At 58.8% G+C, this 57,162-nt stretch carries 50 protein-coding genes and 1 rRNA gene (1 of these 51 only partly in view); 21 read left to right on the forward strand and 30 right to left on the reverse strand.

Annotated features, from left to right (window positions below):
• The first annotated feature begins 75 nt into the window (after positions 1 to 75).
• A 5S ribosomal RNA gene (gene rrf / locus BLT77_RS15015) occupies positions 76 to 190 on the forward strand.
• A 471-nt stretch (positions 191 to 661) separates the two neighbouring features.
• Positions 662 to 1,762 carry an AraC family transcriptional regulator gene (locus BLT77_RS15020; protein ID WP_090366876.1) on the forward strand — a complete coding sequence of 367 codons (1,101 nt, stop codon included), beginning with the start codon at positions 662 to 664 and terminating at the stop codon, positions 1,760 to 1,762.
• Positions 1,763 to 1,764: 2 nt separating this feature from the next.
• Here BLT77_RS15020 and BLT77_RS15025 read toward each other — a convergent pair whose 3' ends face one another.
• The 9 genes from BLT77_RS15025 to glpK form a co-directional block, all read right to left on the reverse strand.
• The gene (locus BLT77_RS15025) at positions 1,765 to 2,913 is read right to left on the reverse strand and encodes an SO2930 family diheme c-type cytochrome (protein WP_090366878.1); all 1,149 of its coding nucleotides are present in this window, start codon (positions 2,911 to 2,913) and stop codon (positions 1,765 to 1,767) included.
• A gap of 58 nt (positions 2,914 to 2,971) precedes the next feature.
• A complete protein-coding gene (locus BLT77_RS15030; protein ID WP_090366880.1) occupies positions 2,972 to 5,602 on the reverse strand; it encodes an SO2930 family diheme c-type cytochrome in 2,631 nt (876 codons plus the stop codon).
• Between the two features lie 231 nt (positions 5,603 to 5,833).
• Positions 5,834 to 7,240, reverse strand: a complete 1,407-nt coding sequence (gene menE / locus BLT77_RS15035) for an o-succinylbenzoate--CoA ligase (protein WP_090366882.1) — start codon at positions 7,238 to 7,240, stop codon at positions 5,834 to 5,836.
• On the reverse strand, positions 7,231 to 8,178 hold the full coding sequence (menC, locus tag BLT77_RS15040) for an o-succinylbenzoate synthase (protein ID WP_090366884.1): 948 nt from the start codon (positions 8,176 to 8,178) through the stop codon (positions 7,231 to 7,233). Before menC ends, menE begins: the two co-directional genes overlap by 10 nt.
• A 7-nt stretch (positions 8,179 to 8,185) precedes the next feature.
• Positions 8,186 to 8,974 (reverse strand): 2-succinyl-6-hydroxy-2,4-cyclohexadiene-1-carboxylate synthase, encoded by a 789-nt coding sequence (gene menH / locus BLT77_RS15045; protein WP_090366886.1) that lies wholly within the window; start codon positions 8,972 to 8,974, stop codon positions 8,186 to 8,188.
• On the reverse strand, positions 8,958 to 10,676 hold the full coding sequence (gene menD / locus BLT77_RS15050; protein ID WP_090366888.1) for a 2-succinyl-5-enolpyruvyl-6-hydroxy-3-cyclohexene-1-carboxylic-acid synthase: 1,719 nt from the start codon (positions 10,674 to 10,676) through the stop codon (positions 8,958 to 8,960). Before menD ends, menH begins: the two co-directional genes overlap by 17 nt.
• Positions 10,673 to 12,025, reverse strand: coding sequence for an isochorismate synthase (locus tag BLT77_RS15055; RefSeq protein WP_090366890.1), 1,353 nt, complete (start codon positions 12,023 to 12,025; stop codon positions 10,673 to 10,675). The genes menD and BLT77_RS15055 overlap by 4 nt, the downstream gene beginning before the upstream one ends.
• 104 nt (positions 12,026 to 12,129) lie before the next feature.
• On the reverse strand, positions 12,130 to 12,534 hold the full coding sequence (locus tag BLT77_RS15060; protein ID WP_090366892.1) for a hypothetical protein: 405 nt from the start codon (positions 12,532 to 12,534) through the stop codon (positions 12,130 to 12,132).
• A 264-nt stretch (positions 12,535 to 12,798) separates the two neighbouring features.
• Entirely contained in the window at positions 12,799 to 14,298 is a 1,500-nt protein-coding gene (glpK, locus tag BLT77_RS15065) for a glycerol kinase GlpK (protein ID WP_090366894.1), read from the reverse strand.
• Between the two features lie 316 nt (positions 14,299 to 14,614).
• Here glpK and BLT77_RS15070 point away from each other — a divergent pair, with 316 nt between their 5' ends.
• Positions 14,615 to 14,863, forward strand: coding sequence for an HP1242/YdcH family protein (locus BLT77_RS15070; RefSeq protein ID WP_090366896.1), 249 nt, complete (start codon positions 14,615 to 14,617; stop codon positions 14,861 to 14,863).
• Between the two features lie 62 nt (positions 14,864 to 14,925).
• On the opposite strand, the gene BLT77_RS15075 is transcribed toward BLT77_RS15070, so the two are convergent.
• The gene (locus BLT77_RS15075) at positions 14,926 to 15,135 is read right to left on the reverse strand and encodes a dodecin (RefSeq protein ID WP_090366898.1); all 210 of its coding nucleotides are present in this window, start codon (positions 15,133 to 15,135) and stop codon (positions 14,926 to 14,928) included.
• Positions 15,136 to 15,251: 116 nt separating this feature from the next.
• Between BLT77_RS15075 and BLT77_RS15080 the strand changes: the two genes are divergently transcribed.
• A complete protein-coding gene (locus BLT77_RS15080; RefSeq protein WP_090366900.1) occupies positions 15,252 to 15,587 on the forward strand; it encodes a glutaredoxin family protein in 336 nt (111 codons plus the stop codon).
• Here the strand turns inward: BLT77_RS15080 and BLT77_RS15085 are convergent.
• The gene (locus tag BLT77_RS15085) at positions 15,580 to 17,199 is read right to left on the reverse strand and encodes a sigma-54-dependent Fis family transcriptional regulator (protein WP_090366902.1); all 1,620 of its coding nucleotides are present in this window, start codon (positions 17,197 to 17,199) and stop codon (positions 15,580 to 15,582) included. The genes BLT77_RS15080 and BLT77_RS15085 overlap by 8 nt on opposite strands.
• 321 nt (positions 17,200 to 17,520) lie before the next feature.
• Between BLT77_RS15085 and BLT77_RS15090 the strand changes: the two genes are divergently transcribed.
• Together BLT77_RS15090 and BLT77_RS15095 are read left to right on the forward strand one after the other, a co-directional pair.
• Entirely contained in the window at positions 17,521 to 19,047 is a 1,527-nt protein-coding gene (locus BLT77_RS15090; RefSeq protein WP_090366904.1) for an FAD-dependent oxidoreductase, read from the forward strand.
• Between the two features lie 66 nt (positions 19,048 to 19,113).
• The gene (locus BLT77_RS15095; RefSeq protein ID WP_090366906.1) at positions 19,114 to 19,452 is read left to right on the forward strand and encodes a cytochrome c3 family protein; all 339 of its coding nucleotides are present in this window, start codon (positions 19,114 to 19,116) and stop codon (positions 19,450 to 19,452) included.
• Between the two features lie 101 nt (positions 19,453 to 19,553).
• On the opposite strand, the gene gorA is transcribed toward BLT77_RS15095, so the two are convergent.
• From gorA to BLT77_RS15130, 7 genes are all read right to left on the reverse strand, one after another.
• Entirely contained in the window at positions 19,554 to 20,909 is a 1,356-nt protein-coding gene (gene gorA, locus BLT77_RS15100) for a glutathione-disulfide reductase (RefSeq protein WP_090366908.1), read from the reverse strand.
• 149 nt (positions 20,910 to 21,058) lie between these two features.
• Complete coding sequence (locus BLT77_RS15105; protein WP_090366910.1) at positions 21,059 to 21,841, reverse strand: glutathione S-transferase family protein; 783 nt, start codon at positions 21,839 to 21,841, stop codon at positions 21,059 to 21,061.
• 88 nt (positions 21,842 to 21,929) lie between these two features.
• A complete protein-coding gene (sigZ, locus tag BLT77_RS15110; protein ID WP_090366912.1) occupies positions 21,930 to 22,466 on the reverse strand; it encodes an RNA polymerase sigma factor SigZ in 537 nt (178 codons plus the stop codon).
• Between the two features lie 151 nt (positions 22,467 to 22,617).
• Positions 22,618 to 23,154 carry a hypothetical protein gene (locus BLT77_RS15115; protein WP_090366915.1) on the reverse strand — a complete coding sequence of 179 codons (537 nt, stop codon included), beginning with the start codon at positions 23,152 to 23,154 and terminating at the stop codon, positions 22,618 to 22,620.
• Between the two features lie 24 nt (positions 23,155 to 23,178).
• Entirely contained in the window at positions 23,179 to 23,868 is a 690-nt protein-coding gene (locus BLT77_RS15120) for a HupE/UreJ family protein (protein WP_090366917.1), read from the reverse strand.
• 82 nt (positions 23,869 to 23,950) lie between these two features.
• Positions 23,951 to 24,331, reverse strand: coding sequence for a hypothetical protein (locus tag BLT77_RS15125; RefSeq protein ID WP_143026651.1), 381 nt, complete (start codon positions 24,329 to 24,331; stop codon positions 23,951 to 23,953).
• Between the two features lie 280 nt (positions 24,332 to 24,611).
• Positions 24,612 to 25,304 (reverse strand): hypothetical protein, encoded by a 693-nt coding sequence (locus BLT77_RS15130; RefSeq protein WP_090366921.1) that lies wholly within the window; start codon positions 25,302 to 25,304, stop codon positions 24,612 to 24,614.
• Positions 25,305 to 25,545: 241 nt separating this feature from the next.
• Here BLT77_RS15130 and prlC point away from each other — a divergent pair, with 241 nt between their 5' ends.
• On the forward strand, positions 25,546 to 27,588 hold the full coding sequence (gene prlC / locus BLT77_RS15135; protein WP_090366923.1) for an oligopeptidase A: 2,043 nt from the start codon (positions 25,546 to 25,548) through the stop codon (positions 27,586 to 27,588).
• Positions 27,589 to 27,635: 47 nt separating this feature from the next.
• Here prlC and BLT77_RS15140 read toward each other — a convergent pair whose 3' ends face one another.
• The gene (locus BLT77_RS15140) at positions 27,636 to 28,253 is read right to left on the reverse strand and encodes a hypothetical protein (protein WP_090366925.1); all 618 of its coding nucleotides are present in this window, start codon (positions 28,251 to 28,253) and stop codon (positions 27,636 to 27,638) included.
• Between the two features lie 390 nt (positions 28,254 to 28,643).
• Here BLT77_RS15140 and BLT77_RS15145 point away from each other — a divergent pair, with 390 nt between their 5' ends.
• Positions 28,644 to 29,360: a TetR/AcrR family transcriptional regulator gene (locus BLT77_RS15145; protein WP_090366927.1), complete on the forward strand. Its 717-nt coding sequence runs from the start codon at positions 28,644 to 28,646 to the stop codon at positions 29,358 to 29,360.
• Between the two features lie 135 nt (positions 29,361 to 29,495).
• Positions 29,496 to 30,257: a class I SAM-dependent methyltransferase gene (locus BLT77_RS15150; protein ID WP_090366929.1), complete on the forward strand. Its 762-nt coding sequence runs from the start codon at positions 29,496 to 29,498 to the stop codon at positions 30,255 to 30,257.
• Here the strand turns inward: BLT77_RS15150 and BLT77_RS20330 are convergent.
• Positions 30,254 to 30,403 carry a hypothetical protein gene (locus tag BLT77_RS20330; protein ID WP_176819332.1) on the reverse strand — a complete coding sequence of 50 codons (150 nt, stop codon included), beginning with the start codon at positions 30,401 to 30,403 and terminating at the stop codon, positions 30,254 to 30,256. The genes BLT77_RS15150 and BLT77_RS20330 overlap by 4 nt on opposite strands.
• 81 nt (positions 30,404 to 30,484) lie before the next feature.
• Here BLT77_RS20330 and BLT77_RS15155 point away from each other — a divergent pair, with 81 nt between their 5' ends.
• The 8 genes from BLT77_RS15155 to BLT77_RS15190 all read left to right on the forward strand — a co-directional run bounded on the left by BLT77_RS15155 (position 30,485) and on the right by BLT77_RS15190 (position 40,446).
• Positions 30,485 to 30,916: a GNAT family N-acetyltransferase gene (locus tag BLT77_RS15155; protein WP_176819333.1), complete on the forward strand. Its 432-nt coding sequence runs from the start codon at positions 30,485 to 30,487 to the stop codon at positions 30,914 to 30,916.
• A gap of 260 nt (positions 30,917 to 31,176) precedes the next feature.
• Complete coding sequence (locus BLT77_RS15160; protein WP_090366933.1) at positions 31,177 to 32,832, forward strand: GGDEF domain-containing protein; 1,656 nt, start codon at positions 31,177 to 31,179, stop codon at positions 32,830 to 32,832.
• Between the two features lie 64 nt (positions 32,833 to 32,896).
• A complete protein-coding gene (ftnA, locus tag BLT77_RS15165; protein ID WP_090366936.1) occupies positions 32,897 to 33,430 on the forward strand; it encodes a non-heme ferritin in 534 nt (177 codons plus the stop codon).
• A gap of 40 nt (positions 33,431 to 33,470) precedes the next feature.
• Entirely contained in the window at positions 33,471 to 34,838 is a 1,368-nt protein-coding gene (locus tag BLT77_RS15170; protein ID WP_090366938.1) for an MFS transporter, read from the forward strand.
• A gap of 2 nt (positions 34,839 to 34,840) precedes the next feature.
• Positions 34,841 to 36,295 (forward strand): tetratricopeptide repeat protein, encoded by a 1,455-nt coding sequence (locus BLT77_RS15175; RefSeq protein WP_090366940.1) that lies wholly within the window; start codon positions 34,841 to 34,843, stop codon positions 36,293 to 36,295.
• A gap of 224 nt (positions 36,296 to 36,519) precedes the next feature.
• Positions 36,520 to 37,851, forward strand: coding sequence for a M16 family metallopeptidase (locus BLT77_RS15180; protein ID WP_245709971.1), 1,332 nt, complete (start codon positions 36,520 to 36,522; stop codon positions 37,849 to 37,851).
• Positions 37,848 to 39,296 carry a M16 family metallopeptidase gene (locus BLT77_RS15185; protein WP_090366942.1) on the forward strand — a complete coding sequence of 483 codons (1,449 nt, stop codon included), beginning with the start codon at positions 37,848 to 37,850 and terminating at the stop codon, positions 39,294 to 39,296. The genes BLT77_RS15180 and BLT77_RS15185 overlap by 4 nt, the downstream gene beginning before the upstream one ends.
• 136 nt (positions 39,297 to 39,432) lie before the next feature.
• Positions 39,433 to 40,446, forward strand: a complete 1,014-nt coding sequence (locus tag BLT77_RS15190) for a DUF4382 domain-containing protein (RefSeq protein WP_176819334.1) — start codon at positions 39,433 to 39,435, stop codon at positions 40,444 to 40,446.
• Positions 40,447 to 40,484: 38 nt separating this feature from the next.
• Here BLT77_RS15190 and BLT77_RS15195 read toward each other — a convergent pair whose 3' ends face one another.
• Positions 40,485 to 41,507, reverse strand: coding sequence for a P1 family peptidase (locus BLT77_RS15195; protein WP_090366967.1), 1,023 nt, complete (start codon positions 41,505 to 41,507; stop codon positions 40,485 to 40,487).
• A 124-nt stretch (positions 41,508 to 41,631) separates the two neighbouring features.
• Complete coding sequence (gene fusA, locus BLT77_RS15200; protein ID WP_090366968.1) at positions 41,632 to 43,659, reverse strand: elongation factor G; 2,028 nt, start codon at positions 43,657 to 43,659, stop codon at positions 41,632 to 41,634.
• A 386-nt stretch (positions 43,660 to 44,045) separates the two neighbouring features.
• On the opposite strand from fusA, the gene yjjG reads away from it, so the two are divergent.
• Positions 44,046 to 44,720, forward strand: coding sequence for a pyrimidine 5'-nucleotidase (gene yjjG / locus BLT77_RS15205; RefSeq protein WP_090366971.1), 675 nt, complete (start codon positions 44,046 to 44,048; stop codon positions 44,718 to 44,720).
• Between the two features lie 3 nt (positions 44,721 to 44,723).
• Here the strand turns inward: yjjG and BLT77_RS15210 are convergent, their stop codons facing one another.
• The 3 genes from BLT77_RS15210 to BLT77_RS15220 form a co-directional block, all read right to left on the reverse strand.
• On the reverse strand, positions 44,724 to 45,188 hold the full coding sequence (locus BLT77_RS15210) for a tRNA (cytidine(34)-2'-O)-methyltransferase (protein WP_090366973.1): 465 nt from the start codon (positions 45,186 to 45,188) through the stop codon (positions 44,724 to 44,726).
• Between the two features lie 79 nt (positions 45,189 to 45,267).
• Positions 45,268 to 46,695: an ATP-binding protein gene (locus BLT77_RS15215; RefSeq protein ID WP_090366975.1), complete on the reverse strand. Its 1,428-nt coding sequence runs from the start codon at positions 46,693 to 46,695 to the stop codon at positions 45,268 to 45,270.
• Positions 46,683 to 47,363 carry a response regulator gene (locus tag BLT77_RS15220; RefSeq protein ID WP_090366977.1) on the reverse strand — a complete coding sequence of 227 codons (681 nt, stop codon included), beginning with the start codon at positions 47,361 to 47,363 and terminating at the stop codon, positions 46,683 to 46,685. Before BLT77_RS15220 ends, BLT77_RS15215 begins: the two co-directional genes overlap by 13 nt.
• A gap of 162 nt (positions 47,364 to 47,525) precedes the next feature.
• On the opposite strand from BLT77_RS15220, the gene BLT77_RS15225 reads away from it, so the two are divergent.
• Entirely contained in the window at positions 47,526 to 48,020 is a 495-nt protein-coding gene (locus BLT77_RS15225; RefSeq protein WP_090366979.1) for a Spy/CpxP family protein refolding chaperone, read from the forward strand.
• 110 nt (positions 48,021 to 48,130) lie between these two features.
• Entirely contained in the window at positions 48,131 to 49,030 is a 900-nt protein-coding gene (gene fieF / locus BLT77_RS15230) for a cation efflux pump FieF (RefSeq protein ID WP_090366981.1), read from the forward strand.
• Here fieF and glnG read toward each other — a convergent pair.
• The 4 genes from glnG to glnA all read right to left on the reverse strand — a co-directional run bounded on the left by glnG (position 49,027) and on the right by glnA (position 53,668).
• Positions 49,027 to 50,421: a nitrogen regulation protein NR(I) gene (gene glnG, locus BLT77_RS15235; protein WP_090366983.1), complete on the reverse strand. Its 1,395-nt coding sequence runs from the start codon at positions 50,419 to 50,421 to the stop codon at positions 49,027 to 49,029. The genes fieF and glnG overlap by 4 nt on opposite strands.
• The gene (glnL, locus tag BLT77_RS15240; protein WP_218126940.1) at positions 50,418 to 51,464 is read right to left on the reverse strand and encodes a nitrogen regulation protein NR(II); all 1,047 of its coding nucleotides are present in this window, start codon (positions 51,462 to 51,464) and stop codon (positions 50,418 to 50,420) included. The genes glnG and glnL overlap by 4 nt, the downstream gene beginning before the upstream one ends.
• 184 nt (positions 51,465 to 51,648) lie before the next feature.
• The gene (locus tag BLT77_RS15245; RefSeq protein ID WP_090366987.1) at positions 51,649 to 52,164 is read right to left on the reverse strand and encodes a DUF4124 domain-containing protein; all 516 of its coding nucleotides are present in this window, start codon (positions 52,162 to 52,164) and stop codon (positions 51,649 to 51,651) included.
• Between the two features lie 94 nt (positions 52,165 to 52,258).
• A complete protein-coding gene (gene glnA, locus BLT77_RS15250; RefSeq protein WP_028112570.1) occupies positions 52,259 to 53,668 on the reverse strand; it encodes a glutamate--ammonia ligase in 1,410 nt (469 codons plus the stop codon).
• A gap of 279 nt (positions 53,669 to 53,947) precedes the next feature.
• Here glnA and typA point away from each other — a divergent pair, with 279 nt between their 5' ends.
• Positions 53,948 to 55,786, forward strand: coding sequence for a translational GTPase TypA (gene typA / locus BLT77_RS15255; RefSeq protein WP_090366989.1), 1,839 nt, complete (start codon positions 53,948 to 53,950; stop codon positions 55,784 to 55,786).
• Between the two features lie 190 nt (positions 55,787 to 55,976).
• Here typA and BLT77_RS15260 read toward each other — a convergent pair whose 3' ends face one another.
• Positions 55,977 to 57,162: the 3' portion of a 4Fe-4S binding protein gene (locus BLT77_RS15260; protein ID WP_090366991.1), read on the reverse strand. The gene runs 50 nt beyond the window's last position; only the last 1,186 of its 1,236 coding nucleotides appear in the window; its start codon lies beyond the right edge, outside the window; its stop codon occupies positions 55,977 to 55,979.

A 57,162-nucleotide genomic window follows, 5' to 3' on the forward strand; every position in this document is an offset into this window, starting at 1 on the left:
TGATATCCCAGATAGTTAAGCGCTTGCAAGAATGCAAACGAGAAATACAGCTTGTGCGAATTGATACAGTTTTTGTCTGACGACAATAGCGCTGTGGCCCCACCTGATCCCATGCCGAACTCAGAAGTGAAACACAGTCGCGCCGATGGTAGTGTGGGGGTTCCCATGTGAGAGTAGGTCATCGTCAGGCGCCAAATCCAAGAAAGCCCGTAGCTAACGCTACGGGCTTTTTTCGTGTCTGCGATTTGAAAAAGTGAATGCAGCCCAGATGCTGCCAGCCCTGCCAACTCGCACCGTCGCCCTTGCGAATGGTACCCGCGTGCGCGGGCACGACGGATGGAAAGCCCGTCGCCCTTGCGAACGCGAGGGCCCAGTGTCTTTTGGGGGAACTCTTTGAAGCCGCTGGATTCTCGCCTGCGCAAGAATGATCAAGGGCAAAGCCACTGGCTACCCGCGTGCGCGGGCACGACGGATGGAAAACCCGTCGCCCTTGCGAACGCGAGGGTCCAGTGTCTTTTGGGGGAACTCTTTGAAGGCGCCGGATTCTCGCCTGTGAGAGGCCTGGTGGTTGATTCAGATTCAATGCCGCTGGAATCACTGCTGAATACAATATAAATACTGCTTTACTCGCCAATAAATCTCAGTTAAAAATGTACTCCTTATGGTGAGTTTTTGTGCAACAGATCACGTTACTGATGCTGGGGAGGGCAAAGCGATCGAGCGCTTTATCTGCTCTCACCCAACCCTTTATGGTGATCAGCTTTACCCCGCTTTCGACCTGCGGTTGCTGCATCAGTATATTGAGCGGCAGCTTGGTGCTGCTCGGGCGGAACGGTTGTTGGCTGCCATTGGCACTACTGCGTCGGAGCTGTCGGTGCGCCAATTTGTGCTCGCTTGGCAGGTGCTAAAAGCGATGGAGTTGGCCGGAGAGTGGTTACCGGGCTCGCTGGCTGGTTTTCATTTCGGTGCTACTTTTAGGCCGGAGCACCTGCAGGGGCTTCAGCGGCCTTTATCGCGTTGCCAGACACTGGGGGAGGTGTATGAACTGGTGCGCAGTAATCCCAACCTGGTGGGCAGTTTTACCGATAATATCGAGACACTGTCGGCTCGGGTGATGGAGGTGAGGTCGGTCAATGTCAGTAACATCGATGCCGATACCATGACCTTTCTGTTCCAGCAAGGACTCAGCTCTATGTTGAGCGTGGCCCGAATGCTCACCAATCGCCCCATTCCCCTGCTTGGGGTGTCCATGTGTTGCTCCGGCCCCGACCGTATTGAGCATCTGGCCCTGGAACAGGCCCTAGGGTGTCCCATCGAGTTTGACGCCGATTTTTTCGGCTGGCGTCTGGATCCCGCTATCCTGACCTACCCCATTACCTGGCACCCCTCTGTCAGGGGGCTGGCCAGTGATGAGGTGGTTGAAGATGAAACCGACTCTTTGATCAATGACATACTGGCGTTGCTGCTGCCGTGCCGTTACGGTTTTCCGACTCTGGAACAGGTGGCCGAGGCGTTGAGACTGTCGAGCCGGACGCTGAGGCGGCGACTGTCTGCCATTGGTACCTCTTACCAGAAGATACTTAACCAGGTGCGCTGCCAATTGGCCATCGACCGGTTTCAGGCGGGGGAGCGCTGCATCGATACCATTGCCGAACAACTGGGGTTCAACGAAACCTGCAATTTCCGCCATGCCTTTAAGCGCTGGACCGGCAAGGCGCCCGGTGAGTTTATGACCGGGTTGCCGGTGCATCGCCTGTCCTGACCCTATTGGCAACTGCCCAGCGATGCAGGCAGGCTGTCTACCCATTGTCGAATCAGGGCTACCGCTTCGGTATGAACCACACTCCGTCCCACCATGGGCATTCTGTCTTTCGGTTCGGTCAGCTCCATTCGGTAGGGCAGGATGGAGTCCAGGCCGTTACCTGGCAGTAGATCGTAATCCAGGCCTCTTGGGCCGCCGTCCCAGCCTGGAGGCTGTTTACAGATGCCGTAACTGCTCTGGGTGTGATCCTCATAAAAACCCAACCTGAGGCCGGAGATGCTGGCGTGGCCCTGTTTCTGATGACAATGGGCACAGTTGATGTCCAGGTAGCCCTTCACTCGCTGAGTCAGGTCGGCGCCTTCGTCCAGCAGTGCCGGTGCCCGGGCAATGCTGTCGGTTTGTGGCAGGTCGGCAAGCAATCCTTGCTGGTGCCAGCGCAGTAACTGTGAGCCTTCACCGTCGGCGACGTTGAGCAGATGCGCCTTCAGCCCGATGGGGCTGATGCGGCTGCCGCCGTCGTCATCAATCAGTTGGTGACATAACTTGCACTCCACCCGACTGGGGATCTGATAGCTGAAAGTCAGAGTCTGTTCGTTGTGAGTCATGGTGTGATTCACGGCAGCCCCACTGCTGATTAGCCTGGCCCGGCCTTGTTGCCACTGATACGGCAGGGTGGTCCAGCCGGCGTCGCGATGGATCAGCAGTCGGGTTTCCACCAGAACCTGGTTTTCTGGGCCGGTGAGGCTGCTGTCGAACGGCAGCGCGAAGGTCTTCACCAGCACACTGCCCACGGGCAGATCGAACGCGCTTCGAGGCTGGTATTGGATCGTCTGTCCCTGGGGAAGAAACAGGAACCGGTATTTGGAGGCGTAATCGGAGAACAGCTGGGTGGTCAGTTGATAGGCCTGTCCGGGGTGTGTCGGCGCCCCGGTGGGATCGGCGGAGTCGATGAACAGGCCGTAATCCTCAAGAGCCGGGCAGTCGCTGCTCATCAGCGCTGTCCAGTTGATGCTACCGGCACTGCCCTGATCGCAGGGGGAGGCGTTGACCGGTGGGTCGGGCTGTTGCGGTTGATCTGCCGTGGGGGTACCGTCACCGCCGCCACACCCCAGTAGCAGACCGGCTAACGCAATACAGAATAGGGATTTCATGACGTCGATCCTGACTATGAATGAGGCGGAGCCGGTGAGTACCGGCTCCGCAGGGGGACTAGTTGCTGCAGTCTCGTTCCGGAAGGCGGGCGATCCACTCGTGGATCAGGGCCACCCCTTCCTGGTGGATTAGGGCCCGGCCGATCTCAGGCATGCGGTCGCCAGGCTCATCGCTGTCCATGCGATAGTGGAGGATCGACTCTTCTGGCTTACCCGGTACCACGTCGTAACCCAGGTTGCCGCCGCCATAGGCGATGGGTTGCTTACAGGTACCGTGGGAGTAGCCATTGTCCTCGTCGTAGGCGCGCCAGTACTCCAGCTTGAGGCCGGTGTTGGAGGCGTTACCCTCTGGGCGGTGGCAGTGGGCACAGTTGATGTCCAGATAGCCCTTTGCCAATGCCATCACCTGATCGTCATTCAGGGCGGACAACTGATCACTCATGCTGTCGTCGAAGGCGGGCACCGTGGTGATGCTGCTCAGGTCATCAGGGACGCCAGACAGAATGCCGTGGCTGACCCACTTGCTCAGCTGGTTGGCGCTACCATCGGTGTAGGCGTAGTCCTGGTTGAGGAAGCGCGCTTTGGGGCCGATAGGGGCAAACTTGAATTGACCCTGGTCGTTCTCTAACTGGTGGCATTGCTTACACTCGGCAATGTTGGGCACCTTATAGTTGAAGTTGAGGGTTTCGCCGTTGTGAATCAGGGTTTGGGCAGAGTTGTTGCCGGGTTTGGCCAGTACGGCATCGGTTTTATCGGCGTTCCAGACGAAAGGCAGGGCGGTCCAGCCGGTGGCGCGGTGGATCAGTAGCCGGGTCTCAATCAGGGTTTCATTGGCCACGCCTCGCATGCTGGTGTCTGCCGGCAGGGCAAAGCTCTTCACCAGTACTGAACCGACCGGAAACTCGAACGACTCCTGAGCCTCAAAACTGGCTTTTTCTCCCTCGGGAACAAAAACGTAGCGGTACTTGGAGGCATAATCGGTGAACAGTGGACTGTTGAGGTCATAGGGTAAGCCGGTGCCGTTGGCGGTGCCCGCCGGGTTGCTGGCGTCGGCAAACAGGTTGTACTCAGACAGCTGACCACAGTTGGCACCCAGCAGGGCGTCCCAGTTCACCTTGTCGGAGTCGGCAACACATAAACTCAGATCGCCGTCACCCACCAGGCCGCCATCACCGTTACCGTTGTCATCGTCGTCGGCAATGATGTTGCCCCCGTCGCAACCAGCGACATTGTCATCGATGCCACAGCCGAAGATCTCACCATTAAAGGTGACCGTATGGACCGGCAGACTGGTCTGTTCGCAGTTCATCAGGTTGGCCTGCTCAGCCTCGAACAGCACCGCCGGGGCATTGGGGTTTTGGCCATCGTACAGTTGACCGTAGCTGGCTCCGCTGTTGTTGGCGGCACAGATGTTGTCACTGCCGTCGCTGGCAAAGGGAAGTTCGCCCAGATTGTAGCCCTGTGGCCCGGCGGCGCCGCTGTTGGCCATGGCTTCACCCAGGCCGTCGTACAGGATGCCCGGGAAGCTGCCGTGATAGCCCATGTAGGCGGCAATAATATCGGTGATCAGATAGCCATTGGGGTTGGCACCGGCGTTGCTGATGGTGTTGTCATGCACATAGGCATTGCGCGGTACGGCGCGCCAGCCGTCGGCAATGGGTTGGCCGGGCTGGCCGTAGTTTTGTACAAAGCTGTTGAGATCCGGTTCGGCGATGAAGAAGCTCGACAGGGTGATGGCCATGGTGTCATGGTCACTGATGTTGTTATTGAAGATCTCCACATCGTCGGTGGACAGCACGATGATTCCGGTGCCCGGTGGCACAATGTGTACTCCGGCGGGATTGGCACTGGCGTTGGCGAAGTTCTCGGTGTTGTTGCGGTAGACCTTGTTGTTGAACACCCGCACGCTGGAGCCGTAATGCTGATTGCCGATGGGCAGATCAAACACCAGGATGCCGCCGGTATTGTCGAAGGCTTCGTTGTTGTAGACGTCGGCGTATTTGGAGTTTTCGATCTCGATGCCGGCGACGTTCAGTTCGGCGATGTTGTTGCGCACCACGATGTACTCAGACTGGCCGACATAGATGCCGGCGTCGGCGCTGCCGCGAACGTAGGTGTCTTCAATCAGGATATTGCGGCACTCGACCGGGTAGAGACCGTAGGCGCCGTTGTCCGGGCCGACGTCGCCATGCCAGATGGTGGCCAGATCCCGAAGGATAATGCCGTTGGTGTTTTTCAGTTTGATGCCGTTATTTTTGGCTTCATTGACCGACAGGTCACTGATGGTGATGTCCAGGGCATTCTGCACGAATACACCGTCCCCGGAGTTGGCCTCGCCGAAGTCGAGGATGGTTTTGTCGCGGCCGTAGCCCATGATGGTCACGTTCTTGGCAAAATTGCCATCGCCGTCCACATCACCGTCAAACTGCAGGGTTGAGGTGATGCTGAACTCCCCCTCCGGCAGCACGATGGTGCTGTCGCTGCTGGCGTTAATAAAGGCATTTTGAATGCGCTGGGTCAGGTTATCACCGGCTTCCACAAATACCGCGCCTTCGGGAAATTCAGGGCCGGCAGGCGGATCCGGTTGCTCAACCGTGACCGGGTCATCGTCACTGCCGCAGCCTCCCAGTCCCATCATCAATGCTGTGGCCAGCATGGCCGGTTTCAGCCAAAGGTGTTTCTGCCCCATCGTAACGCTCCTTATTGTTACATTGTTGTTATGCGTAACTAGATTCGAACGTCCGTTTGCTAAAGGCAATGTGCGATCTGGCCACCGGTGTCCTAGGCAGCAGTATGGGGCGGGAGATTTTTAGACTGGATTTCCAAAACGGGCAAAACAAGCTGTGGTACTTGTCGGTTTTTATGTGGCTTTACTCTGTGTATTGCGGGATTAACAACATTCCGCCAGGCCAGGAGTTTTCTATGAATCTTGGTCTGGTCCTAGCAGGCCGCAGGCTCTGGCAACCGATAGCCGGCTGACTTTGAGGCCGTATTGGCTGAGGCCGGATGGCCAGTTGAGGTAACGCCGTGGTCGTTTGAAACGGGCCAGCCTGGGGGCCAGGAACTGATCCAGGTCCGAGGGCGCTGGCAGGGTCTCCCGGCAGTGTAATACCGCCACCGGCAGGTAGCCAAACTCCGGGTTGGCTTCGGGAAAAACCAATGCATCCTGGATCTGCGGGTGCTGCTTCAGTGCCGCTTCAATCTCTTCCGGCTGCACATTTTCGCCACCACTGATGAACATGTTGTCGGCTCGGCCCAGTATCTCCAGTTGCCCCTGAGTCCAGCGGCCGCGATCCTTGGTGTGAAACCAGCCGTCGTCGTCAAACGGGGTCTGCAGCTGTCCCTGCTGGTAGTACCCCATAAAGCGGGTGGCACCGCGAACTTCGACGATTCCCTGGCGAATTCGTAACTGCCGCTGTGGCAACAACTGACCCGAGAGTCCACAAGCATTGGCGGGCCCGGTGGTGACCTGAGACGCCATTTCGGTCAGCCCGTAGCTGGTGAACGCCTGAACCGGATGGGTGTCGAGTTGACTCAGCAGGGAGGCTGGCATTGGCCCCCCTCCAAGAAGCAGCACTTTAAGCCCGTCCATCAGGCTGCTGCTGTCATCGGCACCGAGTATCCTCGCCAATTGAGTGGCCACCAGTGACAGGTGGGTCACCGGCTGCTCCCTGAGGGTGTCCAGCAGGTCTCGTTGCCGGGGCAGTACCAGGGTGGCCCCGGCGCCCAGGCAACGAAACAGGATGGCCAGTCCACCAATATGAAACATCGGCAGCGACGCCAGCCATCGGTCGCCTGCCTGCAGGGGGATGCAGCGGGCTGATCCGCTTGCCGACGCCAGATGGTTGGCCAGCGAGTGCATGGCCGCCTTGGGAAACCCGGAGGAACCCGAGGTAAGGATCAGGCTGACTGCAGCCTGATCGTCGCTCAGTGGAGTTGAGTCGATGGTCGCAGCCGGGGCTGTATTTGGCAGTGTCAGTGCGGGTAGGCCGCCAGGGTATTTTCCCTGGGCGGTCCAGATGACGCTGGCATCGATCTGCAGCAGCAGTTGCTGCCGTTGCTGCTCAGGAAACCGGGGCGATATGGGAGCAAACACGGCGCCCAGCCGAATGCAGGACAACTGCAGCAGGATCAGGGTCAAACTGGTGTTGTCGATAGCGGCCAGGTGGGTGCCGTGCCCAACCCCTTGTGATTTGAGGCTGGTCGTCAGGTCGGTGACCCGCTGATGCAGCTCCCGGTAGCTGATGGCCGTTCCGGCATGGTCAATGGCGACCCGGTCAGGGAAGCGGGCGGCACCCTCTGCCGCCAGGCAGGGGACTAAGGCCATACCGGCGTCAACTGCTGCAGAGACAGGCAGGGGGTGTCGGGTCGCTGGGGCAGTAGCAGGTCCTGCTGCAGCGCGTCCAGAGTATCGATGCCCGGGGCTTGATCCGGGGTTAACTCGGCGGCCAATTGACCGATGGCGGTCAGGCCGACGTTGGTTTCAAAACTGGAAGACAGCGTGACCTGCACGCCATCCAGTTCCGCCTGCTCAACCAGGCGCTGCAGGGTGGCGATGTCGCCAATCAGCGTGGGTTTGAGCACCAGTGCTTTGACGCCGGCGATGAATTGGTACCGGTAATCCGGTTGTTGGGTGGTTTCATCCAGGGCCAGTGGCAGGCCGAACTCAGTGACCAGGCGCAGATTGTCTTCAAGGCTGGCGGTGGGCTCTTCAATGTAATCCACCCGATCCAGCGGGATGGCGGCGATGAAGTCCTCGGCCTGTTCACGGCTCCAACGCTGGTTGGCGTCGAGGCGGAAACGGCAATGAGGGTTAGTGGCCAGCAGCCGGTAGATCAACCGGACCTCCTGTTCGACCGGGCGGCGGGCGACCTTCAGTTTGATGGTGGTGGCATCGGCGGCCGCGGCCACCATCTGTTCATCGCTGCCGGTCAGCAACGGATAGGGGGCGCTGACTCGTCTGGGGCGGGGTTGGTGCAACTGCCACAGGGCACAGCTGATGCCGAACCGGACCGATGCCAGAGTGGCGGCATCGGGCAGGGCGCCGGTGTGACACAACTCCGGTAATACCGCCACTGCCTGCTGTTGAGCTTTGGCCAGGGTTTCCCGGGAAAACTGCGGTAATGGTGCAATCTCTCCCAGGCCGGTTTGGCCATCGGCTTGCAGCTGTAAGATCAGGCCTTCACGGCGGTTCAGGGTCTGCCCTTTGAAATCGATGGCAGAGTGGAACGGAATGGCGTAGCGATGCAAACTCGCGCTGATCATGGTGGTCCTAGTGACGGTAACGGGTCAGGATGGTGTTGATTGTATCAAGAAATGCGTCGCCGTTGGCGGCGTGGACATTGTGCCCGCCCGGCATGGGGTGCAACTCGGTGATCAGCCCCTGCTGTTGCAACTGCTGCCCGAGGGCGAGGAATTTAGCATCCTGCAGGCCGCAGAGGTAGTGCACCGGCAGCGACAGGGAGGCCAGCAGCGGGCGCAGATCCTGTTGATGGCCCAGGCTGGTACTCAGGTAGCAGGCGCCTAGGTTAGGGCCATGGTTGTGGATGCGGGCTTGAATCATGGCCGCCCTGGCGGTATCGCTCAAGCTGGCGAACACCGGCTGTTGGTACCAGCGCGAGAGAAAGTCACCAATGGGCGCCTGGGTCAGGCTGAGGTGCCAGCGGGCATCGTCCTGGAGTCGCTGCCGTCGCTCGACGGCGTGTTCCAGCCCCGGGTGGGCGGATTCAATCAACAGGCTGTGCAGCCGCTGTGGGCAGTGTTGGGCCAGGTGTAGGGCAACCCGGCCCCCGAGAGAGTACCCCAGCAGGTGGTAATGGTTGACGCCGAGCCGGTTCAGGCTGGCCTCGATGGCCTGGCAGAGCAGATGAAACCCAGGCGCCGTGGTCAGGGCACATTCACGGCTGTGGCCATGGCCGGGCAGATCCAGGGTAATGCAGTAATAGCGATCGGCCAGGCCGGCAACCAGGGGGCGCCAGTCTTCACCGCTACCAAGAAAGCCGTGCAGCAACACCAGTGCCGGATGACTGGGGTTGCCGTGGCATTCAGTGTGCAGCTGCATCTTGAACCTGAGTGGCCAGCTCAATCAGAAGCTGAGCCGATTGCTCGGGGGGCAGCGTCAGCTCAATCAGGCTGGCGCCGGGGTGTTGCAGCGCCAGTCGCAGCGCTTTATCAAAGTGCTCGAGATTGTCCGGGTTGCTGTAGGGCAGACCGAACTGAGAGGCAGCCCCGGCAAACTGCAGACCGTGGCCAAGACGGTAGTAATCCTGACGCAGGGCATCACTGGGCACCGGCAGCAGGTTGAAGATGCTGCCACCGTCGTTATTGATGGCGATGATCACCATCGGGGTAGTGCAATCCCGAGCGATGGCCAGGGAGTTCAGATCGTGCAGTAGGGACAGGTCGCCGATGGCCAGAACCGTTGGTTTGCCGGTACCGCGGCCAACGCCCACGGCGGTGGCCAACAGGCCATCAATGCCAGAGGCGCCCCGGTTAGTGAACAGCGGGGCGCTCTGGGCGCGCGGGGCGGCCAGGGTATCAAACAGCCGTATCGGCAGGCTGTTGCCGATGAAGAGCTGACCCTGTTCCGGCATTACCAGACTCAGGTGGCGCATGGCCGACAGTTCCGTCAGCGGTCCCCCCTGATGCTGGCGGGCGATCAGTTGGTCAATCTGTGCATTGGTTTGCTGCAGTTCCGGGCACCAGAGGGGGTGTGGAGCCTGGGGCCAGGGTTGCTTGAGCAGTAACTCGAGGCTGCCCACAAACACCTGTTTCGGCTTATGGTTTGGATCCAACCGCTGGGGGTGCGACAGCCAATGCCAGTGCCGTTGCCACGGCTGGGAATCGATGAAACTGAGCAGTCGCTTGGACAGGGTTCTGGCACCTACCACCAGCAGGTGATCGGCCTCCGCCAGTTGCTGGCGGCAGTCCGGGCGGTGCAGCAGTTGATCGATGTGGTGAATAACGCCGGGAGCCTGCCTTAGCTGTGACTGGCAATCCGCCAGCAGTGGCCACCCCAGAGCCTCTGACAGACTCAGCAGCAGGTGCGGATCCATCTCCGGCGCCAGGGTGCCGGCGACGATCACCCCTTTGCCGTTGGCAAAGTCCCGGCATTGCTGCGGAGTTGGCAGTGCCTGCTGGCTCAGGTTGGCCAGGGGGCTCCAGGGGGCATCGCTCTGGAGCCAGTGGCGAACCGGGGTCAGGTAATCACTGAAATTGGTGCGCTCGGCTTGCGGATACAGGGGCTCGCGGAACATGCAGTTGACGTGAATCGGCCCGTCGCTGGTGCCGACGGCGTGATCAATCTGGCTCAGCAGGGCCTGAGGGCCGATGGCCAGATCCGGCGTTGGCAGATCCACCCGGGTGCAGTAGTCGGCGAAGATCCCGGGCTGAATGATGGCCTGGTTGGCACCGCAGTCGATCAACTCTGGTGGCCGATCGCCGGTCAGCAGGATCAGCGGCACCTTGGTCAGGCTGGCTTCGACAATGGCCGGATACAGGTTGGCCAGGGCGGTGCCTGAGGTGGTGATGACGGCCACCGGGGTGGCGCTGGATTTGGCCAGCCCCATGGCCATAAAGGCCAGACCCCGTTCATCGAAATGGGTGTGACGGGTCAGGCCTGGGTGTTCGGCGGCGGCCAGAGTCAATGGTGTGGAGCGTGATCCCGGAGCCAGGCAGACGTGTTGAACCCCCAGGCGGTGTAACTCTTCCAGGAGCAGTTTTGACCACAATAGGTTCAGGTCGGCGATGGTGGTGGTGTTCATAGGCCGTTTAAAATTCCCATGATGGTGGCCAGTTTGTTTTCCAGTTCCTGCCATTCGGCACTGGGGTCGGAATCGGCGACGATACCGGCTCCGGCAAACAGGGTAATCTGGTTGTCGCTAAACAGTGCACTGCGGATGGCCACGGAAAATTCGCTGCCCAGGCAGTTAAAGTAACCACAGGCGCCGGCATACCAGCCGCGGCTGAAACCTTCCCGCTGGCGGATGAAGGTCATGGCGTTTTCCCTGGGCAAGCCACCAACGGCAGGCGTCGGGTGCAGCGCCTGCAGCAGTTGCAGGTCATTGACGCCGGTTTTGACTTCCGCCTTGATGGTGCGGTGCAGGTGTTGGATGTGATTCAGCTTTAAAATAGAGGGGCTCTCCTCTGTGCCGACATAGTCGCACAGGGGCTGCAGCTGTTTCTCAATCAGCACCCGCACCAGCTGGTTTTCATTCTGGTTCTTGCTGTCGTCCAGAAGGGATTGCGCCAGACGGGCGTCTTCCTGCTCGGTAAAGCCCCTGACCGTCGTGCCCGCCAGGGCTTCGGTGCTGAGTTCCTGCTGACGACGCAGAAACAGCCGCTCAGGCGAGCAGCTGATGAAGCTGGCGGTAGGGGTCAGCTGAAACCCGTACTGGTAGCTGTTGGGGTTCAGGCGCTGCCAGGCGTGAAGAACCGTCCAAGGGTTGGGTTGGTGGCTGAGTTGCAATTGACTCTGCCGGGCCAGCACGACCTTTGGGGTGTCGGCATTGAATTCCGGCTCGGTAACCTGAGCCACCAGCTCATGCCAGCGGGCTTCGCTGGGGGTGTCCTGACGGGACAGGATGTGTCCAGGTGCCAGAGGCGGCAAAGGTTGAATGCGGCACAGGCGTCGCAGACAGTCGTTGGCGTCGCTGAGTTCGTCCAGCCAGCACTCGGCTTCCCCTTTCAGGTTAAGCAGCAGCTGGGTCGATTGGTCGGTTTGGCGAATCTCGAGCCGGGGCAGCACAAAGGTGGCCTGGCCAAAGGCAGACCATTCTGGCTGCTTGGTGTCGAACGCCACCCCGCCGTACCAGCGGACACCAGACAGGTTGTGGCTGCAGGCGGTCTGATAGAACTGATTGAGCTGTTGTTGCGGTTGCTCGTCAATGCGAACGCATTGGCATTGCCCCAGTGCTGCCACCTGCTCCCCCTGATTGCGCTCGCGCCAGTAGATTTTCGGCCACTGGGTCTGTGCGGCCAGCCAGGGCAGCAACAGGGTCGCATCGATGGACTCGGTTATCTGAACAATGGGGTGTTCAGGCTGCACATGGGCAAGCTGGGCCAGCCGGGTCTGCATGCGACCGATGGCTGTCGGTAGTGATAGCTTCTCCATCGCAGGGGCTCCGGGGCAAATGGGGTTGGTTAACTTGCTGAAAGTAAGATTCGAAGTAGTTTGCTGTCAAGTATCAGCGTGCATTGCGTGATCCAATCGGCGAACTAATGATCCATAAGTATCGCAGCTCCAATAATGGATGCCAAGCTGGCTGATAAATCTTGCGCGCCTAATTTACCAAGAAACAGGAAGTTCCACACTATTTTGCACAGAGAGTAAACGGCCATCAGCACCAGGCCAGAGCGGGTCTGGTGTTGCCAAAACAGCAACAGCAGTGAGGTGGTCATGGCGGCGAGCAGTAGCAGCACCAGGGCTTGTGCCCCGCGACTCTGCTGCAGGAACAGCCGGCTTTCATAGGCCATGACTTTCGGCAGCCGGGTGTGCTGGTGCAGGCGAGGCTGCAGTAGCCCGAGATAGATCAGCAGCGAGCTGGCAAACAGCAGCATCAGTAGCGGACGCTGCTGATGAGCACAGACACAGGCTATCACCAACAGGCTTGGCCGGAGCATCAGGCAAAGCACAGGACAAGGGATTTGTTTTCGGTTCATGGCCATAACAACAGCAGAACGGCAACCACAGGAGGATCCCGTTGTACTCCCTCTGCTGTCGGAGATCTCGTCTGTTGTCACTTTTCGGGTTAAAAATGTGAGGCCGAAGGGGGTTGTGACCGTGGCTTTTTGCTGGAGTAATCCACTCGTTGCAGAAAAAAACACCGCGAGGCGGCAATGTAACCAAATGGTGATCTGGTTACATTGCGGTTGCGAGTCGAACGGCTAGCCCAGAGAGGACCAGTGCTGACAACTGGCTACGGCCCGCTGCCAGCCGCGTTTCAGGTTGTCTCGTTGCTCGTCGTCCATGCGGTTATGGAACACCTTGGGTTTGCGGATCTGTTGGGACAGACCATCGATGTCGCGCCAGAAGCCGCAGCTTAGTCCGGCCAGGTAGGCGGCCCCTGCCGCGGTGGTTTCGGTGTTGGCTGGCCGCACCACATCGGCGTTAAGAATGTCGGCTTGAAACTGCATCAGGAAGTCATTGGCAGTGGCGCCGCCATCGACCCGCAGTTGCGACAGTGGCATGCCGGCGTCTTGTTCCATGGCTGACAAGATATCCATGGATTGGTAGGCGATGGATTCCAGGGTCGCCCTGACGATGTGGTGGCGGTTGCTGCCCCGGGTCAGCCCTACCAGGGTGCCTCGAGAAAACGGATCCCAGTAAGGGGCGCCCAGACCGGTGAAGGCTGGCACCAGGTAGGTACCCTGGGTATCGTCCACCTCTGTGGCCAGTGACTCGGTTTCGGCGGCGGTGCGGATCAGCCCCAGTTCATCCCTCAGCCATTGGATGCTGGCTCCGCCCATGAATACCGAGCCCTCCAGGGCATAGTTGACCTGGCCTGGAAAGTTGCAGGCCAGGGTGGTCAGCAGGCCGTGGTTGGAGGAGACTGGCGTCTGGCCGGTGTGCATCAGCAGGAAGCAGCCGGTCCCGTAGGTGTTTTTAGCCATGCCGGAGTGGTGGCAGAACTGGCCAAACAGCGCCGCCTGCTGATCGCCGGCGACGCCGCTGATGGCCACGCAGGCGTTACCCAGTTGAGCCTGGCCGTAATCGTCGCCACTGGCTTTTACCTCTGGCATCAATGAGGCCGGAATATCAAAGGCCCGCAGCAACTCTTCATCCCACTGCTGCGTGTGGATGTTGTACAGCATGGTGCGGCTGGCATTGGTGGCATCGGTGGCGTGCACCTTGCCTTGCGTCAGGTTCCAGATCAGCCAGGTGTCGACGGTGCCAAAGGCCAATTGCCCCCTCTCTGCCCGCTCGCGGACGCCGTCGACGTTGTCCAGAATCCAGCGAATCTTGGTGGCGGAAAAGTAGGGATCCAGCACCAGTCCGGTTTTGGCGCGAACCTCGGTCTCCAACCCTTGCAGCTTCAGTTGAGTGCAGAGCTCGGCAGTGCGGCGACACTGCCAGACAATGGCGTTGTAGACCGGCTGTCCGGTTTGCCGATCCCAGACAATGGTGGTTTCCCTCTGGTTGGTGATGCCGATGGCCGCCACCTGTTGATGGTTGACCCGGCACTTGGCCAGCAGTTCGGTGAGGGTCGCCCGTTGGCTGGCCCAGATTTCGATGGGGTCGTGCTCAACCCAGCCGGGCTGGGGGTAGTGTTGCTGAAACTCGCGCTGGGCGGTACCGACGGCGCCGCCATGCTGATCAAACAACAGCGCCCGGCTGGAGGTGGTGCCCTGATCCAGAGCGACGATGTATTGGCTAGAGGCGGACATAATTCAATGACTTAATTGATGGTTTATCCATAGTAGCCAGCTGGCTTTAAGAGTGCCAGAGGTTGGATGCGCCGAAGGGCCATGCTGGTATTCCGATTGAGATGAATGCGGATGCGGCCTTAGTGGCTGGGTCGGGGGAGAGGCTGGACTGAATGGGCCTTGATTTGATGGTCAGTGAAGGCAGATTTCATTGGCGGAGACCGCCGGAAGTAATTACAAATGAAGCAACTTCATAACGAATATTTTACTGATCTGCATCAATCAAACTGCCGTCAGAGCGGAGCAGAATGGAGTTAACCACAAGGAGGAATGCGTGATGATAATCCAAGACCATAGCCTGGTTAACGAGTTTCCCGCCCACGTCGAGCTGATTCAGGAGCTCAATCTCTCAGACGACAGTTTCCATCTACTTTACAATCAGTATCACGAACTCGATCGCGAAGTCCGGCGCATTGAGGAGGGACTGGAAAACACCACCGACGAAGTGCTTGAAGGGATGAAGCTGAAGCGTCTTAACCTAAAAGATCAATTGTTTGAAAGGTTAAAGCAGGCTCAGGCCGTCTAAATACGAGTCCAGCGCTGTCGCGGGGCAGGCCGAGGTACTGCCTGCCCTGTGTGGGCGCCGTTTCACTCCTCCAGAGTAAAGCCGATTTTCAGTGTGACCTGCCAGTAGGCCACCTTGCCGTTTTCTACCTGTCCCCGCATCTCGGTCACTTCAAACCAGCGCAGGTTGGCGATGGTCTGATGGGCCCGGGCAATGGCGTTGTTGATGGCATCCTGCATGCTTTCCGGTGAGGAGCCGACCAGCTCCAGTTTCTTGTAGGTATGGTTAGACATAGAAGGCTCTCCGAGATCAGGAAAACTGAGTATAGGCAAGGAGTGGCGAACTTGTGCTTTGTTGCCGTTATCCCTAGGATTCAGAAAGACAACGAGTAATAGGAAACTGAGGGCCGATGGGACGAATTCTGCTTGTGATGGCGCTGATAACCGGCGTACTGGGTTTTGCGGTGTATCAATTGGGGGCGGGTGGCCGGCTAGCGGCGGAGTTGAACCGGTCTCACGATGCCGAGGTGATTTTATACAGTGCCAGCTGGTGTTCCGCCTGTGCCGCCACCCGCCAGTTTCTGAATCAGTCCGGCCAGCCTTTTGTAGAACTGGACATGGAGGACGATCCGGCAGCGGCTCGCGAGTTTGCCCAGTTTGGCGGTCACGGCATTCCGCTGGTACTGGTTAAAGGCAGCGTCATTCGGGGCCATCAGCCCCAGGTACTGAGCCAGGCGCTCAGGTAGCGGCGTCCCAGCCATACTCTTTAAGCTTGCGATACAGGGTCGCTTTGCCGATGCTGAGAATTTTCATCGCCTGGGCCTTGTTGCCTTTACAGGCACGGACGACTGACAAAATATACTCTCGCTCCATCTCCTCCAGGCTGAGGGCGTGGGCGGCGATACGCTGAGGCAGGTTGGCGGGGGCGTTGAGTGATGCTGGCAGATCCTCGGTGGTGATCTCCCGTCCGTGGCACAAGGCGGTGCAATACTCCACCACATTTTGCATCTCGCGAATGTTTCCGGGCCAGGAGTGACCTTCGAGTATTCGGGCCACCTTATTGGAAAAACCACGAATATTACGCCCCATCTGCCGGTTTTTGCTTTCCAGAATGGAGCGGGCCAGGGGCAGGATATCTTCGTGCCGTTGTCGCAGGCTGGGAATCTTGAGTTCAACAACACACAGGCGGTAGTAGAGGTCGGCCCGAAAGTGCCCCTGTGCCACCTCCTGTTCCAGGTTGCGGTTGGTGGCGCAGATGATACGCACGTTCACTTTGCGGCAGTGGTTTTCTCCGACACGACGTACCTCCTGCTCCTGCAAGGTTCGCAGCAGCTTAAGCTGCATGGCGGCAGAGATCTCGCCAATTTCATCCAGAAACAGGGTGCCTTTGTCCGCCTCTTCAAACAATCCGGCCCGATCGCGGTCGGCGCCGGTGAACGCGCCCCGTTTGTGGCCGAACAGCTCGCTCTCCAGCAGGGTTTCGGTCAGGGCTCCGCAGTTGATGGCAACGAAGGGTTGGGCGGAGCGGTTGGACCGTTCATGGATAAAGCGGGAGAGGCGTTCTTTGCCGACGCCACTTTCGCCTGAGACCACCACCGAGGAGTCTACCTTGGCGACCCGGGCGGCTAGCTGGATCAGCCGGGTCATCTCCCGGTTCTGGGTAATAAACCCCTCCACCGTCTGTTGTTGGGGCTCCTTGCCCTGCTGACTGGCCTTGAGGGCCCTTTGGGTCAGCTCCAGCCTTTTGGTGAGCTCCTTTAGCAGGGAGTCGGAGGAGGCCATGGAGAAAAACGGTTTGTGCGGCTCCAGCTCCTCACCCCAGTCCTCTTTGAATTTACCGGTGACCCGGCAGTAAGGGTCGCCTTTGCCTGTGCACATATCCTCGATGAAGTAGACCTCGCGGTTGTGTTTCCAGGATTCAAAACCGCTGGCAAAGCCGGTCAGCGTCCAGCAGACCGGGTCATCGGACTCGCCGATGCTCAGTTGGTGCTGTTCCGCTTCATAGGAGTTGTGCCAGTGCACCTCCAGCAGGGTGTTATCGTCGCCGCGTCGCGGTTTAAAGGCGAAGGTCTTGGTGATGCCAAACAGCATATGCAGATGAGAGCCGCTTTGCGGATCGAGATAGACTTCGGGAAACTCGCTGCTGAGGATCTGGCCGGTGCGCCAGCCATGGGCGTAACCAAAGCGGGTCAGAATGCAACGGGCGACAAAGGTACCAAACTGATCGATCAGCTCTTTGCGTAATAACCCCAAGGCAACGGCATCAAGCAACACCATTCTCTGATCCTTAAATTTAATCAGCCCCTCATCTGGAAGGAAATCAAGGAACTCTCTTGGGTTAATTTCACTGCTCAGCATAAATGCGGCCCTTTTTATTCCATATAAAGGGTTCCAAAATGAAACCCTAGTTTCTGTCTGGAACTGACGTAGATCACCAAATTTCTCTGCACCCCTTAAATAACAACAGCTTAAATCTTGGCATGAAGGGTGCAAATAAATGTTTTGACGTTGGTGAGATACGCTTGTCGACGCAGAGTTCTTATTTAGATTGCGAATTAATCAACAGGGTTTCGTCTCTGTAATTAATGAATTCCGGCTAAAAAAGGATAACAAAAATAAAGCTCTTCGGTGTGATGAGTATCGTTATGTCGAGATGATGAGGATTATATTGTGAGAAATATGAAGAAACTCTCAGTTCTGGTGGCGGCCAGCCTGTTCAGTGCCGGCAGCTGGGCGGCGGACATTGTCAAAAATGTTGATGTGGTGGTGGTGGGTTCCGGTGCCAGTGGCATGGCGGCGGCGGTAGAAGCCCAGGAAGCGGGTTTGAAAACCGTGTTGCTGGAGAAGATGCCGACCATTGGCGGTTCTGCCCTGTACATTGAGGGTACCTTTGCTGTTGAAACCGATCATCAGAAGTCGATGTACATCGGCCTGGACAGGGACTGGGCCTATAAGAACCACATGGAGTTCAACCATGGCTTTATTAATGGTCCTTTGATCCGTAAGTGGATCAATAACTCGGCAAACTCCATCAAATGGATGGAAGACCACGGCGTGACTTTCCACGATGTGCGTACTCTGTTTGAGGACGGTTATCGTACCTGGCACATCTTCAAGGACGGTAAAGGCGTCGAGTTTGTGAATCAGATGGCCAAGTCGTTTAAAGAGCACGGTGGAACCATTCTTACCGAAACTCCGGGCACCGAGATCATTTATGAAGACGGTAAAGTCACCGGCATTATGGCCGAGGACGTTGAGGGTGAGACCTACCAATTTAATACCCAGGGTGGGGTGATTGTGGCTGCCGGTGGCTTTATCAATAACCCTGAATATCTGAAGAAATACGGCATTCGCTCCGACTACCTGATTGTGGGTCCTAAGACCGGCCGCGATGGTGACAGCCTGCCGTGGTACGACAAGGTCGGCGCGCGCCTGGAGGGGATGGGAACCCACCTGGCCATCGGCGCCTGGTTGTCCGGTAAAGATCCAAATACCCAGCTGAGTCAACCGGAGCACACCACGGTGTATTCGCAGCTGGCGTCGCTACTGCGTCAGCCCTACATGTGGGTGGCCGACGACGGTAAGCGCTTTATCGATGAATCGCAGGCGCCGCTGTGGATGAACACCGACCCTGCTGTCGAGCGGGTTGGCGGGTCTTACTTCGCCGTTTTTGATGACACCCTCAAGGATTACATGATCAACGAGGGCATCGATGTGTCCCACTCCGACTGGGTTCGCGTCGGCCACAAGCTGGATCTGCTTGAGGAAGGGATCGAGATCGGCCAGGAGGAGGGCTACGTGTACGTCTCCAACACCATCGAGGGCCTGGCCAAGAAGATGGGGGTGGATCCGGTCGCCTTCAAGAAGACCGTCGAGGACAACAACCGTTACGCCGTTAACGGCCTGGACGAGGAGTTTCCTAAAGACCGTAAGTACGTCCGCTCCATCAGCAAGCCGCCTTACTTTGCGGTGAAAGGGGACAACGCCACCCTGATCACGCTCGGTGGCCCCTCTACCAACACCGACATGCAGATTCTGCGTGAAAAGGACCTGAAGCCGGTCGAGGGCCTCTATGTGGTGGGGTGTGAAGTGGGTGGCATCTACGGCGATTCCTACAACCTGACCCTGGAGGGGATGGCCAGCTCCTTCGCCATTAACTCCGGACGGTTTGCTTCCCAGCACATCGCCAAGAAACTCGGCAAATAATCATGAGAATCGGGGCCGGCCGCGCGGGTAGCCGGTCTTTTTTATTTAACTTTCAAAGGTCCATTCATGAAAAAGCGCTCTCTGACCCTGCTGGCGGTCGCCGGTTTGCTCTTCTCTTTCCACGGGATGGCGACAGAGCCTCTGGCCGATCGACACGGCGGTTTTGGTATCGAGTGTGTCGATTGTCACCAGACCGATACGCCCACCAAGCGTGCCAAGAGTAAAACGTGTAAGGGGTGCCATGGCGACAAGGTTGACGTGCCACTGTTCCAGGCAGAGGAACGCAGCGTCGATTTCCACGAATCCCCCCATGGCTCGGTTCGTTGTACCAAATGTCACCTGGCGCACCAGCAGCCGGTGATGTACTGCAACGAGTGCCACGCATTCGAAAAGCCGGTTCCCTAAGACCAACCCTACTCGCTTTTACCTGAGTGGAAGTCTTAAGTGGCGTCAAAAATGAAAAAAGCCGCTCCAGTGAGCGGCTTTTTACAGTCTTTTTTGGGCGTTTAGCGCATGGTAACAAACTCTTCGGCACTGGTGGGGTGCAGGGCCACGGTGTTGTCGAAGTCCGCCTTGGTGGCCCCCATCTTGATGGCTACCGCAAAGCCCTGCAGGATCTCATCCATGCCGAAGCCGATGCCGTGCAGGCCGACGATCTTCTCTTCGGGGCCGGCGCACACCAGCTTCATCTGGGTTTGCTGGCGGTGGGCGGTGACGGCGGTGTACATGGCGGCAAAACCTGAGGTGTAGACCTTGACGTTGTCTTCGCCATACTGCTCTACCGCCTGTGGCTCGGTCAGGCCGATGGTGCCGATGGCCGGGTGGCTGAAGACCACGGTGGGCACCAGCGAGTAGTCCATCTTGGCGTTAGGCTGATTACCAAACAGGCGCTCGGACAGTTGTCGACCCGCCTTCACCGCTACCGGAGTCAGCTCGATGCCGCCCTCCATGATGTCACCGACGGTGTAGATGCCGTCGACGTTGGTGTTCTGGTACTCATCCACTGGAATGAAGCCGCGCTCGTTTACCTTGACGCCGGATGCTTCGATGTTGATAACGTCGGTGGTCGGCTCACGGCCGATGGCCCAGATCAGGGTGTCGACATTGAGGCTGTTGCCATTTTCCAGCTTCAGGGTCAGGCTGCCATCCGCTTCTTTCACCACTTCCGACGGGATGGAGTGGGTGTGCAGTGTCGGCCCCTCCTGCTCCATCAGCTCCACCAGGGTCTGGGTGATCAGCGGGTCAAAGTTGCGCAGCGGTGCGTGCTTGCGCACCAGCAAGTGAGTTTCACTGCCCAGGGAGTGCAGCACCCCGGCCAGCTCCACCGCGATGTAGCCAGCGCCGACCACCGCCACCCGTTTAGGCTGCTCGGTGAGGGCGAAGAAACCGTTGGAGTCGATGCCGTGCTCGGCGCCAGGGATATTAGGGATAGTGGGGCGGCCGCCGGTGGCGATCAGGATATGGGGTGCGGTGTAGTGTTCGCCGTTCACCTCGATGGTGCGGCGGTCGACAAATTTACCAAAGCCGTTGACCAGGGTAACGCCATTGGCGTCCAGGCCTCGGTTGTAGCCGCCATGGATGCGCTCGATGTAGGCTTCCCGGCTGGCCACCAACTTGCTCCAGTCGAACCGGTTCACGGTCAGGTCGAAGCCGTAGTCGGCACCATACAGGTTGACCGCTTCCGCCACCTGGGCACCAAACCACATCACCTTCTTCGGCACGCAACCGACGTTCACGCAGGTGCCGCCCAGATGCTTGGCCTCGATCAGCAGCACCCTGGCTCCGCGCATGGCGGCCCGGTTGGCTGATGCGATGCCGCCGCTGCCGGCGCCAAGAACGATGTAGTCAAATTGCTGAGCCATGGGGATGATCCTTTACTGGTTTGGCCGGTGGCTACCGGCATAGATAGGCCTATGTTGTACCGTTAACTGGGGTTCACCTCAACCAAAAACAAGGGATTAAGGCAATCGGTTTAGGCGGTGAGGCCAGCTACCCCACCGCCGAAGTCGGCTTAACCGCAGCAGCCGGAGTCACCACAGGCGCTGGATTTTGGCTCGCAACCGGCCAGGATGTCGCCGCACTGCTGCTGATTGCAGCAGTCATCCAGGGTGGCGGCCTGGCACTCACAGGATGGGCAGTGACGCTGAATCCGTCCCAGCACTGTTTGTTCTGACAGGTAGTGGTCGCTGAACTTCTCTAGGAAGTCATCGGCGACGCTGCGCTGGCCCAGGCCGGTGTCCAGCAACGCCTGCTGCCAGGCCTGAGTCTTGGGGTAGCCGGCGACAAAGTCGTAACCGGTCTGCTCCTTGATGATCCAGGCCCGGTGCAGCACCGGCAACCAGGCCAGGTCGACCATGCTCAGACTGTCGCTGTTGAAGAAGCGGTGGCTTCCCAGAACCTTTTCCACCTTGGCAAAGGCGCTGGCCAGCTTGACGCTGTGCTGCTTGAGGGTGTCGCCATCCTTGCTGCCCATGGCCGGGCACTGAACCAGGTATTGTTTACTGCCGAGGTAACTCCAGGCGCGGTTGTGGGCGACCTGCACCGGACTTAAGCCCGGTTGCAAGGCGGGATAGGCCTCTTCCAGGTACTCGGCGATGGCATCGGACTCGAACAGCACCTCGCCGGTTTCGATTTGCAGCAGCGGCACCTGGCCATTGGGGGAGATGTCGAGAAACCACTGGGGCTTGTCGTTGAGTTGAATGTACTCCACCTCATAGGGCAGGCTTTTGGCTTCCAGCAGGGCGGTAATGCGTTGAACGAAGGGACAAATGGTAAAACTGATAACTTTAAGCATGGGGCCTCTCTTGTCAGTGACGCTCGGGGCTCTCCCCGGGTTATGGTGTCAAAGACGGTGGCGGCCTCAAAAGGACGCAGATTTATTTTTAGCAGCCCCGGCAATCGGGATCCTTGGGGTGGTAATCGAGGACGCCACCCCGGCCCACTTCGATGTCGCAGCAGGCGGTCAGGCGCTGACGCAGTTGCTGCCGTCCCCGTTGTACCCTGCTTTTGGCACCGGACAGGGTCAACCCCAAGTGATCGGCAATCTGTTGCTGACTGAGCCCTTGCAGTTCGGCCAGTTGCAGCGGCACCCGGTAGCGCTCCGGCAGTTCATCGATGAGCGGCACCAGGCACTGGGCCAGCTCCCGGTGTGCCTGCTCGGCGTCATCGGTCTGGGGGGCCGCCAGGTCGTCGGGCAGTTCGTTGTGGCTGTGGCGCTGGCGGTGGTGATCCATGATGGCATTGTGGGCGATGCGGTACAGCCAGCCATTGAGGCTGGCGTTGTCGCGAAGCTGATGCAGGTGGGTGTGGGCCTTGAGGTAGACCTCCTGCAAAATGTCATCAATGGCGGCAGGAGAGTCAACACGCTTGCCGATGTAGCCGCGCAGTCGGTCTTTGTGGGTTTGCCAGTGATTCAGCATGAAGCGATTCTCTCGGATTGTCCGGGCTGTGGGTAGACCCTTGACGGCCATGGGCAGAAAAAGACGCAAAATTTGATGAAATCAGTATAGCGCCGCCCGGGGCGGTCACCAAAAAAGGCGCCCGTAGGCGCCTGTCACATAGAGTTTTGGCCTACCCCTTGATGATGTAATCGCCCTTGAGGGTCAGGGAAACCTGCACCGGCTTGCCTGAGCGGTTTTTCCAGTACCAGCCGTGGGAGCCGGTGAACGGGGTGGTCAGAGATCCCTTCATGTTGCTGGAGGTGGTAATGGCAAAGCTCTCGAAGTAACCGCTGGTGTCGCCTTCAGGCTCGCCATGAAAATCAAAATACAGTGGCGTGCCGTCGGTCTGCCACTCATATTCCAGCTGAGCGTATTGGTCCATCAGCAGTTTATACTCCAGCCCCTTACCAGCGGGAATGGTAATGGTGATGGTGTCACTGCGCGGTTGGCGGGTCGGCGGAGTCTGCCCGAGGGCGATCGCGACCGGGGCTTCGGCGGCTTCGGCCAGCGCCGTCAGCCCCAGAGCCTTGCCGGCGCCGGTAGGATCAATGTTGTACTCAGCCGGCAGGATGCAGGTCAGCAACAGCACGGCGGCCAGCAGCGAGGCGGCCACGCAGGCCTTGATCAGGGTGGCGCCAGAGTGCACCGGTGGCGTGAAATGGGTCATGTGGAATCCTTATTGTTATTGGTTTTAGTTGCTGAAGTAGCCGGTCATCTGAAACCCCATAAGCATCAGGCCGCCGCTCATCAGCAGGGTGTTGGTGGCGGTGGCGAAGTTCAAGTAACTCGGGTGGCGGCGCCAGGCGCTCATGACGATCAGCACCACCGCCAGGGCCAGGAACTGGCCGATCTCGACACCGACGTTGAAGGCCAGAATGTTGGCTACCAGGCCGTCATCCGGCAGGCTGAACTCCTGAATCTTGGTGGCCAGGCCAAAGCCGTGGAACAGGCCGAAAATCACCACCGCCGCCTTGGTGTCGGGTTGATAACCCAGCAGGCGCTGAAAGCCGCCCAGGTTGTCAAAACCCTTATAGACGATGGACAGGGCGATGATGGCGTCCACCAGGTAGGCGTTGACGTGAATGTCTGCCAGCACGCCGTACAGCAGGGTGATGCTGTGGCCCAGAGTAAACAGGCTGACGTACAGCAACACGTCCCTGGCGCGAAACAGGAAGAAAATCACCCCCACCAGGAACAGCAGGTGATCGTAGCCGGTCACCATGTGTTTGGCACCGATGTACATGTAGGGGAGGATGGAGACCCCTTGGTTAACGGTAAGAAACTGGCGGGTGTCGTCGTCGACACCGTGGGCCAGCAGTGAAAATGACGCCAGGGCGCCCAGGGTCAATATCAGGGCTTTCAGCCATGAAGTTAGCCTCATAAATGCATTCCTTGTTGAAGCTGTTGATGGTTATCGGCGCATGTCGGCGCCGAACCGATACAAAAAGGTGTGATTAGGGATCTTAGGCGTTTGGAGGCGGAATGGGCGGCGCGTAGCGACGGCTGGGGTAGCTGAACCGAGTCGTAGCCACGATATCGGTGGACATGCTCGGGTCGAGCATGGTCAGGTCAACCGGAGGGTGGCAGGGAGTGTGGGAGTGGCTGTCGTGTTGATGTTCCGGGGCTTCGGTTGCACTGGCAAACTGGGACAGATTCACTTCGTTGTGATTGGCGTGGTTGCTGTGGCTGTGATGAACGTGGATCCCAAGCGGGTGTTGTTCAGCGGGGAATTGCACCGACATTGACCAGCAACTGGCGAATAATTGACACACAAAGACCACCAGCACCAGGGCCAGTGTCAACGTCGCATGCGCCTGGCGCGATGAAGCCTGGGTCTGCATCACTTTGGGTATCCGTTGCGATTGGTCATTATTCACACCACAAGTGGCGGCATTAAAACAGATGGTTGGGTTGGCGTCCAGCGGAGCCCCAATTGAACCAAGGTGGATATTCCGTTGCGCGGGATTCGGGGCCAGGCCGGGTCATTTCAATAAAAAAGTATTCGCATACTGTTTCGATATTCGACCGTGTGGCGTTGTTGGGTGATGAGCAGGTGCAGGCGTTGCGTCGGGCGGGGGGCATTAAAAAGGGAGCCGCTGGCTCCCTCCTTGCAATACGCTGAAATCAGAACGCGGCGGTAAAGTGAACACCACCCCAGGTGTGGCCGTCGTCGTTGCCCACATCCAGCTCCACATCCTTATCGGCTTTCTGGTGCTCAACAACGGCACTGATGGCCCAGGTATCGTTCAGCTGATAGGCCAGGGTGGCGCCAACGGCGGTGTGGTTGGCACCGTCGTGCTCGGGGCTGGCGTAACCGTAATCCAGGCCCAGAATGACATAGGGGCTGAAGGTCAGGGCTTCATTGATGGAGAAATCGCGTTGAATGCCCACTTCAACGAAGCTGCCTTCGGCTTCAGTGCTGTAGACGTAGGTAGCGAAGGGTTCAAACCACTCCAGCCCGCCGTAGGCGATGCCGGCGCCCCACTCGTTGTCGCTTTCGTCGTCTTCAAAAAACTCCAGACGGGTGTAGCTGGCGTAGAGGCTGAAGTCGCCAACCTCGAAGCCGTACTCGATGCCAACGTTGAGTTCGTCGTAATTCACATCGGAGTCGGCGGCGTAACCGTATGCGGCGGAGAGGGTGATGCCGTTGTCAAAGGCGGCGGCGCCGTTGGCCCAGTAGATGCCGCCTTTGTCCAGGTTGTCACGCCCTTCTGAGATGTATTTGGAATCGTAGCCGAGGTCGATTTCGTACTCAGCGGCCAAAGCCGGCGCGCTCGCCAGCGCCAGCAGAATGCTGGTGGTTAGAATTGATTTCATTGTACTTTGCCTGTGTGTTTGCCTGTAACCTTGTAACTTGCATTACAAGTGAGAATTAATTGTATTCGCAATAAACCCGAACAACTGTGAATGAAATCCCGAATTATTTTAAGAATCACTTTAATATTCGGATCAAGGTCACGAACGGCAGTTTTGGCCCGGTTGTAATCCCGGAATTGATCCCCATCTCTTAGGGAGCGCACTACCCTTTGTACTGGGTGATTTTTGACAAGGAGCTTGCATGACCAATCCGCTACTCAACACCGTCGACCTGCCACAATTCTCCGCCATCAAGCCGGAGCACGTTCAGGATGCGGTGGAACAGGCACTGGCTGCCTGCCGGGACAAAGTTGAACAGGTAGTGGCGGCAGGCGCCCCTTATACCTGGGCCTCGCTGGTTGAGGCACTGGATGAGAGCGATGATCATCTGGGGAAAATCTGGTCTCCGGTGAGCCACATGAACTCGGTGGTCAGCAATGACGAGTTGCGGGCCGCTCACGATGCCTGTCTGCCGGCGCTGTCCGAGTACGGCACCTGGGTTGGTCAACACAAAGGTCTGTATCAGGCCTACAAATCACTGAAGGCCGGTGAGGAATACGGTTCCCTGACTCAGGCGCAGAAGAAGGTGATCGACAACGCCCTGCGTGATTTCGAACTGTCCGGGATCGGTCTGGATGATGACAAGCAAAAGCGCTTTGGCGACATCCGTATGCGTTTGTCCGAACTGTCCAGCCAATACGCTAACCACGTGTTGGATGCGACCAACGCCTGGTCAAAGCAGGTGGATCAGGTTGAGGCCCTGGCAGGGTTGCCGGACAGCGCCATTGCCGCCGCCCGACAGACGGCTGAACAGCGCGGTCAGGAAGGCTACCTGCTGACGCTGGAATATCCCTCCTACCTGGCGGTCATGACTTATGCCGACGATGCACAGTTGCGCCAGGAGGTGTATACCGCCTTTTGTACCCGAGCCTCTGACACCGGCCCCAATGGCGGCGAGTTCGATAACAGTCCACTGATGGCTGAGATGCTGCAACTGAAGCATGAGTTGGCACAGTTGCTGGATTTTGACAGCTATGCGGATATGTCACTGGCCACCAAGATGGCCGAAGGGCCGACTCAGGTGGTGTCTTTCCTCAATGAACTGGCGCTGCGTTCGCGACCTCAGGCGCAACAGGAGCTGAAGCAACTGACTGCCTACGCGCGCGAGCATCACGGCGTCGAAGCACTGAACTCCTGGGATATCGGCTACTTTGCCGAGAAGCAGAAGCAGCACCTGTACAGCATCTCCGATGAGCAACTGCGTCCCTACTTCCCCCAGAATCAGGTGCTGGGCGGCCTGTTTACCACGGTGGAAAAGCTATTTGGAGTTCGGGTCTCTGAGGTCGAGGGCGTCGACAGCTGGCATCCGGACGTGCGCTTCTTCGATATTCACGATGCCGAAGGCGAGCTGCGCGGCAGTTTTTATCTGGATCTGTTTGCCCGTCAGCACAAACGCGGCGGCGCCTGGATGGACGACTGCCGTGGGCGTCGCTTATTGCACGACGGCGGCCTGCAAAGCCCGGTGGCCTACCTGACTTGTAACTTTAACGGGCCGGTGGGCGATAAGCCGGCACTGTTTACTCATGACGAGGTGGTAACCCTGTTCCATGAGTTTGGTCATGGCATTCATCATATGCTGACCAAGGTCGATGCCAGCAGCGTCGCCGGCATCAACGGCGTGCCCTGGGATGCGGTGGAACTGCCGAGCCAGTTCCTGGAAAACTGGTGCTGGCAGGAGCAGGCACTGGCCTTCATATCCGGTCATTATGAAACTGGCGAACCGCTGCCCAAGTCGATGCTGGATAAGATGCTGGCGGCCAAGAACTACCAGAGTGCCATGATGATGGTGCGTCAGTTGGAGTTCTCCCTGTTTGATTTCCGTATGCACCTGGAGTATGACCCGCAGCAGGGGGAACGGATTCAGCAGATTCTGGACGAAGTTCGTCAGCAGGTGTCGGTGATCAAGGCGCCGCAGTTCAACCGTTTCCAGCATGGATTTAGCCACATCTTTGCCGGTGGCTATGCGGCCGGTTACTACAGCTATAAGTGGGCGGAGGTGCTGTCAGCGGATGCCTTTGGCCGTTTCGAGGAGGAGGGCATCTTCAGTGCCGACGTGGGGGCCGACTTCCTGAACTGCATCCTGGAGCGGGGAGGCAGTGAGGAGCCGATGGCGTTGTTTACCCGCTTCCGAGGCCGTGAACCCCAGATTGATGCGCTGTTGCGTCACAGCGGCATTGCCGCCTGATCGCAGCCTGAAACACCACAGGGACCCGCACGGGTCCCTGTGGTGTTTCAGAACAGGAACCGAGTTTCCAGGATCAGGTTGTCGGAGGCGTCGGTGCGTTCGCCACGTAGATTGAATGCCACCTGGGACACCGGGTAAAACACCATGCCGATGCTGGCCACATTCCAAGAGCGGTCAAACTGATCACCCAGTTGATAGCGCAGTTCCAGATCCACCCTCTCTGCCAGATTCCCCCTGGCCTGAACGGCAAACACGGGATCGATGGAAAACGCCTCCTGATCTTGAAAGTGCCATTGAGCGACGCTGGTGCCGATGCCGGCCAGAAAATCCCAGTTGTCGGTGTGGTGCAGGCGGTAATCCAGGCGCCCCTGAAACCGGTTGACCCTGGCTTCTGTCATCTGCTGGCCGCCTTCCTGCTGCCAGTTAATGTCGGCATTGATATCCAGTAACCAGCCTTCGCTGAGCTGGGTCAGTGCGCCCGCGGCCAGTTGCAAGCCGGATTGGTTGGTGGCGTGAATTCGGGCCAGTGAGGCGTGGGCATAGTTGTAGTTCACCGGGGTCAGGTAGTCGTCAAACCAGTTGTCCAGCCACTGGCACAGATCCCCACACACGCTCCAGGCGCTGAAGGAGAGCAGGGACAGGTGCAACAGGGTGACTCGGATCACGGGTAATACTCCAATGAATGTGACCCATTGATTAACCGATCTCCAGCCCGGATAACAGAACATTTACAACCCGATTGAAGAATGTTCGATCCTGGTCAAATTTTTACCATCTCGATTCAAGAAAGCCGTTCCCGGGGCCGCTGTAGCCCTGATGGTGTCGATTTGATCACTTGTTTTTCTGAGTCACGGGTGGCAGGGCTGAAGGTGCACCGTGAATGATATTTTGACCTACATCATTTTTCGCCGACAAAGTTTCGCAACTCATTGTTTACTAATGGAATTGCTTCTGTAACTGTGATCTATAACTCGGAAGGAGTAACTAAATTCTGGTTATATATCCGCATCGTGCCGGGAGAGCGCCGTGCTCTGGCAAACAGGAGTAAAAGGACGATGAGTAAATCTGATTTATACAAGGTTAGGGAAACCCGCATTCTGTTGGCTGCCCTGAACACTGCGAGCAGCAAAGGGGCTCTGGACTTTCGTATGGCCGATGTTGCTCGTGCCGCCGAATGCTCTGTCGGTACCCTCTACGGCCATTTCATCAGTAAAGAAGATATGATGGCGGCCTTGGTGCAGGTAGGTCTGGGTCGTCGCAGTGAGTTCGCCAAGAAGGTGAATGCCATCGAGCTGTCTGGTCTGGAGCGCTTCGTTAGTCTGTTGGTGCTGGAACAGCAGCGCCTGGCCCATGACGATATTCTGGCCCAGCTGGAGTTGCTGGTGTGCTACAGCGATCTGTGGCGTCGCGCCGCCGACAAGCGGGTTGCCGCACTCAGAGATGCTTCAGAAGAGTTTGATCAGCAACTGGATGCTGCCCTGATCGAGGCCGATGGTGAAGGCTTCCGGATCAGCGACGAACAGCGTGCGCGCCTGATCGCCCGTGGCCGGGCAGCGGTACTGGGCGCACAGCTGCAGACTTCTCGCCAGACCCTGGTTCCCTGTGGTGTGATGACCAATGACGGTGAGTTCTATAATGTTCTGGCTGACATCGTACGCTGTGCCAACGGTCCGGTAATGGAAGGCAGCGAGTGGCTGCAGAAATGCCAGGGTGCGTTGGAACTGGGACGCGAGTTGATCGAACAGCCGGTGTTTGGACTCGACGCCGCCTAATATTGCCGATACCACCGTTGGTTTCAGATAGGGCTCCGGGGAAGTCGTTCCCGGGGCCGAATTGTGCCTCAGCCATTGGCCTTGGCTTCCCCAGCCTTGGTATACTTCGCCCCTAGCTTAGTCGCCGGGTGGCCCATGTTTTCGATTTTCCTTGATTTTGATTCCGCTCCTGCCTCAGTACTGCAGGATGTGGCAAACCGTTGGCAACTGCAGTCGGATCCCGATTCCCCCTTCTCCCTTGGCTATGAGTCGGACGCGCTGTGCCTGCGGCTCAGGGATCAACCCAAAATGGGCGCCATCTGTGTGGACCTGGTTCAGGGAGCCAGCGCTCACCGGCGCAAGTTCGGTGGCGGCCGGGGCCAGGCCATCGCCAAGGCAGTGGGCCTGAAAAGCGGCGTGACGCCAGTGGTGGTGGACGGTACCGCAGGCCTTGGGCGGGACAGTTTTGTACTGGCCAGCCTCGGATGTCGGGTGATCATGGTAGAGCGTCACCCTGTGGTCGCGGCGTTGCTGGAAGACGGTTTGCGCCGGGCTCGGGCCGATGTGGAGATTGGGCCATGGGTCAGCGAGCGGCTGACCCTGGCGCCCGGCAACAGCATCGATGCCCTGGCGGCGATGGATGACGCCGTGGATGTGGTGTATCTGGACCCCATGTACCCGCACCGGGCTAAATCGGCACTGGTGAAAAAGGAGATGCGGGTGTTTCAGCAATTGGTGGGCAGCGATGACGATGCCGATGGCCTGCTGATGCCGGCACTGTCACTGGCCGGTAAGCGGGTGGTGGTAAAGCGGCCGGACTACGCCGAGCCGCTCAATGGGGTGCCCCCAACCATGGCCATTGAGACCAAGAAAAATCGATTCGACGTGTACGTCAAAGCGGCCATGACCCAGAGTTAACGGGGGCTGGTGGGCAGTTTGTCGTACTGGCGTCGTCCCAGTGCCCGGCGTCGATCGGTACTGGTGTCCGCATCTCGGGGTTCGGCCCGGCGATCGCCGTTTTGGCGTCGATCCTGCTGGCGCCGCTCCTGCATAGGGGATGACATACTGACCTCCACAGTGAAGCCTGCCCGTTTAGCATTTATAGTCGTTTTTGTGTCTTTGTGAAGTTTCCGATGGAGATTTGCATGTCATGTCCTGATCTGATTTGTCAGCCGCTTGAGGTGATGGCACTGCCGTTGGTGGATCGATTCTATCGCCAGCATGGTGGCAAAGATCGTTGCCGGCGCCATGATCGGGTCTGGGTGGCTCGTCGTCAGGGGCGGATGGTGGCGGTGGCGCGCCGGGTGCCGTTGGAGTCGCACTGGGTGTTGCGGGGCCTGCTGGTGGATGACACCGAGCGCCGCCAGGGGGTGGCCACCGAACTGCTGCAATGCCTGCTTGAAGAGTGCGACGAACCGCTGTGGTGTTTCGCATTATCCCACCTGAAGCCCCTCTATGTGAGCCTGGGATTTCAGTGCCTTGATACGGCGGCAGAACCGCTGCCAAAGGCCGTTGCCGGGGCGCTGGCGGCTTACCGTCGCAGCCAGCCCGGATTGTTGGGCTTCATTCGGTCCTGAGCACAATGGCTTGGATGGCATTGGCGCGGTGATCCAATTCGCTGCGCTGCGGATTGCGGTGACCTTGGGTTGTCATCGGCTGCAAAATTGAGCCGGTAAGTGCATGAGTCTTTGTTTTTTATTCACTTTTTATGACTGTTGTGGCGGTTCGATTATAAGGCGCCGGGATGATGCTTTTGTTAAGGCGCGAAATTCCGGGGAGTTTCTATACTTACCAATAACTTGACCAGGATGGTCGCTCGCAGACTCAGGGATGATTGATGTTCAATTCGCGTGTATTCCTTTACTTCCCTATGGCCGCCATGATTGTAATGATGTCGGTCGCTCTGCTGATCGTATCGCTGTTGTATGAGCACCGGCTGCACAGCGATTCTGAAGCACGCCTGAATCATTTGGCTCAGTTGGGGGTCAGTATGATCCGGCATCATCAGCAGCAGCCCGAAGAGTCTCTGGACGGGTTGCTGGCTCAGGTGGTTGACGGTTCCGGCAGCCGCATGCTGGTGCTGGATTCCCTGGGGCAAATCCTGGCCGACTCCCAAGGGGAGGCGGAGGATCTCGGAGGCCGTTTCAGCCTTGAGGAGCGTCAACGCCTCGGTCAGGGAGCCGAACTGGATGGCGTCGGCCGGTACCGGCTTGACTCGCTGCGCCAGCAACAGATGCATTATGTGACCGCCCGCGCCGGCTCTGCCGATTTGGCGGGGCCGGTGGTGCTGGTGTCTGAGCCTTCTGCCCGTCTGGACAATCTGGTGCTGGTGTTGCGTTTCCGGGTGCTGTTGGTGTGGGCCTCCTGCCTCGTGGCCATTGCGCTGTTCAGCATCGTCTTTGGTCGCTGGATGCGGCGTCAGACCGCTGCAGAAACTGAGACCCTGGAGGTGACTGTGGTGGCGAGAACCCGTGAGCTGACCATGCTGCAACGTCTGGGGAGCCTGATGTCCGCCTGCACCTCCGTCAGCGGCGCCTGCCATGTGCTGGAGCCCATCGCCAGCCAGCTCTTGCCCGGTACGTCCGGGGCGATCGCCCTGCTGAAGGTGCCCAAAGGCAAACTGGAGTTGGTGGCCAGCTGGGGCGGCCCCTGGATCGGCCGGGACAGGTTTGGTGCCGATGAGTGCTGGGCGCTGCTCAAGGGACACGCTCACCTCAGCAGGGAGGAGGGGCTGGAGATTCACTGTGAACACTACCGTGACGATCGCAGCTGCCAGCTGTGCATTCCTTTGTTGGCCCAGGGGGAAGCTCTGGGGGTGTTGCAGCTGTCGTTTCTGGATGAGGCATTGATGCTGGACAGCCGGCCCATGGCCGAGTCGTTCGCGGAACAGGTGGGGCTGGCGCTGGCCAACATCCGTCTGCGTGACAATCTGCGCCAGCAGGCAATCCGGGATCCGCTCACCGGTCTGTTCAATCGCCGCCATATGATCGAGTTTCTGGAAAACCAGCTGGCGTTGAGTGCCCGCCAGTACGCACCGCTGTCGATTCTGATGCTGGATATCGATCATTTTAAGCATTTTAACGACACCTTCGGCCACGATGCCGGTGATTTTGTCATTAAGTTGGTGGCGGAAGAGATCAGCAACCAGGTGCGGAAGTCGGATCTGGTGTGCCGTTATGGCGGTGAAGAGCTGGTGGTGATATGCCCGGATACCGAAGTGGTCGGTGCCCGGGAGCTGGCGGGGAAGATCATCGCGGCGGTGGCGGCCATGGAGTACAAACACGCCGGCCAGTCGCTGGGGCAAGTCACGCTCTCCGCCGGCGTCAGCTGCACCATGGGAGCCAAGGGGACCATTGAAGCCCTGATGAAAGACGCCGATGATGCGCTGTACAAAGCCAAGCAGGGCGGTCGCAACCGGGTCGAACTGGCCACCGCCCTGGAGCCACCATTGCCAGAGGCGGTGCTGAAGAGTGAAACCGTTGAACCAGGTTGATATTTAGGTCGTAACCCTAAACAATGAGTGCCAGTGACCTATTACCAACCGGAGTGTGGCTACCATGCTGTCTAGTGCGATGATCGATAAGCTTAACGAGCAGATTAACCTGGAGTTTTTCTCTTCCAACCTGTATCTGCAGATGAGCGCCTGGTGTGAAGACAAGGGCTTTGAGGGGGCGGCAGAGTTTATGCGCGCCCATGCCGATGAAGAGATGCAGCACATGCGCCGCCTGTTCACCTACGTCAGTGAGGCGGGAGGCATGCCGATGATCGGTCAGATCGAGGCCCCGGAGCATGCGTTTGAGACCCTGAGCCAACTGTTTGCCAAGACCTATGAGCATGAGCAGTTGGTGACGCGCAAGATCAACGAACTGGCCCACACCGCCTTCAGCAATCAGGACTACTCCACCTTTAACTTCCTGCAGTGGTATGTGGCCGAACAGCATGAAGAGGAGAAGCTGTTCAAGTCGGTTCTGGATAAGCTGGAGCTGGTGGGTGACAGCGGCCAGGGCCTGTACATGGTCGACAAGGAGCTGGCTCTGCTGGCCCAGTCGGAAGGCGACAGTGTCATGACCGCCACCGCCGAAGGCGCCTGATACGCGGCGATTACAGACATTTCTCCCAGACTGTGGTGCAATGGCGGCACCTGCACCTAACTTCGCCGCCTCTATGCCCCAGTCTGTTCCCACCCGGGTGCTGATCCTGTTTGGATTGGTGAACCTTCCCCTGTCGATGATCATGTCGCCGACGGCGGCGATTCTGCCGAACTTCTACATCGAATACAGCGCCGTGACCCTGGGCGCCATGGCCACAGTGACGTTGGTGACCCGGTTTTTCGATGGCATCACCGACCCTATTATCGGCTTGGTGGCGGATCGATTTGGCAGCCGCAAGCCGCTGATGGTGGTCGGGGCGCTGGTGTCGGCGCTGGCGGTCTGGCAGCTGTTTACGCCCTCTGCCGATAGTGGCATGGGTTATCTGATGGGCTGGTATCTGTTGCTGGCTCTGGGCTGGACCCTGGTGGAGATTCCCCACAGCGCCATCTCGGCGGAACTCAGTCACGATTATCAGCAGCGCAATCGCATCTCGTTGTGGCGTCAAATTCTGGGCTTTGCCGGCGGGGTGCTGTTTATGGCTTTCCCGCTGTTGCTGGGACGAGGTCGCAGTTTTGATCCCGAAGTGATGCGGATGCTGGCGGGGTTTGTGGCGGTGTCCCTGCCATTGCTGGTGCTGCTGATGAACTGGCGACTGACACTGCCGCCGCAGCCTCACTGTCGCCGCGTCCGGCTGTGGGATCTGCCGGCCATGCTGGTGACCCTGCCTTACCTGAAACACCTGCTGATGACCCAGATATTGTTTGGGCTGGCCACCGGCGCCGTGTCCGGACTGTTTGTCCTCTACGCCAGTCAATATCTGGAGTTGGGGGATGCCATCCCCAAAATCACCCTGCCTATGGCTTTGTCCATGGCCCTGAGTATGCCGCTGTGGCTGCAGGTCTTACGCCGGGTGGACAAGCACAGGTTGTGGGCCGTGTCGGCGCTAGGGATGATCGGGGTGCTGTTGCTGATCATCCGTATCGAGCCGGGCCCGCAGGCGTTGGCGGCCATGATGATGGCCATGGCCGCATTCGGTGCTTTGGTGGGGCTGTCGGCGTTGGTATTGCCGTCAATGCTTGGCGATCTGGTGGATGTGGACATTGTTCATAACGGCAAGGCCAGAGCCGGAATTCTGTTTGCCTTTCAGGCTCTGATTCTCAAAATCAACCAGGGCGTCGGCGGTGCCATCGGCATGTTCATTCCCGCCTGGTTTGGCTTTAACGCCGAGCAGGCGCTCAGTGCCGAAGCGATTACCGGGCTGAAGTTGGGGTTTGCCGGTTGGCCCTGTCTGCTGCTGCTGCCGATGGTCGTGCTGGCGTGGCGCTATCCCCTGGATCGCCGCGCTCATGCTAAACTGGCCTCCCGAATTGCCGAGGGCGGCATATCGGTGTCTGACGAGCAGAGGTAAGGGTGGCAATAAACGATTTGGAACTGGCAAGGCGGCTGGATGCCGGCCTGGTGGATGATTATCGCCTGGCGCGCAGCTACTGCCTGGATGTGCCCACCTTTGCCCTGATCCACCTGCGCAGTGTGGCCCACAAATTGGTGGATCTGCTGGCCTCCGCCGTCGACATCAAGTTTAAGAGCAAAAACCTCTACGATCGTATCGAGGTGCTGAACCGGGCCAAGGCCATCGACGTGCGCCTGGCCCGGCAGATTCACAAGCTGCGATCCGAGGGCAACAAGGGCGCCCACCCCGAAAAGTACCGCCTGTCGCAGGAGCAACTGGTCACCCTGGCCCAGAAGGCGGTGGAGATCGCCGCCAACCTGATGGACGGCTGTTTTGCCACCATAAAGGGGCAGCAGCCGCCGGAGTGGCAGTTTGAAGCGTTGGATCAGGTGGCGGGAAGGGAGCTGTGCTACCGCGCCGTCATGGAGGGGGATCACCAGGCCCAGTATCTGGTGGGGATCTCTCTGAAGGCCAAGGGGTTGATGCAGCGGGAGCGGGAGTTGTCCTTTGCCATTGCCAACGACAGTGCCGATATCAATCTGGACGCCTCGGCGTCGCTGCTGAAACAGGCCAGTTACTGGTTTGCGCAGGCCTGTGATCACCATGATGGTGCCCGTTTCGAGCATGGGGTGGCGTTGATTCATGGCCATGGCGACCGTCAGGATCAGGAAGCCGGAGAGGAGTTGGTGAAGCAGGCGGCCGACGCCGGCCTGGCTCCGGCCCAGGCGTTGCTGGGGTATTTCTATCTCTCAAGCAGCACCGCCTTTGAGCAGAATCTGGTCTTGGCGGAACGCTATTTGTTGTTGGCGGCGGAGCAGGATCAGGCCGAAGCCATGGCCAACCTCGGGGTGTTGTACCATCAAGGTGTCGATGGTGTGGCCGACACCGGTAAGGCCGAGCTCTATACCGCCCAGGCAGCCCGTACCGGCTATCCGGTGGCTCAATACCATCTGGCCTTAATGTTATTGGATAAGGACAAGGCGGAGACCGAGCAGGCGATGCAGTGGTTGCAGCAAGCCGCCGAGCAACGTTACCCCGATGCGATGGCGGATCTGGCCCGGGTGCTGCTGGACGGCGAGCATCTGCCACAGGATCCGGTCCGCGCCAGCCACCTGTATCGGGAGGCGATTCGTTATGCCGGCCTGCCCAGGGCGATGTTTGAGTTGAGTCTGGCCATCTTTGATAATGAGGTGCCCGATGCCGATCTGGTTGAGGGGGCCACTCTGCTGCAGGCCGCCTACCACTACGCCGAATCCGGCAGCGATCTGCATCAGGCCATCGAGGCGTTATCGCCGCAACTGGTCGCCGCCATCGAGGCGGAGTGCCGCCAGGCTGCCAGTGATCAAACTCCGTTATTGAGTCTGGTTTTGCAGCGCTTTGACCAACAGCGACTACCAAAACCCTTCCGGCGCTGAGCCGGAGTCCGATGTCGATAGGCCGGGGTACCCTGAAATTGCGCGGCTTCAAGGGCTCGGATGTCAGGAGCAACTGGCCATCGCCTGCTCATTGATGAGGGGCGCCGTTGTCACTGCAGTCCTTGAAACAATTTGATGAGATTCGGGGGCGTTTATTCTTTGCGCTGTCCGTCCGCGACTGGCATGATGTTTTGTTAATTTTTTCAGTAACAAGGAGCGGTCTGGTGAAACAGTTACTCACCCCGGCTTTGGCTCTGACCCTGACCTTGATGCCGGCATTGGCGCAGGCATCGGAGCCGTCAGAAGTACAGAGCTTTACCCTGGATAATGGCATGAAGATTCTGGTGTTGGAGGATCACGCCATTCCCAATGCCAACATGTACCTGTTCTGGAAGGTTGGTTCGCGCAACGAGGTGCCCGGCATCACCGGCCTGTCGCACTTCTTTGAACACATGATGTTCAACGGCTCCAAAAACTACGGTCCCAAGATGTTCGACCGTACTATGGAAGCCGCCGGGGGCGCCAACAACGCCTACACCACCGAAAACGTGACTGTGTACACCGACTGGTTCCCGGCGGATGCCATCGAAACCATCTTCAAGCTGGAATCGGATCGCATTGCCCACTTGAACATCGATGCCAATATGGTCGAAAGCGAGCGCAATGTGGTGGCTTCTGAGCGTACCACCGGGCTGGAAAATTCCAACTGGCGTTCACTGCAGGAGGAGGTCAAGGCCACGGCGTTTCGGGCTCACCCCTACAGTTGGAGCGTGATTGGGCATGAGTCCGACATCTACGCCTGGACCCTGGACGATCTGAAGCAGTACCACAAGACCTACTATGCCCCCAACAACGCCGTGGTGGTGATCGCCGGTGCGGTGGAGTTCGAGCAGGTGAAGGCCCTGTCCGAGCACTATTTCGGTACCATTCCCGCCCAGGCCCCGCCGGCCAAGGTGCGCACCGTCGAGCCGGAGCAGAAAGGGGAGCGACGGGTGTACGTCCGCAAAGAGTCGGTGACCAGCCCCAACCTGATGTTTGCTTATCATGTACCCGAAACTCAGCACCAGGACAGCTATGCCCTGGACGTGCTGATATCACTGCTGATCGATGGCAACAGCTCTCGTCTCAACAAGGCGTTGGTGGACGAACAGCAGCTGGCACTGGGCATCGACGGATACGTCCCCGAGAGTTTCGACCCGAACCTGCTGTACCTGTTCGCCGTGGCCAAACCCGGTGTCACCGCAGACACGCTGGAGCAGGCGATGATCACCGAGATCAATAAGGTGGCAGCCGGCGGTGTGACTCAGGATGAACTGGATAAGGTCAAAAATGCCAAGCTGATGGGCTTCTACGACACTCTGGAAACCATCAATGGCCGTGCCAACACCCTTGGGACCTATGAGCTGTTCCAGGGGGACTGGCGCAAGATGTACAGCGCCCCGGAGGCCTATGCCAAGGTGACTCGTGAAGATGTACAGCGGGTCGCCCGCAGCTACCTGAAGAAATCCAACCGCACCGTGGGTGTGCTGGCCGCCGAAGAGGACAACGATCAATGAGAGCCCTGACCCTGTCACTGGCCGCCATGATGCTGGCGGCCTGCAGCCAGACGACCCCGAAAACCGAGGTCGTGGCTGCGCCTGAAACCAACGCGCCGGTGTTCAAGGCGGTGGAAACCAAAGCTTTTACCCTGCCGGCGTATGAGACCATCACCCTGAAAAACGGCCTGACCCTGCAGTTGATGGAAAAGCGCAATGTGCCGCTGATCACCGCCTCGGCCACCGTCCGCGCCGGTGCGGTCAACGACAGTGTGCCCGGTCTGGCCACCATGACGGTGGACGGCTTGCTGCTGGGCACCGAACGTCGCAGCAAGCAGCAGCTGGAAGCCCTGATCGACAGCCTGGGTGCCAGCCTGAGCACCGCCGCCGGCAAAGAGGGCAGCAGTGTGTCGATGCGTTTTATGAGCAAAGACGCCGATGTGATGTTGCCTCTGTTGGCGGAGCTATTGCGCAAGCCCAGCTTCCCGGAAGCCGAGGTCGACAAGGCCAAGGCTCGTTACGCGGCGCAACTGGCGCAGCAGAAGGAGAGTCCCCGCCAGGTGGTCGGCTTCTACTTTGACAGCCTGCTGTATGGGGAGCATCCTTACGCCAACGCCAGCGTTGGTGAGTCTGCTGCGGTGTCCGGCATGGACAACTACGACCTGAAGATCTTCCATGGCAGCTGGTACCAGCCTCAGAATATGGCCATCACCCTGGTGGGGGACTTCGATGCCGTCCAGATGAAGCAGCGACTGGAAGGGCTGTTTGATGACTGGCGTGGCGCCAATACGCCAGCCAAACCACAGCTGGCCAAGCAGTTGCCAAACCCGCAGGCGGCTTCGGTGTTGCTGGTGGACAAGCCGGATGCCATCGAGACCACCTTTATCATAGGGGGCCCCGGGGTGTCCCGTGACGACCCGGATTACGTGGCCCTGCAGGTGCTCAATACCATCCTCGGCGGCCGCTTTACCTCCTGGCTGAATGACGAATTGCGGGTGAATGCCGGCCTGACCTACGGTGCCCGTTCCCGCTTCAACACCTACTCGGCCGGAGGCAGCTTCCAGATCAGTACCTTTACCGCCACCAAGAACACCAAGGCGGCGGTGGATCTGGCGCTGAAGACCTATGCCCGACTGTGGCAGCAAGGCGTGGATCAGGCCACTCTGGATTCGGCCAAGGCCTACGTGAAGGGACAGTTCCCACCTAAGTACGAGACCTCGGCTCAGCTGGCGGGTCTGCTGGGGCAGATGTACCTGTATGGTTTCGGTCCTGAGTTTATCAATGAGTTTCAGAACCAGGTCGACAGCCTGACTCTCGCTCGAACCCAGGCACTGATTGCCCGGGCTTTCCCCCACGACAACCTGCAGTTGGTGATGATTGGTAAGGCCGATGACATCCGTTCTGTGGCGGCTGAGTACGGCCATGTGCGTGAGGTGACCATTGCCGACGATGGTTTCCGCTTCTAAGCGGTTTCCCCAACACAAAGCGGAGCTTGAGGCTCCGCTTTTTTTTCTCTGAGATTCGACAAAGCCGAGCTTCGTCAAAGTTCTCCCGCTTTATTTTTGTACAATAAAGATAACTCTAATAAAAGGGAAGCTAATGATGAAAAAACGGATAGTATTACTGATGCCCTTGCTCTTTGGTTGTGGCAGTGACGGCGGGGAGCCGACATTGCCAACGGAAGAACCGGTGTTGCAGGGGTTGTCGATAGGCGTTTCTGATGCGCCGATAGATGACGTTACCGCAGTTGTGCTGAAATTCGATCGCATTATTCTGACGCCGGCGGGGGCGATGGGCGGTGGCTATCATGGCAATGGGCCTCTGGTGCTGGAGTTGGCCAATCATCATGTGGACATGTTGCAATTTCAGGAGGACGCCTCGCACTGGTTGCTGAATGATGAGCAGTTGCCTGTGGGGCGCTATGATGTACGCATTGAGGTGCTGGCTGGCAGCGGTGATCAGGGGTCGTACGTCGATGATGCTCAGGGACGCCACCCTTTGTATATGGTTCAGAACCACATCAATGTCGGTGAGATTGACATTCAAGAGGATGGTGAGCACAGCTATACGCTGGAGTTGGATCTCAGGCAGAGCCTGCATTACGATCCTGAAACCGGTTACTCATTACTTTATAGCGGATTGCGCTGGGTCGATAACCGGACCATGGGGCACCTGATGGGCAGCATTGATTCGACCTGGGTTGAGGGATGCGAGGCCGATAATGCCGCTCTGGCTGATGAAGCTGGGCAATTCAGTCATGTGGCATACCTGTATCCCTCGGGTACGACCTTGGAGGCGATGGACGACATGGCTGCCGAGCCGGAAAGTGGCAGGGTGGCGCCGATTGCGACCTCATACGTGCACCAGGTTATGGATGGCACCTGGCGTTTTGGCATGGGCTTTCTTCCCCAAGGGGAGTATCAGGTAGGCTACAGTTGCCTGGGTCACCTGGATCTGCCAGAGAGTAATGAGACAGGCGCTGAGAGTTTTGCCATTTACGGAGATGGTGGCACTGTGGTCATCGATGCCGGCAGCGGCGGCGGCTACAGGAATGGTCATCACTGTGGCGGTCGTGGCCCCGGCGGAGGTCCTTGGGGGCCGGGAAATCGCGGCTGAGCCAATACAGAAACGGAGCCCTGGGGCTCCGTTTTTTTTCAGGGGGTGAGATCCGATGCCGCGGGCAGACCACCGGCGGCGGTGGCGGCCTGAACCGCCCGGTGAATGGCCTGCTCCACCACCTCGGCGGCGATGACGCCGATGGCGTTGATGTTGCTGACCTCAATCTCGCCGGTGCCGGCGGCAAACAGGGTGTCACCGTCGTACATGGAGTGCACCGGACGAATCGCCCGGGCGTAGCCGTCGTGGCCCATCTGTGCCAGCTTCAATGCCTGGGATTTGGTCAGCTTGGCGTTGGTGACAATGGCACCGATGGTGGTGTTGCGACCGGCAAAGCCCTCGCCGTTGGCACCGGCCAGAATCAGATCGGTGCCGGACACAAACCGCTTACCGTCTTCGCTGCGGGTGCCGGCCACCACGGTGTTGCCGCTGACCACGTCGCCCCAGGCGTTCACGGCCACCACCGCGCCCACCACCAGACCGTTGTCCAGGGTCAGGCTGTAGCTGCCGATGCCGCTTTTGGTGGCCCGGCCCATGCCGGCAATTTTGCCGACACTGGCGCCGGTGCCGGCCCCGACACTGCCCTCCTCAAGGCCCTGGCGCTTGGCTCCGGCGGCGGCGCGGTAGCCCATGTCGGCGTCAGGACGTCGCTTAGGGTCGCCCAGCGCCAGATCAAACAGCACTGCGCCGGTGACGATGGGCACGTAGGCGACGCCGGTGTCGAAGCCGATCTTCTGCTCCTCCAGGTAGCGGGCGACGCCACTCATGCTGTCCAGACCAAAGGCGCTGCCGCCAGACAGGACGATGGCATGCACTTTATCCACCAGGTTTTCAGGCTTGAGCAGGTCGGTTTCCCGAGTGCCCGGAGCGGCGCCCCGCACATCGACCCCGGCGGTGGCACCGCCATCGAAGCGCAGCACCGTGACGCCGGTGAGTCCTTGTTGATCGTCGGCCTGGCCAATGGCCAGCCCCTTAATGTTAAACAGTGAGTCGGTGTGGTAGTCGGCCATGGCCGGCCCTCCCAGCAGGGCGCACAGCGCCGCAATCATCCATCGGGACATGGTGGAATCCAAGTGAGACTAATCGAGTGTGAATTGAGCTTATCAGATTCCACCCGGGTTGACCGTGAACCGCCGCCAAAACAAAAAAGGCGCTCAAAGAGCGCCTTACTTTTTGTCAGCAGCCTCAGTGCATCAGGGATTCCTGCACACTGGGTGGGGCCACTTCGTAACGGCTGAAGGTCATGGAGTACTGGCCTTCGCCGCCGGTCATCGCCTTGAGCCGGGTGGCGTAGTCGTCCAGAGCCGCCAGTGGGGCTTCGACGTTGATGTCGACGCTGCTGTTATCCAGTGCTTCGGTGCCACAGACCATGGCCCGGTGGGCGCTGAGATCGCCGGTGATGTCTCCCATCTTGTCCTGGGGGACCTGAACGTGCATGTCCACCAGGGGTTCGAGAATCACCGGGCTGGCCTTGGAGACCGCTTCCAGAAACGCCTTTTTACCGGCGGCAACAAAGGCGATCTCCTTGGAGTCGACCGCATGATGCTTACCGTCCAGCACCACCACCTTGATGTCCTGCATCGGGAAGCTGGCCAGGAACCCCTGAGCCATGGCTTCTTTGACGCCTTTCTCGATGGCCGGAATAAACTGGCCTGGAATGGCGCCGCCGACGACCTGGCTTTCAAACTGGAAGCCTTCGCCCCGGGAAAGAGGCTCGATGCGCAGGTGCACCTCACCGAACTGACCGGCGCCGCCGGTCTGTTTCTTGTGCCGGTGCATCGCTTCCGCCGGGGCGGTGATGGTCTCTTTATAGGCGACTGAAGGCTTGGCGGTATCCATGTCGACGTTGAACACCTCATTGGCTTTTTCCAGAGCGATCTGTACATGCAGGTCGCCTAAGCCCTGCAATACGGTTTCGTTCTGGTTTTCCTGATGTTCAATGTGCAGGCTGGGATCTTCTGCCACCAGCTTGTGCAGCACGTCGGCGATTTTCTGCTCATCACCACGGCGCTTGGGTTTTACTGCCAGACCGAAGATTGGCTGGGGCAGTGCCAGTTTCGGCATATGGTAATGGTCTTCATCATGGCTGTCGTGAAGAATGGCGTCCACCTCCAGGCCGTCGATCTTGGCCAGGGCAAAGATGTCGCCGGGAATGGCCTGCTTCAACTCCAGTTGCTTGCCCCCCTGCAGCTTAAACAGGTGGCTGATCTTAAATGGCTTGCGGCCATCGCCAATCAACAGGCGCATGCCGGTGTCGATGGTGCCCTGATGCAGGCGAACCACCCCCATCTTGCCAACAAAGGGGTCGATGCCGACCCGGAAGACATGGGCCAGCACATGATCCTCTGGGTTTTGGGAAATGGTGACGGGCTGTTCCTGATCGTCCCATCCCTTAAGGAATTGGGGCGGAGTGGCCTCCAGTGGATTGGGCATCACCTCGACCAGGACTTTCAGCAGTGCCGACAGGCCGATGTCCTGCTCGGCACTGGTAAAGCAGATGGGCACCAGGTGGCCCTGGCGGAGGGCGGTTTCCAATGGCGCGTGCAGTTGCTCCGGACTCAGTGACTCCCCCTGTTCCAGGTACAGCTCCATCAGGGCTTCGTCCTCCTCCAGTACGGTATCGATTAACTCGTCGTGAACGCTGGCGACGTCACTGAACAGAGTCTGGGTGTTGCTGTCCGGGCTAAAATAGCAGTCGGCAACGGCGCTGCCGTCGGCCAGTGGCAGGTTGACCGGCAGGCAACCGTGACCAAACCGGGTTTGGATCTGTTCCACCAAGGCTTCCAGCCCAGGCAGGTGATCGTCGATGTGGTTGATCACGACTACGATGGCCTTGCCCTGCTCCCGGGCGTGTTCGAAGGCGCGTTGGGTGACCGCTTCGATGCCACGGTCTGCATGCACCACCAGCAGCACCGACTCGACCGCCGGCAATGGCAACAGGGCTCGGCCAAAGAAGTCGGCCAATCCGGGGGTGTCGATGAGGTTGATGTGATGCTCGTGGTAATCGAAGGAGAGGAAAGAGGGTTCAAGGCTATGGTGATGGGCTTGTTCCTGGGCGGTAAAATCGGCGTGGTTGGTGCCCTTGTCGACCCTGCCGCGGTTATTGATGGCATGGGCCCGGTACAGCAGGGCTTCGATGAGGGTAGATTTACCGCTTCCGGTGTGGCCCATCAGGGCCAGGTTCCTTATCTGCGCGGTACGATACTCAGGCATAGTCGCCTCCTTTATCTTTGTTGAATCCGGCAGTCCATTCCGAGTATAGGTAGCAAACTGGAGGTAATTATTGACCAAGGTCACGCTTTTTGCGGTCAAGAATTGTTCGGAATAACCCGCCTTAGGATTCAAGGCCTGGAGGGGAAGGTGCTGATTTGTGACTTACTAACAGAGCTTGTCCCTGAAATGGGTAGCGAAATCAGTGCGTCCATAGCGGCGCGGAAAAGCTGCCGCTTTCCCCCTCGGCCACCAGTGCCGGCAGGTTGGCAAAGGGATCTCGATTTGGCATTCATTCCCTATTAGGCATTCAGAATTTTCTAAAGTCTGATTATCACGTCGCTGCCGCTTGTGTAGAGTAGGGCCAGCTCACTCTATGGAGAACGACCTTGAACTACGACTGGATTCTGTTTGATGCTGACGACACCCTGTTTCATTTCGATGACTTTGCCGGACTTAAGTTGCTGTTTTCACAGCGCGGCTGCGACTTCGACCGGCAGCACTATCTGGAGTATCAGCAACGCAACCGGCCTTTGTGGGTGGCGTATCAAAATGGCGAGATCGGGGCCCGGGAGTTACAGCGGATCCGGTTTGAGCCCTGGACCGGCAGGCTGGCCCTGTCGGCGGCGGAGATCAATGCCGCCTTCCTCAAAGCCATGGCCGAGGTGTGCCAGCCGCTGCCCGGGGCGCGGACACTGCTGACGGCGCTGCACCGCCAGGCACAATTGGGCATCATCACCAATGGTTTTACCGATCTGCAGCAGGCGAGATTGAAAAATACCAATCTTGAAGGGCTGTTTTCGCTGCTGGTGATCTCTGAGCAGGTCGGGGTGGCCAAACCGGATCCACGTATCTTTGATCATGCCAAGTCATTGATGGAAAATTCGCCGGCACAGCGGGTATTGATGGTGGGGGACAACCCCCACTCCGACATTCTCGGTGGCCAGCGGGCCGGGTTTGATACCTGTTGGCTTAACCAGCACGACCGCCCCTGCCCGGACGGCATCGTGCCTGATTTTCAGGTGCGCAGCCTACCTGAGTTGCAGGCGCTGTTGCTGGCCTGATGGTTACAGCGCGCCGTTAAACCCCAGCTGGCGCCAGGCTTCATAACTGACGATGGCCACGGTATTGGACAGGTTGAGGCTGCGGCTGCTGCCAAGCATGGGGACGCGAATTCGTTGGGATTCGGGAATGGCCTCACGCACCGACTGGGGCAGGCCCCGGGTTTCGGGGCCGAACAGCAACACGTCACCACTTTGGTAGGCTGGCTCGGTGTGGGGGCGGCTGCCCTTGGTGGTCAGGGCGAACAGGCGCCGGCCAGCCATGGCCTGCAGAAACGCCTGGTAGTCGGGGTAGCGGCTCACCCGGGCCAGATCGCCGTAATCCAGCCCGGCCCGGCGCAGCTTCTTCTCTTCCAGATCAAACCCCAGTGGCTCAATCAGGTGTAGCCGGCAGCCGTTGTTGGCACACAGGCGGATGATGTTGCCGGTGTTGGGGGCGATTTCGGGTTCGTACAGGGCGATTTCAAACATGGAGCTTGCCGGTTGAGTTGGGAAGGCGGAATGGTGACACAGGCGACCCGGCCGCCGCAAGCGCGGTGGCCGGGATGGCTCAGGCGGCGGGCAGATCCAGGGTGACCTTCAGCCCGCCCTGTTCACCGAGCGTCGCGACGACGCTGCCGTGGTGGGCCGTGGCGGCTGCCTGAACGATGGCCAGCCCCAGGCCCCAGCCGCCAGACTGGCGATCCCGGGCTTCAGAGACGCGATGGAAGGGTTTGAAGATTGCCTCCAGCTGAGCTGGCGGTACGCCCTGCCCGTCGTCTTCGACGCTGATCAGCACCCGTTGCTGGTGTTGTCGGGTGGTCAGGGTAATTCGGTGATCACCATAGCGGATGGCGTTGCGGAGCAGGTTCTCCACCGCACGGCAGAGCAGGGTGTCGTTGCCCACCAGAGCGAGGCCGTCGGCGAGTTGAGTCTGCACCTGTTTGCCCTGCTGTTCGGCCTCGAAGCGGGCACCGTCGATCACGGCGTCCAGTAAGCTGTCCAGAGCGAAACGCTGCCGGTGCTCGCTGCCCTGGTTGGTCAGTCGTGACAGTTGCAACAGCTCCTGAATCATCATCTCCATCTGATCCGCCTGTTGACCCAGACGCATCAGCTCATTGCTGTCCTGACCTTTCTTTCTAGCCAGGGCCAGAGCCAGCTGGATGCGGGTCAGTGGTGTGCGCAGTTCGTGGGATATGTCTGAAATTAATCGCTGTTGTTCCCGCACCTGGGTGCTGAGAGAGCTGGCCATGGCGTCGAAGCTTTTGGCCAGTTGCCCAACCTCATCGCGGCGGCCGAGAATCTGGCTGTCGACCCGGGCATCGAGGTCGCCATCGGCCAGCTGTTGCGCGGTGCGTTTGAGGGCGTTCAGTGGCTTGCCGAAGTGCCAGGCCACAAAACCAAAGATGATGCCAGAGGCCAGCGCCATGGCCAGGATCAACACCAGGGGGTTGTCCTGCAGGTAAAACAGCCAGGATCTGGGGTGGGGCTTGCGCATCTCCACCAGCAACAGATAGGGCTGGCCTTTCAGGGTTAGCGGCTGCGGGCCGAACACCACGGCACTGCGGGAGCGCACCGACAGCGGTTGCTGCAGGTTTTCGCTCTCAAGCAAAAATTTTCGAACCGGCTTGGGAAGCCGCTGCTGGTGTCGGCCCAGCACACCGCCCTGTGGAGTGACGATGTGAAATCGAAAACGGTCGTCCTTGAACGGGCCGTCGCCAAACTCGGGGTGTTTCATCATCCCTGGCGGAGGCCGTCGGTCCGGGTGCCGCAACCGGTCAACGAACCGATCCACATCCTGAATGGGTAGCCGTTCGATGCGTCTGGCGGATTTAATCAGCATATCCTTCTGCCAGGTCTGAAGAGGCTGGCGATCGTCCAGTTGCTGAAATTTGGGCAGCAAAATAACGGCGCCGACGATCACCAGTGAGGTGAGCCAGAACGCCAACAGCAGTTTGATGAACAGCCGGTTCGGCAAACCGGCCCCTACTCGAGCCATATGTAGCCCTTGCCGCGCACGGTTTTCACCCGTGGCCGGCCGTCGGTGCGCTCGGGCAGTTTGCGGCGCAGATTGGAAAGGTGCATATCCAGGCTGCGGTCAAAGGGCATCAGCTTCTTGTTGAGGACAGAGACACTGAGCTCCTCTTTGGAGACGATCTGCCCGGCCTGGCTCAGCAGAGCGTGCAGCAGGGAAAATTCGGTGGAGGTCAGGGTGATCGACTCCTGCTGGTGCCACACCTCCTGGCGCCCGGGAAACAGGGTCAGATCTCCGGCACTGATCTGATCGGTCTGAGGGTCGGCTTTGTCGTGGGTGCGGCGCAAAATGGCCTTGATGCGTGCCACCAGTTCGCGGTCGTTAAACGGCTTGGGCAGGTAGTCGTCGGCGCCGATCTCAAGGCCAACGACGCGATCGATGTCGTCGCCCCGGGCGGTGAGCATCAACACCGGCAGCTGGCTGTGCTGACGCAGGGATTTGAGCACCTCAAAGCCATTCATCTCCGGCAGCATCACGTCCAGCAACAGCAGGTCAAACTCCTGCTTCAGGGCCAACTCAAGCCCTTCGCGGCCATTCTGGCTGCTGGTCAGCTCAAAGCCTTCCATCTGCAGTAATTCCGTCAGCAGCTCACACAGATCCAGGTCATCTTCGACCAGAAGAATCTTACCCATTGTTGCCCTCCTATACCTTTCTATAGGCTAAGCCTAACTCGTGTCGCGGGGCTTACTTGCCTTACTTTACACAGTTTTACGCAGTGATGCAGTTGCCTAACATTGCAGTAGATATTCTGGATACGTCGATTACATCTACCTCAGTCCAGAAAGGAACCGATTATGAAAACTGCAAAACGCGTTGTCCTGGCCTCCGTTGCCGCCGTGGCTCTGGCTGCTACCGCAGTGGCGGGTGTCGCCGCCCAGGATAAAAATCACGGTGGGGGTTTCCACGACGGCCACCATAACCAAGGTAAGCACGATCGGGGTGGCCGCGGCCACGACATTCGCAAGATGCTGCGCTCCCTGGACCTCAGCGATGAGCAAAAACAGCAGGTGCGCGACATCATGACTCAGGCCCGTGACCATCGGGTTAAGCCGGACATCGAAGCGGTGAAACTGCACAAAGAGAAGCGGCAGCAGTTGATGGACAACCCGGAATTCAATGCCGACCTGGCTAATGAGCTGATTCAGTATCGTCAGGCCCGCCTGGCCGAGCGTCAGTTGCAACAGATGCAGACCCACCACAAGATCTACCAGGTTTTGACGACCGAGCAGAAACAGCAACTGGCGGAGCGCCAGGCGCAGAAGATGGGCCGGATGATGGATAAGTTCTGATTTTTACACCATCACAGAGTGGCGGGGCCTTTGGCCCCGTTTTTTGATCCGCCAATGGGGCGGGATGCTGATACAATTGCGGCAGTTTTGAATTCAGCAAGGGCAAAGCAATGCCAACTCCTGTTCGTTCCGAGTATCAGTTCTGGGTGACCTGGGCCAGTCGTGCGTCGGTGGCCACCGCCAGCGTTCTGATCGTCGCCAAGTTGGTGGCCTGGTTCTATTCCGGCTCCGCCAGCATGCTGGCCTCGCTGACCGATTCCCTGATGGATGCGGCGGCGTCACTGATCAACTTGATGGCGCTGAGGTTGGCGATTCAACCGGCGGACGACAACCACCGCTTTGGTCATGGTAAGGCCGAGCCGCTGGCAACGCTGGCCCAGGCCGGCTTTATCCTCGGATCCAGCTTTCTGTTGGTGTTTCATGGTGTCGACCGCATTCTTAAGCCGGCTGCCTTGTCCCACTCCGGCATCGGTATCTGGGTGTCGGTGTTTGCCATCGTCCTGACCCTGGGGCTGTTGTATGTTCAGCGGCATGCGGTCAAGGTCACCGGCTCTACCGCAATTGCCGCCGATGCCTTGCACTACCGCTCTGACCTGTTGCTGAACCTGGCGGTATTGATTGCCCTGGTGCTGGCGTCCAAGGGGTTCTGGTGGGCCGACGGCGTGTTCTCGGTGTTGATCGCTCTCTACATCGGTTATGGGGCCGTCACCCTGGGGTACGAAGCGGTGCAGCTGTTGCTGGATCGGGAAGCCGAGCCTGAGGTGCGTCAGCAGGTGGAGCAGCTGACTCTGGAGGACCGCCGGGTATTGGGGCTGCACGATCTGCGCACCCGCCGTTCCGGCCACGTGCTGTTTGTGCAGCTGCACATCGAGCTGGAGAGTGATATCTCGCTGCGGGACGCCCATGACATTGCCGATGCGGTGGAGCAGCGCATTCGCGCTGCCCTGCCGGACAGCGACGTCATCGTGCACCAGGATCCGCAGAGCGTGGTGGCTACCGCACCGGGCTAGAGGCCCAGCTCTTTGATCTTGCGGGTCAGGGTGTTGCGACCCCAGCCCAGCAGCTTGGCGGCTTCCTGCTTGTGGCCGCGACTGTGGTGCAGGGCGGTTTCCAGCATGATCTTCTCAAATTGAGGCAGCGCCGTTGCCAGCAGTTCCTGCTGGCCCCGCTTGAGGGCATCCTGGGCCCAGCTGGCCAGGCCCGACTGCCAGTCTCCCGGCTGGCGGGGGTTTTCTTGACCGCTGCCCGGCTGCAACTCCGGCGGCAGATCCGCCGGCAGAATCTCCTGGCCTGAGGCCATGACCGTCATCCAGCGGCAGCAATTTTCCAACTGCCGCACATTGCCCGGCCATTCCAGAGTCACCAGCTTTTTCACCGTATCGGGATGCAGTCGCTTGGCGTCCACTCCCAGTTCCTTGGCGGCGCGATTGAGGAAGTGGCGAGTCAGAGCCGGAATGTCTTCGCTGCGGTCCTTGAGGGCCGGCAGATGCACGCGGATGACATTGAGGCGGTGGAACAGATCTTCTCGAAATTCGCCATCGGCGACGCGGCTCTCCAGATTCTGGTGGGTGGCGGCAATGATGCGCACGTCCACCTTGACCGGCTGATGGCCGCCGACCCGATAGAACTGGCCGTCCGCCAGCACCCGCAGCAGCCGGGTTTGTACATCCAGCGGCATGTCGCCGATCTCATCCAGAAACAGCGTGCCGCCATCCGCTTGCTCGAAGCGTCCCTGGCGCACACCGGAGGCGCCGGTGAAGGCGCCTTTCTCATGGCCAAACAGCTCGGACTCAATCAGGTCTTTGGGGATGGCGGCCATGTTCAGGGCAATAAAGGTCTCGCTGGCCCGGGGACTGTGCTTGTGCAGGGCGTGCGCCACCAGCTCTTTACCGGTACCGGATTGGCCGTTGATCAGGACGCTGATGGTCGAACGGGATAAGCGGCCGATGGCACGGAACACCTCCTGCATGGCGGGCGCCTCACCGATGATCTCCGGCACCGGAATGGCGGTTTCGCGACGAGGTTTTGTCTGGGTGGCGGATTGTTCCAGCGCCCGCTGAACCAGCGCGACGGCCTCGTCGATGTCGAACGGTTTCGGCAGGTATTCAAAGGCACCGGCCTGATAAGCGCCGACGGCGCTGTCCAGATCCGAGTGGGCGGTCATGATGATTACCGGCAGATGCGGGTAGTGTTGCTGTACCCGCTCCAGCAGGGTCAGGCCGTCGGTGCCCGGCATGCGGATGTCGCTGATGATGGCGTCCGGCTGCTGGTCCGCCAGCGCCTGCCACAGCGACTCGGCGCTGGCAAAACTGGCACTGCTGATGCCTTCGGCCTGCATGGCCCGCTCCAGAACCCACCGAATGGAGCTGTCGTCGTCCAGTATCCATACTCGCTCGTTCATTGGCTCTCCTTAGTGGTTATCAGTGGCAGCATCAGGGTAAAGGCGGTATGGCCGGGCCAGCTGTCGACATCGATACGGCCCTGATGCTGGGCCACGGCATTCTGGGCGATGGACAGGCCTAGCCCTGAGCCATCGGCTTTGCCGGTTACCATCGGGTAGAACAGGGTGTCTTTGAGCTTGTCGTCGATTCCCGGACCGTTGTCGATGATGCTGACCATCGCCGCCATGCGGTGGCGCTTGCCGGCAATGGTTACCTGGCTGCAGGTTCGCGTCTTGAGGGTAATGGTACCGCGTCCCTCCATGGCCTGGGCAGCATTGCGGACGATGTTCAGTACCGCTTGCTGCAGCAGATCCCGTTCCATTTCAAAATCGGGAATCGACGGGTCGTAATCGCGGATAAACACCAGCGTGTCTGCAAACTCCAGGGCACACAACTGGCTGACCTGTTCGAGAACCCGGTGGATGTTGGCGACCACCCTGGGGCCAGGCTTTTGTGGTCCCAGCAACCGGTCTACCAGTATTCGCAATCGATCCGCCTGTTCGATGATGATGCCGGTAAACTCCTTCTGGTCCGGCTCGGTTAGTTGTCGCTCCAGCAGCTGAGCCGCGCCCCGCAGGCCGCCGAGGGGGTTTTTGATCTCATGGGCCAGCCCTCGCACCAGCAACTGGGCCGCGTGGTGTTGGGCGTACTGGTGCAACTCCTGACTGATTCGCTGTTGTTGATCGATGACCCTGAGCTCCAGCAACCCCTGGCCATCCTGCAGCGGCGTCAGGAACAGATCCACTGTGTGGTGCTGACCGTCGAGGGAAACCAGGCTCATGGCGTAGAAGGCGGATCCCTGATGACTGGCGAGGCTCTGTTGCAACTGAGCCGGCTCCAGGCCAATGCGCGAGACGCAATCGGTCAGGCGGATCTCGGTCAGACGCCGGTGGCTGAGGCCAAACAGCTGCTCGCAGGCCTGATTGGCAAACTGCACCATCAGTTGGCTGTCCACCACCATGACCGCGGCAGTCAGGTGATTTAACAAGCGGGTTTCCTCGATCGGTGCCATTGGGGCGGGTACTCCTGTGGTGACGGCTATCCCTAAGATACCACTGCACCAATTTGGTGCAACATCGGTGTGGTGTCGTGCACCCTATTGGTGATGCGCCATAAAAGTGGGCAGATCTGGTCGAATCACTGCCCGATAGAGAAACACTGCAAGTTGTTTGCCACAATGCGGTGAATCAGGAGCCTTTGGGAGTAAACAGTGCCGACTGGCGGTGCAGGTGTACGGTGATGGCGTCGCTGCTGCCCAGCAGCTGTCCCTGGCCGTCGATGATTTGAAGCTGCAGTTGATGGCTGCCACGATCGACGTTGTCCAGGGTCAGGGTCTTGCCAGCCATCGGCTGTGCCTGGCCGTCGATCAGCAGCACCAGCTGGTGATCCTTAGCCAGAACCGGTGCGATGGCTGCCTTAACGGTGATGCGGCCATGGTTATCTCGCAAGGTGGCATCGGCCGCCGGAGCCAGCAGGGTCAGCTGATACTGGGGGGCTGCGTCATCGGTTTGTGTATTCGAAGCGGGGGCTAGGGTCATGGAGCGGATGGTGATTTGACTGCCGGGGGAAGGCGTCAGGCGGTCGGCACGGGCATGGGCGGGGGCGGTGTCGCTGTAATGCACCACGCCGTTGGCGTCTACCCAGCGGTAGACGGTGCCGTGGGCCAGGTTGCTGATCAGCAGCAACAGTAACAGAGTCCGCATCCCTGGGCTCCCGATGGTATTGGTATCCACAGTGTAGCAGCCATAAAAAAGCCCACCATGACGGTGGGCTTAAAGTGCTGGTTTATTTTTGTTTTTAGCAGCTGTAGTACATGTCGAACTCAACAGGGTGAGTGGTCATGTTCAGGCGTTCAACCTCAGCACGCTTCAGCTCGATGTAGGAATCGATGTAGTCGTCAGAGAACACGCCACCGGCGGTGAGGAACTCACGATCCGCATCCAGGCAATCCAGGGCTTGTTCAAAGGAGGCGGCAACAGTTGGGATCTCTGCGGCTTCCTCGGCTGGCAGGTCGTACAGGTCTTTGTCCATCGCTTCGCCAGGATGGATCTTATTTTTAATTCCGTCCAGACCGGCCATCAGCATGCTGGCAAAGGCCAGGTACGGGTTGGCGGTTGGATCCGGGAAGCGCACTTCGATGCGGCGCGCTTTCGGGCTGGGTACTACTGGAATCCGGATGGAGGCCGAGCGGTTACGGGCGGAGTACGCCAGCATTACCGGGGCTTCGAAACCGGGAACCAGTCGCTTGTAAGAGTTGGTGGAGGCGTTGGCAAAGGCGTTGATGGCGCGGGCGTGCTTGATGATGCCGCCAATGTAGTACAGGGCGGTTTCAGACAGGCCGCCGTACTTGTCGCCGGCAAACAGGTTTTCGCCGTTCTTCATCAGAGACTGGTGGCAGTGCATGCCGGAACCGTTGTCGCCGACAACCGGCTTAGGCATGAAGGTTGCGGTCTTGCCGTAGGCGTGGGCCACGTTGTGCACCACGTACTTGTAGATCTGAATCTCATCCGCTTTTTCAACGATGCTGTTGAACAGGGTGGCGATTTCGTTCTGACCGGCGGTGGCCACTTCGTGGTGGTGCGCTTCGACGGTCAGGCCCATCTCTTCCATCACCAGACACATGGCGGAACGCAGATCCTGAGAGGAGTCGACCGGGGCAACCGGGAAGTAGCCGCCCTTCACGCCGGGACGGTGACCCATGTTACCGCCTTCGAAGTGCTTGTCGGAGTTCCAGCTGGCTTCCTCAGCGTCGATTTGGTACATGGAGCCGGCCATGTCGGTCTTGAACTTAACGTCGTCAAACAGGAAGAACTCCGGCTCTGGACCAAAGAACACTTCGTCGGCAAACCCGGCGCTGCGCATGTAGCCTTCGGCGCGTTTGGCGATGGAGCGAGGGTCACGGTCGTAGCCCTGCATGGTGGTTGGCTCGATGATGTCGCAACGCAGGTTCAGGGTGGACTCTTCGGTAAACGGATCCAGTACCGCGGTAGCCGCATCCGGCATCAGCACCATATCGGACTCGTTGATGCCTTTCCAGCCGGCAATGGAGGAGCCGTCGAACATCTTGCCCTCTTCAAAGAAGTCACCGTCAATCTGGTGGCTGGGCAGGGAGACGTGTTGCTCTTTACCTTTGGTATCGGTGAAGCGCAGGTCGACAAACTTCACATCGTTTTCTTTAATTAGTTCTAATACGTGTTCGACAGACATCCTGTTTACCTCCAAATGGCGTGTACGGCCCGAAATGCTATGTCACAGCCTATGCTAAAGCTGTGCCAAAGTATTAAGTCATTGATGTGTAGGGCTTTTGGTGGGGGAGTGTAGCGAGCAGGATGCCAAATTGCACCATAATGGTGCATGGTTTGCTTAATTTTGGTGCATTGCACCGAGAGTAACGCAGCGACTTCCATGGCTTCTGCTCGTTGGTGAAAAAAAGCACTATCCTGTTGCTGTCCGAAAGAGTAGAATAGCCGCCCTTTTGATGCAACCATGGAGCCAGGCAGAATCGTGCTGGACAAACTAAGAAATATTGCGATTATCGCGCACGTTGACCACGGCAAGACCACCTTGGTGGACAAACTGCTGCAGCAGTCCGGAACCTTAGAGACCCGTACTGATTTCGACGAACGCGTGATGGACTCCAACGACCTGGAGAAAGAGCGCGGTATTACCATTCTGGCTAAGAACACTGCCATCAAATGGAACGATTACCGCATCAACATTGTGGACACCCCAGGACACGCCGATTTCGGTGGTGAAGTGGAGCGTGTAATGTCTATGGTCGACAGCGTACTGCTGTTGGTGGACGCCCAAGAGGGTCCGATGCCACAGACCCGCTTCGTAACCCAGAAAGCCTTTGCTCAGGGTTTGAAGCCGATTGTTGTGATTAACAAAATTGACAAGCCGGGTGCTCGTCCTGACTGGGTAATGGATCAGGTATTTGACCTGTTCGACAACCTGGGCGCGACCGACGAGCAACTGGACTTCCAGGTGGTGTATGCCTCCGCACTGAATGGCTGGGCCTCTCACGATGCCGAGACCCAGGGCGAAGACATGACCGCCATCTTTGAGACCATTGTCGATCAGGTGGCGGCCCCTGCCGGCGACCCGGATGGTCCTTTCCAGATGCAGATCTCTCAGCTGGATTACAACTCCTACGTTGGTGTGATCGGCGTTGGCCGCGTCAGCCGCGGTAGGGTGAAGTTGAACCAGCAGGTCACCATTCAGTGTGCCAACGGCAATGTCCGTAATGGAAAAGTGGGCCAGGTACTGGGTTACCTGGGTCTGGAGCGTCACGACGTGGAAGAGGCGCAAGCCGGCGACATCATCGCCGTATCCGGTCTGGGTGAGCTGAAGATCTCCGACACCATCTGCTGCCCGAACGAAGTGGAAGGCCTGCCGGCGCTGTCTGTCGATGAGCCAACCGTTACCATGACCTTCCAGGTGAACACCTCGCCATTCTGTGGCCAGGAAGGCAAATACGTGACCTCACGGAACATCCTTGAGCGTCTGGAGCAGGAACTGGTTCACAACGTGGCCCTGCGTGTTGAGCCGACCGATGATCCGGACAAGTTCCGCGTATCTGGCCGTGGTGAACTGCACCTGGGTGTTCTGATTGAGAACATGCGTCGCGAAGGCTATGAGATGGCCGTGTCGCGTCCGGAAGTGATTCTGCGTACCGTGGACGGTGTTCTGGAAGAACCCTATGAAACCGTCACCGTTGACGTGGAAGAGGAACACCAGGGTGGTGTGATGGAGAAGCTGGGCGTACGTAAAGCCGAGCTGACCGACATGGCACCGGACGGCAAAGGCCGCATCCGCATGGACTTCATCATGCCCTCCCGTGGCCTGATCGGTTTCCAGACCGAGTTCATGACCCTGACCTCGGGTACCGGTCTGATCTACCACACCTTCTTCAAGTACGGTCCTCACAAGGGCGGCGAAATCGGCCAGCGTAACAACGGTGTTCTGATCGCCAACGCCACCGGTAAAGCCCTGACCAACGCCCTGTTTAACCTGCAGGAGCGTGGCCGTCTGATGATTGGACACGGTGTGGAAGTGTACGAAGGCATGATCATCGGTATTCACAGCCGTGACAATGACCTGACCGTAAACGCGCTGAAAGGCAAGCAGCTGACCAACGTTCGTGCCTCCGGTACCGACGACGCTCAGGTGCTGACTCCGCCAATCGTGATGACCCTGGAGCAGGCGCTGGAGTTCATCGACAACGATGAGCTGGTGGAAGTGACTCCTGAGAGCATCCGCATTCGTAAGAAGCTGCTGAGCGAGTCCGATCGTAAGCGCGCGTCCCGCGAAGCCAAAAAATAAGTCGGTTTTTGCCGAACTGAAAAAGAGCCGCTCTGCGGCTCTTTTTTTTTGTCTTGTGGCTGCGGCTAAAACGGCGGCCATCGGTGTGGAGGGGGGGCTGTTTGCATCGTCGCAAGCGGCAGTTTGAGTCTCGGACTGAGTTCAGGAGAGGTTGGCGGAGCTGGCAAGAACGCCGCCGTCCGGCAATGGGTTACTCGGCGACCGGCAGTACCGACAGTTGATCCAGTTTCGGCAGAATCGCCTGCCGAAGCTGCTCTGAGGATTCGCTTTGCCAATAGCCGCCCAGGTAACTGAACAGCGGGATCACGGTGATGAAAAACAGCAGGATCAGCAGGATCATCGACGGTTTCAGCGGCCAGCGGTGCCCCGGCAGCGACAGAGTCAGGGCGCCTTTCTTCGGGCAGGCCTGAGCGCAGCGATGGCAGGCGTGACAATCATCGATGGTGACGGTTTCCAACTGGTGCACCGGAATGTTGGACGGACAGGCTTGCTGGCACTTGCGGCAATCCTTGTCGTTGCATTCTCGCAGGCACAGGGCCGGGTTGCGGCGAATCTTGAACGGGCTCAGCATCGACAGCAGCCCCATCAGGGCGCCGTAGGGACAGAAGTAGCGGCAGAAGGCATTGCGCTTAATGGTCGACAGCGTCAATACCGCTGCCAGCAACAGCAACCCGATCAGAGAGGGGTTGGTGAACCGCTGCCACATCGACAGATCCGCCATCAGGTGACGTTCGCTGTTGAGGTAGTCACCCAATCCTGAGGAGGGGAGCTCCATCACCAGGCACAACAGCCAGATCAGCAGGCCATATTTGGTCATCTTAAGGCCGCTGTCGAGCCAGGCGGGCACCTGGTGATCCCGCTTCCAGTAGGGGTTCAGGCGCTCATACAGCACTTCGGAAAAGAACCCCATCGAGCAAACCCAGCTGCAAAACGCCCGCTTGGTGATCAGGGCGGATCCCAGCAGCGACAGAAACAGCACCAGTGCGGCCGGGTGCTGATGGTCGATGATGCCCTGTTCTATCCAGGCGCGCAGGGAGACCCCGGCGGTAATGGGCAGGTAGACATCGACCACGCTGGGGCGGGTCATCCACAGGCTGCCGGCGTTCATCTGCATGGCGTACAGGGCGTATTGCACCGCCACAATCACCATGGCGATGGCAAAGCCGTTTTGGGTTAGCTGCCGCAGTTGGTCGAAGCGGTCCATGGTGCGCGACGGCAACCGACTGGGCAGCAGCCAGCGGCCGGCGGTGACGGTCAGCAGGAAACAGAACGAGGCCAGCACCAGCAGGATATCGTGGGCCATCAGCAATCCCAGCCCTGCGGTGACCGCAGCGCTTATCACCCCGAGACTACGGCTCAGGGAGACGACAATGCCC

Source organism: Ferrimonas sediminum, assembly GCF_900100175.1.
Lineage (GTDB): Bacteria > Pseudomonadota > Gammaproteobacteria > Enterobacterales > Shewanellaceae > Ferrimonas > Ferrimonas sediminum.

What these genes read in the sequence shown, in the direction of transcription:
- BLT77_RS15020 (WP_090366876.1), top strand. Translation starts at nt 662, where the DNA reads ATGGTGAGTTTTTGTGCAACAGATCACGTTACTGATGCTGGGGAGGGC.
- BLT77_RS15025 (WP_090366878.1), bottom strand. Translation starts at nt 2,913, where the DNA reads ATGAAATCCCTATTCTGTATTGCGTTAGCCGGTCTGCTACTGGGGTGT.
- BLT77_RS15030 (WP_090366880.1), bottom strand. Translation starts at nt 5,602, where the DNA reads ATGGGGCAGAAACACCTTTGGCTGAAACCGGCCATGCTGGCCACAGCA.
- menE (WP_090366882.1), bottom strand. Translation starts at nt 7,240, where the DNA reads ATGGCCTTAGTCCCCTGCCTGGCGGCAGAGGGTGCCGCCCGCTTCCCT.
- menC (WP_090366884.1), bottom strand. Translation starts at nt 8,178, where the DNA reads ATGATCAGCGCGAGTTTGCATCGCTACGCCATTCCGTTCCACTCTGCC.
- menH (WP_090366886.1), bottom strand. Translation starts at nt 8,974, where the DNA reads ATGCAGCTGCACACTGAATGCCACGGCAACCCCAGTCATCCGGCACTG.
- menD (WP_090366888.1), bottom strand. Translation starts at nt 10,676, where the DNA reads ATGAACACCACCACCATCGCCGACCTGAACCTATTGTGGTCAAAACTG.
- BLT77_RS15055 (WP_090366890.1), bottom strand. Translation starts at nt 12,025, where the DNA reads ATGGAGAAGCTATCACTACCGACAGCCATCGGTCGCATGCAGACCCGG.
- BLT77_RS15060 (WP_090366892.1), bottom strand. Translation starts at nt 12,534, where the DNA reads ATGCTCCGGCCAAGCCTGTTGGTGATAGCCTGTGTCTGTGCTCATCAG.
- glpK (WP_090366894.1), bottom strand. Translation starts at nt 14,298, where the DNA reads ATGTCCGCCTCTAGCCAATACATCGTCGCTCTGGATCAGGGCACCACC.
- BLT77_RS15070 (WP_090366896.1), top strand. Translation starts at nt 14,615, where the DNA reads ATGATAATCCAAGACCATAGCCTGGTTAACGAGTTTCCCGCCCACGTC.
- BLT77_RS15075 (WP_090366898.1), bottom strand. Translation starts at nt 15,135, where the DNA reads ATGTCTAACCATACCTACAAGAAACTGGAGCTGGTCGGCTCCTCACCG.
- BLT77_RS15080 (WP_090366900.1), top strand. Translation starts at nt 15,252, where the DNA reads ATGGGACGAATTCTGCTTGTGATGGCGCTGATAACCGGCGTACTGGGT.
- BLT77_RS15085 (WP_090366902.1), bottom strand. Translation starts at nt 17,199, where the DNA reads ATGCTGAGCAGTGAAATTAACCCAAGAGAGTTCCTTGATTTCCTTCCA.
- BLT77_RS15090 (WP_090366904.1), top strand. Translation starts at nt 17,521, where the DNA reads ATGAAGAAACTCTCAGTTCTGGTGGCGGCCAGCCTGTTCAGTGCCGGC.
- BLT77_RS15095 (WP_090366906.1), top strand. Translation starts at nt 19,114, where the DNA reads ATGAAAAAGCGCTCTCTGACCCTGCTGGCGGTCGCCGGTTTGCTCTTC.
- gorA (WP_090366908.1), bottom strand. Translation starts at nt 20,909, where the DNA reads ATGGCTCAGCAATTTGACTACATCGTTCTTGGCGCCGGCAGCGGCGGC.
- BLT77_RS15105 (WP_090366910.1), bottom strand. Translation starts at nt 21,841, where the DNA reads ATGCTTAAAGTTATCAGTTTTACCATTTGTCCCTTCGTTCAACGCATT.
- sigZ (WP_090366912.1), bottom strand. Translation starts at nt 22,466, where the DNA reads ATGCTGAATCACTGGCAAACCCACAAAGACCGACTGCGCGGCTACATC.
- BLT77_RS15115 (WP_090366915.1), bottom strand. Translation starts at nt 23,154, where the DNA reads ATGACCCATTTCACGCCACCGGTGCACTCTGGCGCCACCCTGATCAAG.
- BLT77_RS15120 (WP_090366917.1), bottom strand. Translation starts at nt 23,868, where the DNA reads ATGAGGCTAACTTCATGGCTGAAAGCCCTGATATTGACCCTGGGCGCC.
- BLT77_RS15130 (WP_090366921.1), bottom strand. Translation starts at nt 25,304, where the DNA reads ATGAAATCAATTCTAACCACCAGCATTCTGCTGGCGCTGGCGAGCGCG.
- prlC (WP_090366923.1), top strand. Translation starts at nt 25,546, where the DNA reads ATGACCAATCCGCTACTCAACACCGTCGACCTGCCACAATTCTCCGCC.
- BLT77_RS15145 (WP_090366927.1), top strand. Translation starts at nt 28,644, where the DNA reads ATGAGTAAATCTGATTTATACAAGGTTAGGGAAACCCGCATTCTGTTG.
- BLT77_RS15150 (WP_090366929.1), top strand. Translation starts at nt 29,496, where the DNA reads ATGTTTTCGATTTTCCTTGATTTTGATTCCGCTCCTGCCTCAGTACTG.
- BLT77_RS20330 (WP_176819332.1), bottom strand. Translation starts at nt 30,403, where the DNA reads ATGTCATCCCCTATGCAGGAGCGGCGCCAGCAGGATCGACGCCAAAAC.
- BLT77_RS15155 (WP_176819333.1), top strand. Translation starts at nt 30,485, where the DNA reads ATGTCATGTCCTGATCTGATTTGTCAGCCGCTTGAGGTGATGGCACTG.
- BLT77_RS15160 (WP_090366933.1), top strand. Translation starts at nt 31,177, where the DNA reads ATGTTCAATTCGCGTGTATTCCTTTACTTCCCTATGGCCGCCATGATT.
- ftnA (WP_090366936.1), top strand. Translation starts at nt 32,897, where the DNA reads ATGCTGTCTAGTGCGATGATCGATAAGCTTAACGAGCAGATTAACCTG.
- BLT77_RS15170 (WP_090366938.1), top strand. Translation starts at nt 33,471, where the DNA reads ATGGCGGCACCTGCACCTAACTTCGCCGCCTCTATGCCCCAGTCTGTT.
- BLT77_RS15185 (WP_090366942.1), top strand. Translation starts at nt 37,848, where the DNA reads ATGAGAGCCCTGACCCTGTCACTGGCCGCCATGATGCTGGCGGCCTGC.
- BLT77_RS15190 (WP_176819334.1), top strand. Translation starts at nt 39,433, where the DNA reads ATGAAAAAACGGATAGTATTACTGATGCCCTTGCTCTTTGGTTGTGGC.
- BLT77_RS15195 (WP_090366967.1), bottom strand. Translation starts at nt 41,507, where the DNA reads ATGTCCCGATGGATGATTGCGGCGCTGTGCGCCCTGCTGGGAGGGCCG.
- fusA (WP_090366968.1), bottom strand. Translation starts at nt 43,659, where the DNA reads ATGCCTGAGTATCGTACCGCGCAGATAAGGAACCTGGCCCTGATGGGC.
- BLT77_RS15210 (WP_090366973.1), bottom strand. Translation starts at nt 45,188, where the DNA reads ATGTTTGAAATCGCCCTGTACGAACCCGAAATCGCCCCCAACACCGGC.
- BLT77_RS15215 (WP_090366975.1), bottom strand. Translation starts at nt 46,695, where the DNA reads ATGGCTCGAGTAGGGGCCGGTTTGCCGAACCGGCTGTTCATCAAACTG.
- BLT77_RS15220 (WP_090366977.1), bottom strand. Translation starts at nt 47,363, where the DNA reads ATGGGTAAGATTCTTCTGGTCGAAGATGACCTGGATCTGTGTGAGCTG.
- BLT77_RS15225 (WP_090366979.1), top strand. Translation starts at nt 47,526, where the DNA reads ATGAAAACTGCAAAACGCGTTGTCCTGGCCTCCGTTGCCGCCGTGGCT.
- fieF (WP_090366981.1), top strand. Translation starts at nt 48,131, where the DNA reads ATGCCAACTCCTGTTCGTTCCGAGTATCAGTTCTGGGTGACCTGGGCC.
- glnG (WP_090366983.1), bottom strand. Translation starts at nt 50,421, where the DNA reads ATGAACGAGCGAGTATGGATACTGGACGACGACAGCTCCATTCGGTGG.
- BLT77_RS15245 (WP_090366987.1), bottom strand. Translation starts at nt 52,164, where the DNA reads ATGCGGACTCTGTTACTGTTGCTGCTGATCAGCAACCTGGCCCACGGC.
- glnA (WP_028112570.1), bottom strand. Translation starts at nt 53,668, where the DNA reads ATGTCTGTCGAACACGTATTAGAACTAATTAAAGAAAACGATGTGAAG.
- typA (WP_090366989.1), top strand. Translation starts at nt 53,948, where the DNA reads ATGGAGCCAGGCAGAATCGTGCTGGACAAACTAAGAAATATTGCGATT.